A 57,671-nucleotide genomic window follows, 5' to 3' on the forward strand; every position below is an offset into this window, starting at 1 on the left:
AATCTATTGAAGAAGTCTTTGAGTAACATTGGCTTGGTTTTTTCCATAAAAGTAGCTGTATTTTAGAAGATTACAAAAGAGCAACTAATTATTTAACGAATATTAGTACGGACATCACCACACAGAACAAAAAACTCATATGCCATTAACTTGGTGGATCACTCTATGTTTTACAATGAAACCTTATTACACGAGTGTCTTCATACCTGTTTTACAAGAAAATTCAAAACAAATAGTTTTGAAGACAATTTCTTTAAAGAGTCTACAATTGAATATATAGCATCTGTTATATTTGATTGTCGAAAGAGCAATGACAGCATCTTGATAAAGCACGAGGAAAATATAAGGGATAAATATATTTCAGATAAACAATTAAAGCATTTATTAAGGTCTGAGCATGAGATTTCCGTCTCCTGTATAGATTCTTTAAACACATACTGGGTATACTATGACCTCATGCCTTTGAAATTACATAACTATGCAGTAGCAAATGGTGGAGACCGGAGGTTTTGTCAGGCATTGATAGAGTATTTGAATTTACAATTATCATCAAAGTACACTATAGGCTCCTTTAATGCTTTTATGAGAAAGAAAGGTTACAAAAATGTAGATGCTATTTTTAATCTTCATCACAAATTCTAACTTCAGAAGTTTAAACTTATTATATGGCAAACCGATTTCCATTTTACCATCAATTAGACTCCATGGATTGTGGAAGTACCTGCTTAAGGATTATTTCAAAATATTATGGATTATCCCATTCTGCAAACTATTTTAGAGAACTCTGCAAGACTTCTAAGGACGGTGTTTCCCTGTTAGACATCGGCTTCGAAAGGCATCCTGCTTGAAATAAAGGATAGCCGCAAGTCTCACAAAAGAAAAGCCATGAATGACACACCATATTATATATGTGTATCTTTCATGGCTTTTTTGGATTCAATAATAAGGGAATTATCCCTCACTTTTCTGCGCCCGGACTCTGCTGAGCGTCTCAGGGGTCATCTGCAGATAGCTGGCGATATACACCAATGGGGCGCGCAACACCACTTGAGGCTTCAGCTTGCAAAGCTTCTGATAGCGGCTCTGAGCTGATTCAAAGCGCACCAAGTCGGCGTGAACTTGCGAGATGATCAGACTCTCTTCCAATATCTTACGGTAGAGAATCTGAATGTTGACATTGTGAAGGGCCACTTGCTCCAGCCTGCGCTTCGGCAAGCAATAGATGATGCAAGGCTCCAGAGCCTCTACCTGCAGATGTGTGGGCTCCTCACGGAACAGACTCTCAATGCACATGAAGATCTCGCCATCAGAGCCAATGTGCTCCGTCAGCTCTTTATCGTTTTTGAAATAGAACTGACGGACCAGTCCACGATCGATATAGCTGATGTCCTCGCAAGTCTCTCCTTCGCGAAGAATCATCTCTCCTTTAGCGTATTTCTTTGGCACGATGATGCTCTCCAAGATATCGAGCTCATCGTGCGTCATCGTACTGTATTTTCTTGCCAACTCACGGGCTATGTCCCGCGTTGTGTTATGATAGTCTTTCATTTCTATTTCCCCTCAATAAGATTAAATATTGGAGTTACTCCTCTCTTAAACAATAAATATCTATACTTCTCTATCATGTCTAATCAAGTTTCAGTACTGCCAAGAATGCCTTCTGTGGCACTTGAACATTGCCAATCTGCTTCATACGTTTCTTGCCCTTTTTCTGCTTCTCCAAGAGCTTACGCTTACGGCTGACATCACCACCATAGCACTTGGCGAGGACGTCTTTCCTAACTTGCTTCACGGTCTCCCGCGCTACGATCTTGGCACCGATGGCAGCTTGGATTGCAATGTCGAACTGCTGACGCGGAATCAAGTCCTTGAGCTTCTCACACATCCTCCTACCCAAAGTGACAGCATTGTCTTGATGAGTCAATGTGGAGAGTGCGTCAACGGGCTCTCCGTTAAGCAATATGTCGAGCTTGGCCAACTTCGACGGACGATAGGAATCGATATGATAGTCAAACGACGCATACCCTTTGGAGATAGACTTCAACTTGTCGTAGAAGTCGATGACAATCTCACCCAATGGCAACATGAAATGCAGTTCCACGCGATTGCCCGAGACATATTGCTGGTCGAGCAACTCACCACGCTTGTCGAGACAGAGCCGCATGATCGGACCGATATATTCGGCCGACGTGATGATGCTTGCCCGGATATAAGGCTCCTCAATGTGGTCGATGAGCGTAGGATCTGGCAGTCCACTGGGGTTGTGCACCTCCATTGCGTGTCCCTGCTTGTCGTAGACCATATATGAGACGTTGGGCACCGTAGTGATTACCTCCATGTTGAACTCCCGGTCGAGTCGCTCCTGTACGATTTCCATGTGAAGCAATCCGAGGAAGCCACAACGGAAGCCAAAGCCCAAAGCCTGGGAAGACTCCGGCATAAATGTCAGTGCGGCATCGTTGAGCTGCAGTTTCTCAAGTGATGCTCTGAGGTTCTCATATTCATTGGGATCAATCGGATAAACACCGGCAAACACCATCGGTTTCACCTCTTGGAATCCCTCTATAGCCTTGTCGCAGGGCGCGTCGACGTGTGTGATCGTTTCACCGACTTTCACCTCCGTAGCGTTTTTGATGCCCGAGATGACATAGCCGACCTCACCCGTTGAGAGTTGTTTGCGAGGCTCCATATCCATCTTGAGCACACCAACTTCGTCAGCGGTATATTCCATCCCCGTCTGGACGAATTTCAACTTATCTCCGGTGCGAATCACGCCATTCTCTACTTTGCAGAGCACGATGATGCCACGGAAAGAGTTGAAGATCGAGTCGAAGATCAGTGCCTGCAAAGGCTTCGTCTTGTCTCCCTTAGGTGCAGGAATGCGCTCTACCACAGCATCGAGAATGTCGGGGACACCTTCTCCCGTCTTACCACTGGCGCGGATGATCTCGGAGGGATCGCAACCTATCAAGTCCACAATCTCGTCCTCTACCTCGTCGGGCATGGCGTTGGGCATGTCGATCTTGTTGATGACCGGGATAATCTCCAAATCGTGGTCAATGGCCATATAGAGATTGGAAATGGTCTGCGCCTGCACGCCCTGAGTAGCGTCCACAACCAAGAGAGCACCCTCGCAAGCCGCGATGCTACGCGATACCTCATAGCTGAAGTCGACGTGTCCCGGAGTGTCGATGAGATTGAGTATATAGTTTTCACCGTTATGCTTGTACTCCATCTGTATAGCATGGCTCTTGATGGTGATGCCACGCTCTCTTTCCAGATCCATGTCGTCAAGCATCTGGTTTTCGGTAATCTTAATCGTATTGGTGTATTCCAGCATACGATCAGCAAGCGTTGATTTTCCGTGATCAATGTGTGCGATGATGCAGAAATTCCTTATATGTTCCATCTTCTTCTTTATCTTTTACGCAAAGTTACGAAAATCTAAGCAAAATTGGGTAGCTATCTATCATTATTTTTATTAACTTTGCACAAAAAAGGAATTTCACGCAATATGAAGAAGATTGGTTTTAGGTTTTTAGTTCTGCTGCTATTCACTGGCTTGACGTTAACCGCTTGTCATCATCAGACGCTGGAGGACCGTGCTGAAAAAGAATGCAAAGACTACACGGCCCAGTACTGCCCTACCCCGTACCAGGGCAACACACGCACGGACAGTATCGGTTTCAACCGTGCTACACGTACGTTCAACTACTACTATCTGGTCAACGGCAAACTCGATGACGCAAGAATCTTTACGGCACGCCACGACACGCTGCGTACGATTCTGCTCAGCGGACTGAAGGAAGACACCCGTAACAAGGCTTTCAAGGACAAGGGATACTCTTTCCACTATGTTTTCCGCTCGGCCTCTTCAAAGAAAGTGCTCCTCGATGTCGTCTTCCACAAGAAGGACTACGCAATGATCAAGAAGACAAGGAAATAAATATGTCGGAAAATAACTGTCTGCGAAAGTTTATGATTGCGTTTTAGTCTATAATTCGCTATCTTGCTACGTACTAACTCCTAAGGAATTTTCTTTCTTAGGAGTTATCTGTTTTTATGCGTCAAATACCAAGGATGAACCAGGAAATTGTAGATGACAAGCGCAGCGACAATCAGACATAGGGCCACGATCAATGCCTCACGGCTTGCCAAACTCCATCCGAGTGCCATGCCGAGTGCCATCCCTGTCTCCCAAGAAAGGAAGAAAGTGCTTTGGGAAGTACCACGCTCACAATGATGGGCCAGTTTGATAAAGAACAGCAGAAAGCGGGAGCCAAGAATTCCGATGCCATAACCACAAAAAGCGTCTGCGATCACCGTCGCTGCCCGCTCCTGACGGAAGAGCATCAACAACAAGGCCGCGACAAGCACAAAACAACCCACAAAGGTCTCACTCTTCAGATTGGCATTGGCAAAAACATATTTCTCCGAGATAATGGCCAGCAAAAAGCCAGCCAGCATAAATAGGTAGAAATGACAAGACTGTTGGGTGCTGATGATAAGTCCCATTGACAGGGTCGCCAACATGAAGTTGAAAAAGAGCTTTGTGCCTTGCGGAAGGAAAAAACGATCCAAACACATGTGGTGAACATCTTCGCCCGGAGCCTTGAAAGGAAAATGGACGCGGGACAAGAAAAGAAAGGCAAGGGCGGCAAAAGCCAAAGAGACAAACTCTACATAGCCAAAGCCAAACTTATAGTAAGTCCAAAAACCCGCAAAGGGGCCTACCGCCAACGCTAAGCGCCCCAACCAATCGGAGGAGTGGTTGGCCTCGGTGCGCTGAAACGATTCACATGTGTCGATGATCAGCGTGCTGACGATTGTCATCTTGGCCAAACCATAAGCTATTCCCAACAGCAGAGCACCTAAGACCAAAAATATTGGTAAGCGATTGTGAGTCAGAGCAAAAAAGCCGATCACACCGGCAAGAAGCAAGATACCGAACAGACACACATAATTGCGACGGAAGCGCTGAACCAGCCAAGAGATGCTTGGCCCCGGCAGATAGATGCCCAAGCAATAAGCCCAAAAAACATACACCACTGCCATCAATTCGCCATGATGAGCATGGAGGGTAAAAGGCAGTACCGGGAGCAGCGCGTATACTGAGGCCGCCAGAAAGAAATTAGCAATGGCCAGATACCAAAACGAACGATGCCACAGCTTGAAGTGTATGGGAGTATTTTGCGTGTCCATCTTGTGAATCGATCAATCTTTTTACTTTCCTTGTTCTGTGAGCAAGACGTTTAAATCCAAATATGTAAAGTCATCAACAATAAGGTTGCACCATGGTTTCAGCGCTTCCGGACGATTGGTAGTGGCCAATCCCACGACAAACATCTTCGCCGCATCCAAGGCTTTCACCCCATTAATGCTATCCTCAAAGCCAACACACTCATTGGGTTGACAATGAAGGCGTTGCGCAGCCTTGAGATAACCGTCTGGGTCGGGCTTGCTCTTGTCAAAATCTTCACTCGTCAACACAGCATCGAAGTAGTCGCTTAACTCGGGATGGCAACGGAATACGTTGGACATCTTCTGCTGATTGCTGCTCGTCACGATGGCTGTCGCCAAAGATGCATCCTTGACTTTCTTGATAAACTCTTGAAATCCTGAAATATAGTCATAGGTCATCCGTCGCTCAAACTCATTGAGTCTTTTCGTGATGGCTTCCTGTGTCTCGGCTTGACCATTGAAATAGGTCGAAAAGATTTCCACCAGAGTCATTCCTTTAATCCTCTGCTCCAATCCTTTCTCCTGAGGATAGTAGAGATGAAACTGGCTGCCCCAAAACTTTGTGTACTGGCTTTCAGAATCCACCACTACCCCATCTAAATCAAATAATGCTGCTTTAATCATTACATTTTATTAATTTCGTTGCAAAGTTACGAAATAATCTCGTAACTTTGCAATATTATAAGGAAAACCAACAGCTCATGCAAACAATAGTCAAATATTTCCCTCATCTTTCCACTGAGCAGCAATCGCAGTTTGCCGCCTTGGATGAGCTTTACCACGATTGGAACTCCAAGATCAATGTCATCTCGCGCAAGGATATCGACAACCTCTATCTCCATCATGTGCTCCACTCGTTGGCTATTGCCAAGTTGATCCAGTTTAAGCCCGGAACCCACATCCTTGACTTCGGAACCGGAGGCGGATTCCCAGGTATTCCGCTGGCTATCATGTTTCCCGATTGTCAGTTCCGGATGATCGACGGCACGGGAAAAAAAATCAGAGTCGTAAACGAGGTGGCCACAGCTTTGGAACTTCACAATGTGGAGGCTGTTCACCGCAGAGGCGAGGAAGAGAAGGAGCACTTCGACTTTGTTGTCTCACGCGCTGTCATGCCCCTGCCAGACATGGTAAAAATTGTCAAGAAAAATATTGCCAAGACACAGCATAACGCACTCCCTAATGGTGTCATCGCTCTGAAGGGCGGCAATCTCAACGAAGAGTTGAAGCCCTTTGGCAAAAAGGTGATGATCACTCCTATCTCTGACTATTTCACCGAAGAGTGGTTCGCTGACAAGCAAATCATCTACTTGCCATTATAGATTCCGTGAAGACTCGATAATCATCGTTGCTCTATCGGATTTTTGTCTTTAATAGATGAACAAAATAAGAATAAAAATATCATGATGAATATAGAACGTTTTGTCTGCAACGACATCCGGGAAAACTGCTACGTGGTATCCGACAGCAGTAAGGAGTGTGTGATTGTAGACTGCGGCGCTTACTACGAGGCAGAAAAGCAGGCGCTGAAAAAGTATATTGATGACAATACTCTCACGCCCACCCATCTCATCGCTACCCACGGTCATGTGGATCACCATCTCGGTGACCGATTTGTTTACGATACTTGGGGCTTGAAGCCGGAGGTACCCGTATCTGACGAGGCTTTCATGCAGCAGCTCCCCGAGCAGGCTGTCGCCATCATGGGATTGCAGCTGTCTCAAGCCGACTTTGCTCCCGTGGGCCGCTACCTTGCCGCCAATGACACGATCTCGTTCGGAGATCATACTTTTACCATCATCGAGACGCCGGGGCATTCACCGGGCAGTGTCTTCTTCTATTGCGAAGAAGAGAATGTGGCCTTCTCCGGTGACACGCTATTCAAGGGCAGCATCGGACGCACTGACTTTCAGGGCGGTTCTATGTTCATGATCATCCAAAGCCTGCGCCACATCAGCCAACTGCCCGACGCTACACAGATATTGCCGGGGCACGGCGAGATGACAACGATAGGCTACGAAGAGACCACCAATCCATATCTCGACCGTTAACCATCAGCACGAAGAGCAGATGAGCAAAAGAGTGAATACGGACAAGATCATCCTCGGCATCGATCCGGGTACCAACGTGATGGGCTACGGAGTCATCAGGGTCAACGGTAATAAAGCAGGGCTGATCGCTATGGGGGTCATCGACATGCGTAAGATGACGGATCCCTACCTGAAACTGGGACGCATCTTCGACCGCGTGACCGGTGTCATCCAAGAGTATCTCCCCGACGAGATGGCTATCGAAGCACCATTCTTTGGGAAGAATGTGCAGTCAATGCTGAAGTTGGGACGTGCTCAGGGCGTTGCCATTGCCGCTGCCATTCACCATGACATCCCTATCCATGAGTATGCACCACTGAAGATCAAGATGGCGATCACAGGACAGGGAGACGCCTCGAAGGAACAGGTAGCTGGCATGTTGCAGCGTCTGCTAAAGATCGAACAAAGTGATATGCCAAAATTCTTGGATGCCACCGACGCGCTCGGTGCCGCTTATTGCCATTTCCTCCAAAGCTCAACTCCCCAGTCTCTGGACCGTCACTATGGCAGCTGGAAGGACTTTGTCAACAAGAACCGCACGAAAGTCAGTGGATTATAGACGACAACATAAAATAAATCATAATAGTATTGTGATGCAAGAGATTATAAAAATTGAAAATGGCGTAACCCGTATGCCTGCGTGGCGCATGGCAGAACCCGTCAACTACACACTTCGTGATGATGAGCAGCAGGCAATCGTAGGACCTAACGGCGGTGGCAAGTCAATGCTCATTGACATCCTCGTCGGTCGTCATCCGCTGCTGATGCGTGATGTGCAATACGATTTCTCCCCAAGTACCAGTCCGCTGGTCTCTGACAATATTAAGTATATCACTTTCCGCGACGCTTATGGCGGCGACAACGATAAAAGCTATTACCTCCAGCAACGATGGAACCAAATGGAGATCAACGAGGAGACTCCTACTGTCGGCTCTAAACTTGACGAGGCTTTTCTGAGATCGGGCGAAGACTCACCACGCCATCGTGAGTTGCGCGACCGACTCTATAAGATGTTCAACATCGACAAGCTACTCGACAAATATATCATTCTGCTGTCGAGCGGTGAACTCCGCAAACTGAAACTTACCGAGGCCCTTCTTTCTGCTCCAAGAGTACTGATTATGGACAACCCGTTCATCGGACTGGATGCCGAGGCAAGAGACCAGCTCAAGGAGCTCTTAAAGATGCTTGTCGGACAGCAGAATCTTCAGATCATCCTCGTATTGTCAAAAAGCGACGATATCCCCGACTTCATTACCCATGTGGTTGAGGTCAGAAGCATGAAGGTGATGCCCAAGGTCACGCTTGAGGAGTATCAGGCTCATCGTCAGCCCATACCTCCACATGTTCTATCCGAAAGCAAGGCACAGGCTATCCTCGATTTGCCAGAACGGCTGAAAGACTATCACGCCCACGATGTGGTAAAGATGCACAATGTACGCATACAATACGGTAAGCGCGTGATCCTTAAAGATCTCGACTGGACAGTGCACAATGGCGAGCACTGGGCACTGAGCGGACAAAATGGTGCAGGCAAGTCTACACTATTGAGCCTCGTCTGCGCTGACAACCCTCAGAGCTATGCATGTGACATCTGTCTCTTCGATCAGAATCGTGGAAGCGGAGAGAGCATTTGGGACATCAAGAAGCATATTGGCTACGTGTCGCCGGAAATGCACCGCGCTTATCAGCGTGACCTCCCTGCCATCAGAATCGTAGCAAGCGGACTGAAGGACAGCGTGGGACTGTATGTTAAGCCCGACGAAAGCGAGTATGACACATGCCGCTTCTGGATGTCGGTCTTCGGTCTCGAAGGTCTGGAAGAGCGGACTTTCTTAAAGCTCTCCAGCGGACAGCAACGACTCGTACTCCTCGCACGAGCCTTCGTCAAAGATCCTCAACTGCTGATCCTCGACGAACCACTCCATGGACTTGATAATACCAACCGACGTCTGGTGAAGGATGTCATCGAGACTTTCTGCAAACGCCCCAACAAGACGTTGATCATGGTCACACACTACGAGGAGGAACTTCCCGCCTGTATTGACCACCGCATACGGCTCATAAGACATAAATAATATCCTTGGTTTAGAATCCGGCATCCATGACTACTATCTTTTTGGCATTGGGGGAGTTCCTTCGGATATGGAACCGATGACAACATCGAGAAGAGTCTTGTCCTGACGGTTACCCTCGTAAATCATAGTTCTTACAAGCTGTTCCTCTGTATTCACCACTGCGGTGAGAACTACGATCTTGCAGTCGTTGCGCTTTTCATTGCTGCGACCGAACCGCTATAGGTCTGAGATTTTCATTTGCCCCTCAAAATTTGCATTGACAATGTAGAATGAGGAGTTTCTTCTCCTCCAGGTGGAATATATCACACACACGCTTGTGGAGCCTGTCCTCAAGATCCCGGTGAACATCCAGGCGAAGAGCACTCTACAGCGTGTATCCTTCGTGATCTTCCCCTTGTCAAACAGAATAGCTCTGCCAGCGCCGTGCCCTCCTTGAGATACCTTACCGTCTTTAGTTCTGAGTATGGATAAATGGAACGGACTATAAATATGCATCATGGCAAGAGTCACCTGATCGCGGCTCCAACCCTTGGAGTACAGAAACTTGCTTATTTGCAGCATATTCAGCATGGAACGGCACAGCGCCTCCGGTCCTATTGTCCGTGCCCCGAGTTGGGTTAGACTGTCTGTCTATATGGACTGTTATCGATTTTTTCGTTCTCTCTCTCAACGGAGAACCTCCCGGCGCAGTACGGGATTGTTCTCCCGGATATAGTCGTTGTCACAGTACTTGAGCACACAAATATAGTTATTACCCAAAACGTCACCTGTAAGTCGTTATTGAACAAATTAAGAAAACCGGAAAACATACCAGCCTGACGTTTTCTTTTTTGCCAATTTACTTCCAATGACTTTCAATACCTTTTAAAAAAAAGAAGGATCATCGACACCAGACTTTCTACATCTTTGTTCCTCAGTCTTGCATCCATTTTGCTCACCATTAAAATCAATATAAGATTGAACCACCTTTTGTGACCGGAGATTAATTCTATATCTTCCCCATCCTATTCTCTCAAAAGGATCAGTCGGTAATGTACTATGATTCCGCACCAAGTTATAGACATACTCACGAACTTCTTCCTTGGTGACCGAATGAAACAAACTGTTAGATGCATTATACACATGGAGCACTAAAAATCTTAAGCTGATCCCTTTATTACCAGCTTCCAACATAATGCGAATGACAGCCTCTTTCATAGAAAAAAAACAAACCGCACCTTAGTATGTCAGATACTAAGCTGCGGCACAAGTATTCACATATTAAGCGAGAACGACCTTACCTTCTTCTCCCTTGATTTTGCCCTCTTTAAGCAACCAACCAATACCCAGCAGAATCTCTGTCTCTGACTTACCGGTTGCTTTGCAAAGCTCTGAGACAGACTGAGCAGTGCCAGCTGCAGACAATGCCTGATAAACATCACCTGCACGGAATCCTGCATTCTCAGCGTCTACTAAAATCTCAGCCATCTTCTTGGGGGCTGCAGCTTTCTTTACAGTAGCTGTCTTGCTAGCTGTTCTTCTCGTTGTTGCTTTCTTTTCTGCCATAACTTAGTAAAAATAAATTTTATAGTTAATATACAACTAATTTATTACTTTCTTATTGCAAATATAAGATATTTTTTAGTAACACGTCGTCTCATTACTTACCAAAGTGATAATCGTTGCATTATTTATTGACATACATCAAGTAAGTTTTAAACCTACTTGACATATATCAACCAATCATAACGACTATTCCTTATCGATTTTGATTTTCAACTCTTCAAGCTGCTTAGGCTCAAGGGCTGAAGGAGCATCCAGCATCACGTCACGTCCATTGTTGTTCTTCGGGAACGCAATGCAATCACGGATACTGTCTAAGCCTGCAAGAATACTTACAAAACGATCCAAGCCAAAAGCAAGACCTGCGTGAGGTGGTGCTCCGTATTTGAAGGCATTCATCAAGAAGCCAAACTGAGCCTCAGCACGTTCCGGCGTGAAGCCTAACACTTCAAACATCTTCTCCTGAAGCTTCGTATCATGGATACGCAGACTGCCACCACCTACTTCGATGCCATTGCAGACAAAGTCATAAGCCTTAGCGCGCACCTGCTCTGGGTGTGCATCGAGCAATGGGATGTCATCTGGATTAGGCATTGTGAAAGGATGATGTGTTGCCATCAGACGCTGCTCCTCATCGCTCCACTCAAAGAGTGGGAAGTCGATGATCCAAAGACATTTAAACACATTCTTATCGCGAAGCCCAAGACGGTCACCCATCAACAGACGAAGGCTACAAAGCTGAACGCGCGTCTTGTTGGCATTACTACCGGAAAGAATCAGTGCCAAGTCACCGGGCTTTGCATTCATTTTCTTCAAGACGGCCTGAAGCACTTCCTGAGAGTAGAACTTATCGACAGAACTCTTGATGGTTCCATCAGCATTGTATTTGATATACACTAGTCCCTGAGCCCCCACCTGGGGACGCTTTACAAAATCGGTCAACTCATTGAGTTGTTTTCTACTATAGTCGGCGCAACCCGGTGCACAGATACCACCGATATAGTTAGCCTCGTTGAAGACTGAGAATTCGCCCTTGCCTTTGAACTCATCCATCAATTCTACGAACTCCATACCAAAGCGAAGATCCGGCTTATCAGAACCGAAACGGCGCATAGCCTCATGCCATGTCATCTGCTGCAGAGGCTTGGGAAGATCGACACCACGGATTTCCTTGAAGAGCATGCGACACATCTCCTCAAACAAGTTGATGACATCGTCTTGATCCACGAAACTCATCTCGCAGTCAACCTGAGTGAACTCGGGCTGGCGGTCGGCACGAAGATCCTCGTCACGGAAGCATTTGGCTATCTGGAAATATCGATCAAAGCCAGCCACCATGAGCAATTGCTTCAAAGTTTGAGGACTCTGGGGCAATGCGTAGAACTGACCGGGATTCATACGGGAGGGAACAACGAAGTCACGAGCCCCTTCAGGAGTAGAACCGATAAGCACAGGTGTCTCCACCTCAATAAACTTCTGATTGTCGAGGAAATTACGGATAAGGATTGTCATGCGGTGGCGCAACTCCAAATTGCGTCTGACAACGGAGCGGCGAAGATCCAAATAGCGATACTTCATTCTCAACTCATCTCCACCATCCGTATGGTCCTCTATTGTGAATGGCGGAGTAAGAGAAGGACTGAGAATATTGAGCTCATCGACGATAATCTCTATATCACCTGTCTCCATCTTGGCGTTCTTGCTCTGGCGCTCCTGTACCAGACCCTTAGCCTGAATACAATACTCACGCCCAAGCTTATTTGCCTGATCGCACAATTCTTTATCCGTAGCCTCGTTAAACACCAACTGGGTGATACCATAACGGTCACGCAAGTCGACAAAGGTCATACCTCCCATCTTACGAGTGCGTTGCACCCATCCGGCAAGCGTAACCTTCTTGCCGACATCAGAGATGCGCAACTCACCACATGTATTTGTTCTATACATTGCTATTATAGATTGAATATTATATGAATGCAAAGTTAGTAATTTATTCTATAACTACAAAGCCCATCTCTTCTTTTTTCTTGGGACTTTTACTCAAAGCTTTCTAACAGCAACCGGCTTTGATACAGTCAAATCTGCTTATGCCCGATATACAAGAAAAAAGGTAGTCCGTTAAGACTACCTTCATTATAAAGAGTTATGAAACTATTCTATTAACCCAGTACCTGCTTGATCATCTCATCGACATCTACCAAATTCTGTTCACCAGTGACCATGTTCTTCAATGTTACTTTACCTGCTTCTATCTCATTGTCACCAGCCAAAGCCACGAAATCGATATGCTTAGCATTGGCATAGGACATCTGCTTCTTCATCTTGACAGCATCAGGATAGATCTCTGTGCGAATACCTGTTTCTCTTGCCTTTGCGATGATTGGCAAGCAGTACTCGGTCTCTTTCTCACCAAAGTTGATGAAAAGCAACTGTGTTGAGCGAACAGCATCTTTAGGATACAGATCAAGCGCATTCAGGACATCATAGATACGGTCAGCACCAAACGAGATGCCTACGCCGGAGAGACCGGGCATACCAAAGATTCCCGTAAGGTTGTCATAGCGACCGCCACCGGTAATGGAGCCCATAGGCGTGTCCAAAGCTCTCACTTCAAAGATGGCACCGGTATAGTAGTTGAGGCCGCGGGCAAGTGTAAGATCAAGCTGCATTTCATTCTTCAGTCCTACTTTCTTGAGCGCGTTAAGGATGAAGGATGTTTCTTCCACGCCTTTTAATCCCGTCTCAGAGTCCTTCAAGACGTCAGCTATCACTTTTAGCTTTTCCTCGTTGAAACCAGTCAACGCGATAACCGGCTGTAACTTTTGAATAGCCTCTTCCGAGATGCCATTCTCCCGCAACTCTTCGTTGACCTTTTCGAGCCCAATCTTATCCAACTTATCGATGGCGACAGTGATGTCTACAATCTTGTCAGCCTCACCGATCACCTCAGCCAATCCTGAGAGGATTTTGCGATTATTGATTTTGATCTGCACTCTGATGCCAAAGCGCTGAAACACGGTGTCGACAATCTGCATGAGCTCCACCTCGTTGAGCAAAGAGTCGGAACCGACAATATCGGCATCACACTGATAGAACTCGCGGTATCTGCCTTTCTGAGGACGGTCAGCACGCCACACCGGCTGGATTTGATATCGCTTAAACGGCAACTGCAACTCGTTGCGATGCATCACCACATAGCGTGCGAAAGGCACGGTAAGATCATAGCGCAAGCCTTTCTCACACAACTTGGACTGCAAGTGGAGAACATTGCGATCCCTCAACTCCTCATCAGAGATATCCTTGAGATAATCGCCTGAGTTCAAGACTTTGAACAAGAGCTTATCACCTTCGTCACCGTATTTTCCCATCAGCGTATGGAGGGTCTCCATAGCCGGCGTCTCTATCTGTTGGAAGCCATACAATGCGTACACTTCCTTAATGGTATTAAATATATAGTTTCTCTTTGCCATCTCCTCAGGACCAAAGTCTCTGGTACCCTTTGGGATGGATGGTTTCGTATTTGCCATACTATTCTATTATCAATGATATTTATTTTCTAACAATCGTCTGATCACGATCCGGTCCAATAGAGATGATGCCAATACGTGTCTCCAGCTCATTCTCCAGGAACTTGATATAATCAGCGAAGGCCTTCGGGAACTGATCCTCAGAAGTGAACTTTGTCATATCGGTCTTCCAGCCCGGCAACTCTTTATAGACTGGCTCTACGTTGTCAATCTCATAGGGGAAGTCACGTGTCACAGTGCCATCAGGCAACTTATAAGCAACACAAGCCTTGATCGTGTCAAAGCCGTCCAAGACATCACTCTTCATCATGATCAATTCCGTCACACCGTCAACCATGATGCTATAACGGAGCTGTACGAGATCGATCCATCCGCAACGGCGCTCGCGTCCCGTCACAGCGCCATACTCGTGACCAAGGTCTCTGATCTTCTTACCCGTCTCGTCGAAGAGCTCGGTTGGGAAAGGACCAGCCCCCACACGTGTGCAATAGGCTTTCATGATACCATAGACATTGCCAATCTTGTTGGGACCGATGCCCAGTCCTGTACAGGCTCCGGCACAAATGGTGTTGCTGGATGTGACAAAGGGATAGCTGCCAAAGTCCACATCAAGCATTGTACCCTGCGCACCTTCGCAAAGAATGCTCTTGTTGTCTTTCAACAACTTATTCACCTCATGCTCGCTGTCAACGATATGGAACTGGCGAAGATACTCCACACCTTCCATCCATTTCTTCTCAACCTCATCGAACCCTTCGAAGTCTGTCCAGCCCAAAGCCTTCAGCATCTTCATGTGACGCTCTTTGTGAGCAGCATATTTCTGGTCAAAATTCTCAAGGATATCACCCACACGCAGACCATTACGGCTGACCTTGTCGGTATACGTCGGTCCAATACCTTTTCCGGTCGTCCCCACTTTGTTCTTGCCTTTAGCAGCCTCAATAGCGCGGTCCAAAATTCTATGGGTAGGCATAATCAGATGTGCTTTCTTGGAAATGTGGAGTCTGGAAGTCAGCTCATGCCCACTCTTCTCAAGATCTTTAGCCTCGTCCATAAACAGATCAGGAGCCAAAACCACACCGTTGCCAATGATATTGACCTTATCACCTTGGAAGATACCGGACGGAATACTGCGAAGCACATATTTCTGTCCTTCAAACTCCAAGGTATGTCCGGCATTAGGGCCACCTTGGAAACGGGCTACCACATCATACCGCGGCGTAAGAACGTCGACAACCTTTCCTTTACCTTCGTCGCCCCACTGAAGACCCAGCAGAACATCTACTTTACCTGTATTCATATGCCTAGATTTATAGTTTTCTCTTATATATCTGTGTTAATAATGCTTACCGAACGTCGGGAGTATCATCAGTAAACTCTCGGACCAAAGATTGCTGTTCCGACACGTACGAGCGTAGAACGGCATTTAATGGCAATCCTGTAGTCATGGCTCATACCCCACGACCGCTCGCAGAAAGTGTCGTCATCGCTGAAATACTGCTTTTTTACTTCTTCAAAGAAGTCTGCGGCTGTAGTCATCTCACGCGCGATTTGCTCTTGGTCATCAACATTACTGGCCATCATCATCAAACCACTGATATGCACATGGGTCAATGTTCTCCACTCACCATTGCTCAGCAATTCACGGCAGGCATCGAGTGTCAGACCGGTCTTTGCCTCTTCTTCCGCAATATGCAGTTCCAGGAGTACATTGATAACACGATCACTTTTCGCAGCCTGCTTATTGATTTCTTTCATCAGTTTCATCGAATCGACCGACTCGATCATACTGATAAATGGTGCTATGTATTTGACTTTGTTGGTCTGGAGATGACCGATGAAGTGCCATTGAATGTCTTTGGGCAGTTGTGCATACTTCTTGACCAGTTCCTGTTCATGACTTTCTCCAAAGATACGCTGGCCAGCCTGATAAGCTGCTTCTATGTATTCATTGGGATGAAACTTGCTGACAGCTACCAGCCTTGTGCCTTTTGGCAATTCAGCCAGGACTTTTTTCAAATTCGATGCAACATCAATGTCCATTACTCACCCTCCTTCACCTTGTTGTCGTCTGCCGATGTGTTTTCTCTTTCGTATTCTGGTTTATCGTCTTCTTCTTTCTTTTTCTTGTTAGGATCCAAATCATGAACAAAAACATCCATGGTAGGGGTCTCGTTGATAGCGCTGATGACATAGTCAATCATCGTACCACCCATCACCTCTTCTATATACTTGACGGCTGTTGGTAAAGACCCAGCCTGTACAAGATAGTTGACATTAGACCGCTTCTCCTTCTGTGTTTTCTCGTCGATGGTGATGAATTGGAGCTTAGCTTTATACCACTTATCATCAGCATTGAGATCGCTGAAGAATATCTCATGATAAGGAGCCGGCTTGATGCCGGTGATCTTGTAGTCTCCACTGATATAAGTCTGCATTTCCTCAATCAAAGCTTTCTCAGCCTCTGTAAAACTCAGTGCGTCTACGACATACTGTTCTGTGACAGGTTTTTGTCCACCGTCCTCTTGTGTCTTGTCGTAGCGTATTTTTGTCTCAAACCAATCAGAAGTTCTTGATTTCATATAATATTTCGTTTACTTTTTGTTTTCTAACATTTTCTCCGCGTTTCCCTTGAAGAGATTATCCAGTGCTCGATAGGTATAAGCAGCACGGTCATTGATCGTAAGGTTGTTGTTGAGCCTCGACCGCAGATCAACGAGCTTGGAGACAGCATCCTGATAGTTCTCCGGTGTTATCCTGTCACACATTTTGTTGGCCAATGTGTTGTCGAAGCCAAAGTATCTCACGAGCATATTGGCGAACTGCTTCTTCTGCATGTCGGTGACATCTTTGAGTTGCTGATTCAACCGATTCTTCGGTCTGTAAATTTTAAAGACCAGTTCATCAGGCTCTCCGCCACGCTGTCCATGGTTGTAACGTTTACTATAATCGAAGTAGCAATCACAGAAGCCATTTTCTGCCAAGGATTCCAGTTCTGCCTTAGCAGGTTCAAGAACACGCCGGGTAAAATCACTGAATTTCTTGTAGTTGCTTTCCAAACGAAGCATCTTTCGAAAGTCTATGGTCTTGATGATGGTGCCGCCTTTGTCGAGCCAACTCTCAATAAACATGTAAATGCGCTGGGTATACCGGTTTTTGCAGGCAAACACAATCTGCTTGCCCAAACGATGATACCCCAAGTCAAGAGATACCAGTCGCTTGGCAACGGTACGGTCAATCTTCAACACAGCATATTTCTCATAGATACCCTCATCCTCCGGAATATATACATCGCAGAGGTTGGTAACCTTTTGATAATGTCGGCCGTCGGCTGTTTTATAAGGAATCTCCACAGGAATTGCTGCCAGCATCTTCAAGCTCTGGCGCAATTGAGGATAGTGATTGGGATCCACGCCAAGTGTCTTGAAGAGTGTCTTGATCTCCAAGCGTCCATCATTGTCAAGTTCTGCGTCAGAGAAGATTTCCGGTTGCAGACGCTCCTTGTTGAGCATCTTATGCAACTTCGACTGCATATACTCAACGATAGTGACGAGGATACGTATCTGAATGAGAGAATAATCGTGACGCATCATCGTCACGGCGATAGGCTGGAGAAGCCAGGTCTCTTCCTCTATGGGTATGAGATCAGTGGGTATGTTGCGTTTGATATCACGCTTCTTACCCTTTCCGAAATCACGGTTACGCGTCGTCTTACGCCGTGTTTCCACGCTATCTGTCTGTACACTGGTCATTTCTGGTGCCATATCACTGCTGGTTTCGGAGACTTAATCCAAAACATTTGGCTACAAAGATATAACTAATTTTTGACTTCACCAAACGTGTGGATATAAATCTTTTGAAGTAGAGACCGTTCTATTCAAAATTCAGATGCTCCAACCTCTGTCTGAGCAACTCAGCTTCAGACTTTCTGATGCCCAAGACGATGGTGCAGTCAATGTTGAAATCCTGCGCGACGATGTCTGCTTTCATATCCTTCACCACCTTCATCACACCATTCATCATGGGATACGTGAAATGGAACTCCACCTTCTCCTTCACCAGACGTGTGACGACGGAGCAATGCGCAATGGCATCGGCAGCTGCTGTGCGGTAAGCCACGATCAATCCTCCTGTTCCCAAATTCACTCCTCCATAATATCTGACAACACAGATAAGAATATCCGTAAGCTCATTTGAGACAATTTGTCCCATGATTGGCTTGCCGGCTGTCGACGAAGGCTCACCATCATCGTTGGCCCGCACCTGCACCTGATCGCCCACTCCTATCTGATAAGCATAGCAGCAATGGCGAGCATCATAATATTTCTTGCGATAACTGTCGATGATCTGCTTGGCCTCATCGACAGATTCTACATGATGTGCAAAGGCGAGGAACTTACTACGCTTCTCGGTATAGTAGCCCTCGCCCGTGTTTTCTATCGTTTTATATTCGTCGTTCATTCAAATGAATTATTGAAACCGTATTAGTCCAAACGGTGGATTACCAGTCCGGAGCGCAGTTTGGGCTCAAACCATGTTGCCTTTGGAGGCATGATGTTTCCCGTATCTGCAATGTTCATGATTTGCTTCATGGAAACCGGATAAAGAGCTAAGGCCCAACGCATCTCACCGCTGTCCACACGCCGCTTCAGCTCTTCCAATCCTCTCAGTCCACCTACGAAATCAATACGCTTGTCGCTCCGCAGATCTTTGATGCCCATGAGCTTGTCGAGAATCAGGCGGCTTGAAATATCGACATCCAGCGACTTGATAGGATCGTTGTCGTCATAGGTTTGTGGATGGGCAACAAGACTATACCAATGCTTATCGAGGTAGAGAGAGAACTCATGGATATGCTGCGGTTTATAGACAGCCTCTCCCTTGTCCTCAACATCAAAGTCTTCACGCAGTTTATTGAGAAATTCCTCAGAAGTCAAACCGTTGAGATCCTTGACCACACGGTTATAGTCAAGTATTGTCAGCTGACTTGCAGGGAAGCAGACTGCCATGAAATAGTTGTATTCCTCTTTTCCCGTATGGTGAGGATTCTGCTTTGCCTTCTCGGCACCCACCAATGCGGCAGCCGCTGAGCGGTGATGTCCGTCAGCAATATACAAATGTGGCATCTTTGCGAACTCAGCCGTTATCGTGTTGATGTCTTGTTGGTCGTTGATGATCCAGAATTGATGACGGAAGCCATCATCAGGTGCTACAAAGTCATAAACGGGTTTCGTTGCCGCATAGCGCTGGAGGAGAGCGGTCAGGACTTCATCGTCGGGATAAGCAAAGAAGACTGGCTCCATATTGGCATTGCATACTCTGACATGCTTCATGCGGTCCTCTTCCTTGTCGCGACGGGTGAGCTCATGTTTCTTGATGACGCCAGTGAGGTAATCATCAACGGAAGCAGCAACAACCAGACCATATTGTGTCTTGCCGTTCATCGTTTGAGCATAGATGTAGTAATGTTCTTTCTCATCCTGAACCAGCCAATGCTTGTCCTGAAATGCTTTGAAATGCTCTGCGGCACTGGTGTAGACACGAGGATCGTATTCCGATGTTCCCGGCTCGAAATTGATCTCCGGTTTGATGATGTGATAGAGTGACATCTCGTTGTCACCGGCCTCTTTTCTTGCTTCCTCCGATGAGAGCACATCATAAGGCCGTGATGCCACTTTCTCTACCAAGTCCTGCGGTGGGCGTATGCCACGAAAAGGTTTGACTAATGCCATAGTAATAGACTTTAAATGTTAGCTATATATATAAGGTGTAAGAAAAGACAACGCTTCCTACCTCGCCGACCACGGCGAAGCAGGAAGCAATGTCCACAAGGTATTACTTATTTACTTGGAATTTTGTGCAACCGTCTTTAAAGAACGCACCGATCTGCTTTGCGGCAGCGATACCGGCGTTGATGTTGGCCTCGGCAGTCTGTGCACCCATCTTCTTAGGTGTAGAGAAATATCTGCCCTCAAACTTCTTGAATGCCTCATCAGCGTCCGGCTTGATATCTGTAATGTACTTCAAGTCCTCACGCTCTGCCATCAACTTCAGAAGTCCTTCCTCGTCAATCACCTCTTTACGGGCTGTGTTCAACAGAATGCCACCTTTCTTCATCAAATTCACAACATCGTAGTTGATACTGCTCTTGGTCTCCGGTGTTGCTGGGATATGCAGGCTGACCACGTCACAAGTCTTGAAGAGATCGTCGCGGCTGTCCACAGCATGCACCCCACTCTGCTCGATGACGTCTTTCGGGCAATATTCGTCATAAGCATAGATGTCCATATCAAAGCCCTTGGCAATACGGGCTACATTGCGACCGACATTTCCGAAGGCCAGAATGCCCAATTTCTTGCCTTTCAGCTCAGAGCCAGACTTGCCATTGAAGAAATTGCGGACGGTGAAGACAAGCAGGCCAAAGACCAGTTCAGCCACAGCGTTGGAGTTCTGCCCCGGAGTATTCTCAACGACAACACCTTTTTCCTTGGCATAAGCAGTGTCTATGGAGTCATAACCTGCACCGGCTCTGACAACAATCTTCAAGTTCTTGGCGGCGTCGAGCACTTCTTTGTCGACTTTATCGGAACGCACGATCATGGCATCAACATCTGCTACTGCATCGAGCAACTGCTGCTTCTCCTGATATTTCTCAAGGAGCACGATCTCATGTCCCTCTTCTTGGGCCACCTTTTTAATGCCCTCCACTGCTGCGGCAGCAAAAGGTTTCTCTGTTGCAACTAATATTTTCATGTCGATAGTATTAAGATTAATGCTGTGCCTCGAAATCCTTCATGCACTGTACAAGGGCGTTAACACCTTCAAGCGTCTGGGCATTGTAGCAGCTTGCACGGAATCCACCCACAGAACGGTGGCCCTTGATGCCTACCATACCCCGCTCCGTAGCGAAATCGAGGAATGGTTTCTCCAGATCCTTGTACTCCTCGTTCATCACGAAGCAAAGATTCATCACCGAACGATCCTCTACGGCTACGGTACCCTTGAAGAGTTTGTTGCGGTCGATCTCGTCATAGACGATGCGGGCACGCTCCTGTGCACGCTTGTCCATCTCCTTGACACCACCATGAGCCTTCACCCAGCGCATAGTCTCAAGCACAGAATAGATAGGCACCACAGGCGGCGTGTTGAACATGGATCCTTTGCTGACATGGGTGTTGTAGTCGATCATCGTCGGCAACTCTCGCGGAGCGCGTCCTAGCTTGTCATTCTTCAGAATGACACAAGTGACACCTGCCATACCCATGTTTTTCTGGCATCCGGCATAGATAGCGTCATATTTCGACACATCGACGGGGCGGCTGAGAATATCAGAACTCATATCAGCGATCAGAGGTACAGGCGAATCGATGTCCTTGCGCAGTTCAGTGCCGAAGATCGTGTTGTTCGTAGTGATGTGAAGATAGTCGAGATCTGCCGGTATAGTGAAATCCTTGGGCAGATGGCAATAGTTATCATCAGCAGAAGAAGCCACCTCAATGGTCTCACCGAAGTGCTTAGCCTCTTTCATAGCCTTTTTAGCCCATGTACCTGTATTGACGTATCCAGCCTTCTTGATAAGGAAATTTGCCGGGATCTGCATAAACTGAAGCGAGGCACCACCACCAAGGAATATCACTGAATAGCCTTCGGGGATATCGAGCAACTCTTTGATCAGAGCTACTGTCTCATCGACCACTGGCTGGAAGTCCTTAGCACGATGGCTGATTTCCATCAAGGAGAGTCCGGAGCCATTGAAGTCCAGAATCTGCTTAGCAGTGTTCTCTATGACCTCACGGGGCAACATCGAGGGACCCGCATTAAAGTTGTACTTCTTCATTTCCACTTGTTTTTAGTTAATACTTAGAGGTTATTGTACTCTTATGCAAACTTACGAATTATTTTTCAAATCAGCAAATTTTTTGGCAACTATTTATCTTTAGTGCGATGTAAACTGTCAATATGACACTTATTTAGTATATAGTAAGTATATTTATGAGGGCTTTCTCTATGGTTAAGACAGCTTCCCTATACCCTAGAATCACACCTTATTATATATAGACTTTTGAAGTCGATAAAAAACAACCGCATGAAAAACTACAGCCTCTCACCAAGGAGCAACAAGCTTCCTGATAAGGGGCTATTAGTATCTCGGTCAGAAACTATCAGTTTCTCAGTGAAAAACTCGTAGTTTCTTAGTTTGAAACTCGCAGTTTCTCGGTAAGAAACTCGTAGTTTCATGCTAAAAGACTATTTTGAAACAGGCGAAGACTACTTTTAGACAAGCTAAGAGACTACATGAAAGCCCTTACCAAGTACATTACTTCTCCCAAGTTCTATGAACTTCGACAATCGTTTTCTGTCCCTTGATTTTCTGTCCTCTCACCTTTTTGAGCATCATGGGAACCAGAAGACGGGCTACAGCCGCATAAGCATAGTTGTCGTAGACATCTATGCGACCTATGTCTTTTGACTTCAATCCACCGCATTTGCAAAGGAAACCGACTATGTCACCCTTGGAGATCTTGTCTTTCTTGCCTTTACCAATATAGATCGTGACCATCGGTGGCAGCGTTGGAGCCTCATCGGTATGGTCAGAAAGGTTGTAGTTCTCGACATCTGCATCAACATACTCCGGCAGTGATTCTTCAGGACCTAAGAGAAAGAAGGTTCTTCCTGTTTTATCCCATCGTGCCGTACGTCCGATTCTGTGGATATAATCTTGTTCGCTCTCAGGCAGATGATAGTGGATAATATTGTTGATATCGGGTATATCAATACCTCTGCTGCCCAAATTGGTACTGACAAGCGTATTGACGGAGTGGTTGGCAAAAAGATAAAGATGTTCCTCGCGCTCTTTTTGCTCCAAGGCACCATGATAGGAGATAGCAGAGAAACCTTGTTCCAAAAGATAGTCAGTCACCCTCTCCACAGCATCGCGGTAGTTCAGGAACACCACACTGCTCTCCTGCCCTATCTGGCCAAGCAACTGAGCTAAAGCAGGCAACTTGTCCTTTTCTTCACTGCGAACCGTCAACACCTTGATGCGTTCAGCTGTAGCATCGTCCTCAAGTCTGAAGTCCAGTGTCGTGATCTTGTGGCCGGAGCGATAGCTGTTCATCGTTGCCTCCATTTTTTCAGGCTGGGTGGCAGACAACAAGATGCGACGGGCTTTCAAGGGTATGCTATGGAGAAGCGTCTCTATCTCCTGCTGAAATCCCATATCCAAACACTTGTCAAACTCATCGATGACCAGGAATGCCAACTGCCGGACATCGATGTTGCCTTTGGCAATATGGTCATTGATACGTCCGGGCGTACCGAAGATGATCTGAGGACACTGTTGGCGCAGCAAACGATGCTCGTCCATGGTGGGGCGTCCCCCGTAGCAGGCCATCGAACGAATACCCGAACCGATGTTTTTCAGTACGGTGTCGGACTGTAAAGCCAGTTCACGCCCCGGCACGACAACAAGCGTTTGAAGGGCAGTGCTTGTAGCATCTGTCTGTGCGGCAACGGGCAGAAGATAGGCCAGCGTCTTACCCGTACCGGTAGGACTCATAACCACCACATCGTCACGATCATTCAATACTGCATCTATTGTGGCCTCTTGCATCTCGTTGGGCGTGATGCCGGCTTTTGTTATTAATTGGGATATATTCATCATCTCAGCAATTTATCGATTTCATCAAATTCTTTACCTCTATTGAGATTGAGATAAATGGTGTAAAGGGGCAGTGCCCATCGGTCTTTACGGTCGGGTTGAAGCTGCCGGTATTTTTCCAAGTAAGGCAGAGCCTGCTTATAGAAGCTGATGACCTGCCCGTGTTTTTTTGCAGAGAGAACGGGATTCTTGTCCAAAGCCACTCCCTGGTTAAACAGAGCCAATCCAGCATTGAGCCAAGCCTCGGCAAGCGAGTCATTCTCGTGGATAAGTGAATCACAGATGGCAAAGCACTCCTGGTATTTGCCCGTATTCAGCAAGATAATGCTCTTCGTAATTCGGAAAAGCTGGTTGTGACTGTCTGTTTCGAGTGCCTGATTGGTCATTGTCAGAGCTTGCTGCCAGTCATTTCTGGCAGAATAGTAGTCGATCAGATGTGAGAAGAAAAAGTCGTCGAGGCGATTGCGTTCAAAGCCTTCCTTCAGCGTGTTGACATATCTGACGGTGTCTCCCTCCCCCAAATAGGTTTGAGCAAGCAGTTGCAGCATCTGATTATAGTGAGTGGTATCCTTCAGTGCCAGATAGGTATGATGAAGGGTTTGCTTGCGGTTCCCCATTTTATACGATGCATAGACAGCCCAGTAAGCGGCAACAGGAAGCTGCTTGTCTTTCTCATCATAATGAAATGCAGAGAAGAGCGGCTGGCTGGCCGTCTCGATATATTGATTGAGCAAAAGATAGGCAGAATCATATTTCTGCTTTCTGATAAAGAACAGACCTCCATTGAGAAGATTGGGTCTGATCATATTCAACAATTGCCCATGAGATTTACGCCACTCTTTGGCATCTGATTCTTGGGGATGAGGCAGATTGAAGAGCGAGTCATAAACTTCCATATCCCGAAACATCCTGCTGGTGATATTAAAGATGGATGCCGTGTCGAATTTCTGTTTAAGATAGAGTTTCTCATTTCCATTTTCGTACTGACGGCGTTGAGCGTCAAAGAGCACATTCCAAATTTTTGTGTTACGACGATTGTCAGAGTCTGCGAGCAAAGTCCTCATCATCTGCTCAGCCTTCTCCAGGTTGGAATTCTTCTTCACATAATCCTTGGCCGTAGCAATCTCTTTCTTTTGTGCAAAGGTTGCCACGGAGAATAAGATAAATATCAATAGAAGTATCTTTGTTTTCATATCAGCGATTATCTTCTTCCTCTTCTACGGGAAGTTTTTTTAGCAGTTGGCTCATTCGCGCTTTCTTTCATCCTCTGTATGGCGGCATCGACATGTTCAGCCGCTTCTTTCCATTTCACTTGGGTCTGCATGGGATCTAACCGCGCGACACGGTGGAAAGCATTGCTTGCATTCACAAGGCAGATGTAGATATCACTGTCCTTCATCGCCTTTTCTCCGGTAACAGTGTTGCTGTCTGTCCTGCTTTGCAAATCCTTCCCCCGTAGTGCCAGCGCCTTCTCTCCCCAGCAGATACCAATATTGTAGATGACCTGCACCTGCGTACTGTCAATTGTATCGGCTTTTTCCAAAGCCACGATGGTTTCGTCCCAATTGTGTTTTCGCATATTTATTTCACCCCATAATGACCAGATATTGGCATTAAGAGAGTCTTTTGCCAGTTCGTCTTTCGCGAAATTCTCCAGTTCGCCTTCATGGCCTGGCCTAGAAAGAAAATCGGTCAAGAGATGGAAATAAGCCGCATTGCCCGGTGCGTTATCATGCAAGGCCAATAGAGCCAACTCATAACGCGAAGAATCGAGCGGTGTGCGCATGAGCTCACGCATGCAGTTGATCTTTATCTCTGCTGCATCCTCAGCCATATTGGAGTCATTCAAAGCAATATCGGCATAGCGGTCGGCCTCGCGGAAATGTTTCTCGCCATAAGCCAACAACGAAGCATAATAGGAAACCACACCGAGATAAGCATCTTGCTGTTTATCGGAAATACGGAACAGAGGCGACGAATGGGTTTGCAGATAGAGATGGAAAAACTTGAGCGCCATAGGATTGTCATGACGCGCATAATACATCATACCACCGTCAATGAGGTGCTGTCTCTGTGTTCGTAACAACTTGAACAATTGCTTGCGGTATCGTGGCTGGGATTTCCCTTTTTTATTGGGCAACGCGTCGATGGAGTCACAGACCAATGCCAACGAAAAGGACTTGTAGAGCAACTGATAGTAAGTGACAGAATCGCGTGTCTGCTCCATTTGTGGAACCAGACGGGTAACTTGTGTATATAACTGATCAGCCGAAACTTTCTTGTCCTGAGATGTGGCGCAATAAGCTACGGCTATGCTTGCCAGTTGTAGAAATAAAAATGCAATGAGTCTCATTTTGCCTGATCTTTTTACATCTTCTATTTTGCGAAGATAATATAAAAAAATGAGAATCAGAAGGAAAGGGATAAAGATTTATAAGTTGTTAAGGTATTCTCTTCTTGGGAGATTATGACAATTGATTGAGCAATAAGTACAACTTATAAAAGCGCAGAGCCACCAAAGAAGGACGTGAAGACAGAAGATTCGCTCTGAAACGGTTACGCAACAAAGAAAGTATAGGAAAAGCAAAACGCGACAAGACGCCACCAACAGCACTGTCGGTCAAAGACAACAGCGAAGAATAGCCTTTGAGTTCTTCACGGAAAGAGACTAAGACCTTGACAGAATCCTCTATCTTTCTGATATAGGACGCATTGCTTTCGAATCGGTCAAAGAGCACCGGATTATCTATATGCTCTACCAGCATTTCTTCTTTCTCGAGATGCATACCAAATATCACGTCCTCATAGCCATAGTACCGGATGCGCTCATCAAGCGGGTGACGCAACAAGAGGTCACGGGCAACCAAGGTATTGGACAACTTGAAGTTGCGATAAGGAGCCTTTTGCCTAACCTTAGCAGACTGATACGGCTCAGACTGCTTCTCATAAAGGTAACGCAAATTAGATGCCACACCATGCCCCACTCTATATCCGCCACAGCAGGCGCAAGAGTGAGGATGCTCTGATATGAAAGCAACATATTGACGGATATAATCTTTCTTCACTATTTTTAAGTCAGCATCGATCATCAGCAACCATTGTCCAAGGGCTTCCCTCACCAATGCGTTGCGGATGGCTGCCCGCCCATGATTGCCCCCAGTAAGCCAATAGCGGCAATGAGGCCATGTGTTGATCTGGCGATTGGCATCTATCGTCTGCAGATTTGTGGATCCGTCGTCTCCTACTATCAGCTCCCACTCCAAACCATGTATATCACGACACTGCGCTGCCACAGCATAAGCTAAGGCCACACAGTCGTCGTTGAAAGTAGGAATAAGAATAGAAATCATGTCAAACACAACTTGGGGTTTAAGACAGTTTTTCCTTGAGATACTGCCCTGTCACACTCTGCTTGCAGGCCACGACCGTCTCCGGTGTACCTTCACAGATGAGTCTTCCGCCTTGGTTGCCACCATCAGGACCCATGTCGATCACCCAGTCTGCACATTTGATGATGTCCATGTTGTGCTCAATGATCAAGACAGAATGACCACGTTCTATCAAGGCGTTGAAGGATGCTAGAAGTTTACTGATATCGTGGAAATGGAGTCCCGTGGTAGGTTCATCAAAGATAAACAAGGTAGGATCCTGCTTCTCCTGACCAATGAAATAAGCCAACTTTACTCGCTGGTTCTCACCACCGGAAAGCGTCGAAGAACTCTGTCCCAACTGGATATATCCCAAACCGACATCAGACAAAGGCTGAAGCCGCTTGACAATAGTTTTCTGACCATTTGTTCCAAAGAAGTCGATAGCCTCATCTACGGTCATATTGAGCACGTCAGTGATGTTCTTGCCCTTAAAACGGACTTCCAGTACATCTTTCTTAAATCGCTGACCATGACAAGCTTCGCACTCCAAGGTAAGATCTGCCATGAACTGCATCTCCACCGTGATATAACCGGCACCCTTACATTCCTCGCATCGTCCTCCCTCGGTATTGAAAGAAAAATATTGTGCGGTGAATCCTTGCTGCTTTGCCAAAGGCTGTTCGGCAAAGAGCTGACGGATAGCGTCATAGATTTTGAGATATGTGGCAGGGTTGGATCGTGTGCTCTTGCCGATAGGGTTCTGGTCGACAAACTCCACGTGGCGTATATCCTGCCAGTCGCCTTCCATCGTCTGGAACTCGCCTGGCGCATCCGTCACTTCACCCAATTTGCGCTTCAAAGCCGGATAGAGGGTATCACGCACCAGAGACGACTTGCCGGAACCGGAGACACCGGTTACCACCGTCATCACATTAAGCGGGAAGCGGACATTGACACCACAGAGATTGTTGGCCCGACAGCCTTTCAGTTCGATCGACTTGGTCCAGGAACGGCGAGAGGATGGCACTTCGATTGTCTCTGTCCCTAAGAGATACTGCAGCGTATGGCTACGAGGATATTTCTCCAACAAGGCTTTTGCCGTGGCAGCATCTACATCACGTGGCACTTTGCCTTCATACACTATCTCGCCGCCATGTTGCCCAGCGTCAGGACCTACATCGATCAGCCAGTCGGCTCCGCGGATGATATCCTCGTCGTGCTCCACGACAATAACTGTATTGCCCAACTTCTGCAACTCTCGCAACACCTTGACAAGTCGGGCCGTATCGCGACTATGCAGTCCGATGCTCGGTTCATCAAGGATATAAAGGCTTCCGACCAAGGAGGATCCTAAAGAGGTAGAGAGATTGATACGCTGACTCTCACCGCCTGAGAGCGTATTGCTCTGTCGGTTGAGCGTAAGATAGCCAAGACCCACATCGCACAAGAAGTTTAGGCGCGACTGGATTTCAGTGAGCAGACGTTTGCTGACCTGACGCTCATGGTCGGTGAGTTCAAGATGCTCGAACCAGTCTTTGAGGTTCTTCACAGGCATCTCCACCAAGTCCACAATGCTGCACCCGCCTATCTTTACCCAAGTGGCTTCCTTACGCAGACGGGTACCATGGCACATGGGACAGACGGTCTTGCCACGATAACGACTCATCATCACACGATACTGGATCTTATACTGATTTTCCTTCACCATGTCGAAGAAACCGTCGATGCAGACAGCGTCAGACCTGCGCTCACCGTTTTTCTTTCTGTCGCAGGGCAATCCGTGCCACAGCATATCCTTTTCACGCTGTGACAATTCAAAATAAGGCTTGAAGATGGGAAAATCATATTGAGCCGCCCGGCGGCAGAACTCTTCCTGCCACCACTTCATTTTATCACCATGCCAACACTGCACACAGCCTTCATAGACCGACAACGAAGAGTTGGGAATGACAAGACCTTCGCTGATGCCGATGACAGAGCCGAAGCCCTCGCATGTGGGACAGGCTCCAAGCGGTGAGTTGAAGGAGAACATATTATCGTCGGGCTCTTCAAAGGTCATACCGTCTGCCTCGAAACGCGAAGAGAAATCGTAACTCAGTCCAGATGGAAGAAACACTACCCGACAGGCACCGTTGCCCTCATACATGGCAGTCTCTGTGGAGTCGACCAAACGGGCTATCATGTCTTTCTCATGTGACACGCTTGTGCGGTCGATCACCAAGAACATTTCTTTCAGCGCAGTGGCCAGTGCCCCATCTTGCTCTTGAAGCAGATCCTCAATGCGCAAGATATCTGTACCTTTCATCAGTCGGGTAAAGCCTTCTTTTAAGTACATCTCCAACTGCTCGCGACCCGTACGACCCTGAGGAATCACCAGCGGCGAGAGGATCATCAACTTCGTGCCGTCGGCAAACTCCCACGTCTTTTGCACCACATCTTCTGTGGTATGCTTCTTGACCTCCTGCCCTGAAATGGGGGAAAAGGTTTTGCCAATACGGGCGTAAAGCAGACGTAAATACTCATAAATCTCAGTAGAAGTGCCCACTGTGGAGCGAGGATTCCGGGCCGTCACCTTTTGCTCTATAGCAATTGCCGGGGGCAAGCCTTTGATGAAATCACACTCGGGTTTACTCATACGCCCCAAAAACTGCCTGGCATAGCTCGACAAGCTCTCTACATAGCGACGCTGACCCTCGGCATAGAGCGTGTCAAAAGCCAAACTCGATTTTCCAGAGCCAGACACACCAGCCATCACAATAAAAGCGTTACGAGGTATACGCAAATTGATGTTCTTCAGATTATTGACCCGAGCTCCTTTGACTTCTATATACTGATCTTCCATACTTATCTAATACAAAACGATGCTTGAACAAGATTATATTCTATCTCTACAAAAGTACGCATAATATTCTAAATGCACAAATTTATAATCGTGTAAAAATACTATGTCCACATTTATTGGCTCTTTAAAGAACATTTCACATCGATTCGAGCAATGTCTCAAAGAATTTGTGTAAGTTTGCAATAAAATTATGATTCAACAATGAAAATACAACGATTCTCAAGCTATCAACACCATCACCGGCTGATAGGAATGGTATTCTTTTTATTACTTTGCTTACAAATGAACACGACCTCTTTTGCCCAAAAGCGAACTGTCACTTTGAAGATAGTGGAAACCAGCGATGTGCATGGTTGCTTCTTTCCACATGACTTTATCAACAACAGCGATATGGCAGGTTCACTCGCACGTGTGAGCACTTTCTACAAACAGTTGAAAGGTCAGTATCCGAAAAGCACACTGCTGCTTGACAACGGTGACATTCTGCAAGGGCAGCCGATCAACTACTTTTCAAATTTCGTCGATACCCTACAGCACAACATTGCGGCTGATGTCGTCAACTATCTTGGGTATGACGCAGAGACGGTTGGCAATCATGATATAGAGACAGCACATTCCTGTTTTGACAAATGGGCCGGCGAACTGCACTGTCCTCTGCTCGGTGCCAATGTGATCAACACGGAAACGGGCAAACCATATTTCAAGCCCTACACCATCATCACGCGCCAAGGCATACGCATCGCCATCTTGGGACTTCTCACACCAGCCATCCCCAACTGGGTGGAACAAACGTCATGGACGGGTATGCGGTTTGACGAGATGGTAAGCACCGCAAAATATTGGATGAACATCATCCGCCAGCAGGAGCACCCGGACGTGGTCATCGGACTCTTCCATTCTGGTGCTGAGGGCGGTATCACCACTCCTAACTATGCGGAAAACGCTTCTTTGGCTGTCGCAAAAGAAGTCCCTGGCTTCGATCTGATTCTCTTTGGACATGATCATACCCGACACCAACTAATAATTAAAAACAATTTGGGAAAGGATGTGCTGTGCCTGGATCCGGCAAACAATGCGCAGACGGTAGCTGTCGCAACACTCAACTTGCAAAAAGAAAAAGGGAAATGGACAGTGAAGGAAAAGCAGGGGGAATTGGTGGATATCAGAAATTACGACATCGACCAGGACTATGTGAAGCATTTCGAGCCTTACCTTCATGAAGTGAGCAACTTTGCCAATAAGCAGATTGGCAACTTTGCCCATACAATCTATACCCGGGATAGCTTCTTCGGCAATAGTGCCTTCAACGATTTCATATTGAATCTTCAAATCAAATTAACCGGTGCTGATATTTCTTTCAACGCGCCGCTGACATTGAATGACAGTATCAAGCAAGGTCCGATCTCTGTTCGGGACATGTTTAAACTCTATAAATATGAGAATCATCTCTATGTAATGAGACTCACCGGCAAGGAGATCAAAGACTATCTGGAGATGAGCTATGATCAGTGGGTTAATACAATGGCGGCTCCAAGCGACCATCTCTTCCTTCTGGAATCCTTTAACACAGGATCGAACGAGCGTGGCCGTTTCAAGAATTTCATCTTCAACTTTGACGCTGCAGCCGGCATTGATTACAATGTAGACGTCAGAAAACCCAATGGCCAAAAAGTCAACATTCTGAGAATGAGTAATGGAAAGCCTTTTGAAGAAGACAAATGGTACAACGTGGCTATCAACAGCTACCGTGGCAATGGCGGCGGACAGCTGCTGACACTGGGTGCCGGCATTCCACATGACAGCTTGAAATCAAGAATCGTTTGGCGCTCACAACGTGATCAACGGTATTATTTCATGAAAGCTATTGAGGAGATGGGGACAGTAGATCCACAACCCAATCATAACTGGAAATTCATACCGGAAGCATGGGTTAAAGAGGCAGGAGAAAGAGACGCCAAACTCATCTTCAAATAAATCCCCTAACAACGTATCGTCAATATGTTTAGGGATAAAAAAAATCTGTCCTTCGGCCGGTCATTCATCGTAATCATGCTGATGATCACGACGATGTTACCTGCCGAAGGACAGAATGCTGTTCAAAAGAAAACAGACAGCCAACAGTTGGGCTTTGCCATTTCCTACTTCCAAGGTGGCAAGTATCATGAGGCAAAACTCATCTTGCAAAGATTGGACAAGAGCTATCAGCTCAATCCGAGATTCAGAGCTTATTTGGGCGTATGCTATTATTATGATCAGGAATACGAGCAAGCCACGAAATGCTTGGATTCTGTCATTCCTCAGTTACAAGCCTTTGATCCACAAGAACTGTCGTTTTACTACTATGCCGACGGGGAGAGCTATTTCACATTAGGCAAATACTCTCAAGCCGCCCCACTCTACGCCCAAGCACAAGCACGCTGTCATGAAGACGAAAAAGCTAAGATTTATTATCGTTTAGGACTTTGCTACTCCTTTATCAAACAATGGTACAAGGCATTAGACACCCTTCAGAGTGCGCTTGTTTACTATCAACAATACCAACCACAGGAAAAAGCAAAGATTGCGGAAATCCGCAATCTGATATTTGCCTGCTGTTATGAGATCAACCAGCCTACTTCATAGCACTGTAATCATCACTGGCCAAAAGCTCCTGGTATGTCACAGAAGGATGCTTGTGCATATAGCGGTCAACAATGGACACATACGTAGAACGGAAAAAAGGCTTCCCCAATGCTTTGTTGGCAACCCACATGACTTTGCCCATATGCAAATCCTTTTCCAACTGAGTACGCTGGTCATAGTTTGCCATCGGATACAGACTCAAGAGATAAAAACTCAAACAGTCCGGTACAATATTACTACGCCCCATGGCTGAAAGTTGCTCCTTAGAAAAACCGAACTCCTTGTAAACGGGGTATTTCGCTCCCATGTACTTATCAAGAGAGATGCCGATCAACTTGTCTCCTACCACAATGCTCTGATCCAAAGCACCTATCTGTGCATAAACACGTGGCACCGGCATGTCAGGCAGCCAGTCTTTCAATTGCTGAAATGATTGTGACAACTCTTTGTTCAAGTCATCCATATTGGCATACTCCGACTCCGCATCGGTGATAATGGTCTGCAACGTGGAATCCTGATAAAAACGCAGAAAACGCTCATTGATATCATGATCACTCACCTCTCCAATCTGGAGCATCTTCTCTACAAGTGTACGTGTCTCAATAGGAAACTCTGTGTTCATCTGCTGGAGAGCAGAAAAATCTCCTGTAATCAGATAACGGCTTTCCAACCGGTCATAGCGCTCTATATGCACATGACTGGCATCATTATCATCATCGTTGGGCTTGAGCTTAAACTCACAACCCACACATAGCAGCATTGCCACGAACAATGCAAAATATATCTTCCGTATCAAAGAATGTAGTCTTTTGTTGTTAACGATCTCTTCTTTTCAAGTAGAGGGATATGCCCCTCTCTTACATTTGCAAAAGTACTAAAAAATATTTTTTTATCCAAATATAAAGCTAAAAAAAACAAATAAAACTTTCTTTTGGGAAAACACAAGACTGATTTTGATATATTACTTACCTAAAATCTAAAAAAGAATAGGTAAGAACATAATCCGGAGTGAGTTCATAATGAACGGTCACTACTTCTTTCGTTTTAAGGACATCCACCCTGACAGCACCCCGTACCGCATCCGATGTATGGCGTTTTTGTTCAAAAACAGTATCTATATCTGACTGAAGGGTATGCAGACGCATGTCGAAATAATCAAGTTTCTGCTCAGAACACAATTTATAGACGGTTTCCTTTGCACTCCAGTTGATCAATTGCTGTGCCAGGGTGGCGCGCTGCTCGTCTTCTCGTATAAATCGCTCCACAACCTTGCTCACTCTGTCTGATGAGTATTCTATATCTATACCCACTTGATAATCATCCGAAAGGATGACTGCTACCCATCCGCGTGTATGACTGATGCTGATAGACCAACCCTCGAGCAGAGGCTTGCCAGAGGACTCGTGGCCTATCACCAACTGGTCATTCCCCGTCATGGCACTGAGAAGCGCATAGACGCAAAGCTCTTCTTTCAATCTCTTCTCTGAACGAAAAGCCAAGTCTAAACCCTTTGGCTTTGGCAACTGAGCAATACTCTCTGTCATTTGCCATAGACCAACACAGATACCCCGGTGCGGTTCAAAGATCTTTTTTAGTGGCATCGTGCTTCTTATCGTGAACCGTTACTTTCACCCGACTGATGCGACGACGTTCGACACCCATCACCTCGAAAGTGAAATTGGCATAATCTATCTTTTCATGCAAACTCAGAAAATCACCTTTCAACTCCAAGAGAAGACCGGCCAATGTATCGGCATCACCGGCAACATCATCGAACACATCATCGTCGATCTTAAGAATTTTGCAGAAATCACTCAACAATGTCTTGCCCTCAAACAAATAGGTATTGAAGCTCAGCTTTGAGTAGGTCTTCTCTTCCTCATCATACTCGTCGTTGATCTCACCTACAATCTCTTCGAGAATGTCTTCAAGCGTCACCAAACCACTCGTTCCTCCAAACTCATCGACAACAATGGCAATGTGAACCTTGTTGGCTTGAAACTCTCTCAGCAGATCATCGATTTTCTTGGTTTCTGGAACAAAATAAGGAGGACGGATCAGACTCTGCCAACGGAATGAGGCCGGCTTGGAAAGATGGGGAAGCAAATCCTTAATATACAAGACACCACGAATATTGTCATCATTGCCTTGAAAAACAGGTATACGACTATAGTTGTTGTCGACAATGCACTTAAGAACATCATCAAAAGAACTGCGAATGTCAATGTCGACAATATCCTGGCGGCTTGTCATGATCTCTTTAGCCGTCTCATCCCCAAAGCGGATGATACTTTGCAGCATGCTTTGCTCGTCCTTGATCTCATTCTTATCGGTCAACTCCAAGGCTTGCTCCAAATCGTCTTTGCTCAATTGACGCTGCTCCTTGGGTACAGCTTTCTCTGCAAGACCACCACTCTTGATAAGCAAGGTTTCCAAAGGCCAAAACAACTTTCTTAGAAAGAAAATGCCTCCAACGACACGACGGCAAAAAGCCAAAGGATTTTGACGACTGTAGACCTTTGGCATGATCTCTCCAAAAAGCAGCAAAAGGAACGTCAACAATACTGTAATGCAAAGAAACTGCAGCCATTGAGCACGGAATTCGATCAGTGACCCAAAGATGTAGTTACAAAGCATGATAATCGTCACGTTGACGAAATTGTTGGTAATGAGTATCGTGGCCAACGTACGTTCAGAATCCTCGCGCAGCAACTCTATATTGGCATCTTTAACACTTTTCTCGGGATTCAACTCTTCCACGTCTTGTGGCGAGAGACTAAAGAAAGCTATTTCGGAGCCACTGGCAAAAGCCGACAACACCAAGAGAATAGCAGCCAAGACAGCTGCTATGCATACGCTTATCGTAATCGGATGGAATGCGATAAGACTATCAATGTTTTGTAATTCAGACAAATCCAACTATCTATCAATTATTAGAAAGGAAGTTCTTCGTCAATTCCTTGCTTAGGACTTGCCGGTTTTGTTGCTTTGGACTCTTCTGCCGCTGGTTTGGGTTTGGGCGTAAGGAGCTCCAAATTTTCCACCTGAATCTCCGTGACATAATGACGGCGCCCCTGCTGGTCATCGTAAGTGTTATACCGCAGACGCCCCTCAACATAGAGTTTGTCACCCTTATGAACATATTGCTCCACGATCTTGGCCAGCTGCCGGTAGAAAACCAAACTATGCCAGTCGGTACGGTCTGGAACCTTTGTTCCGTTTTTTAGTACATAGCCACGCTCCGTCGTTGCCAAAGTCACCTTAGCAACACATTGGTCAGCATCGTAATACCTCACGTCGGGCTCTTTACCAACGTTACCAATCAACATCACCTTGTTCATAATATGGCAAAATAGTACTTACATACAAACCAAAAACACATCGCCGAAAGATGTATGTCACTTCCAGCGACCTAAATACTTAAAATTGAAGTTCTTGCCCTTGGCAGAAGGAAACTGGCTGCGATGATCCACACGGTCACGAAGATGCTCGACAATGCGATTATAGCAATCCTGACCTGACACTGCCTTACAACGCGCCACAAAACGTGTATCGCGATACTCATGCTTGCCTGTTGAAGGAATCATCACGACACGCTTGAAGTTCAACTCTCCCTCATACCAGCCTTCGCGCTGATAAACAAGCTTGTTGATCGCATTCTCTGCCATTTCACGGCGCTCGGATACCTGGCCATTGGCAGGGCGTACAGCCTTCTTTTGCTTGAAATCAAGCATTGTGGCGGCAGTGGTCTTGATAATGATGAAATAAACATGGGCGCGAATCTTATAACGCTTAGGGAAAAACACGTCACTAGCCGCATATTCGCGAATGTCTGCCTCCATTTCAGGGGTAACATCAATATCGTCTATACTACGCAAAAAAGAGATAGCATCATCGACATTGGTTACCAATGTTTCACTATTAAAATATCTAAGATATAAATTCATTGAATGGATGTTGTTTTTCAAAACAAAAAAAGAGCGGCAAACGGGACTCGGACCCGCGACCTCGACCTTGGCAAGGTCGCGCTCTACCAACTGAGCTATTGCCGCAACACAAAAAAAATACAAGTGAAGAGGAGGAGACTCGAACTCCCACGACATAATTGTCACTACCCCCTCAAAGTAGCGCGTCTACCAATTCCGCCACCCCTCCAACATGTAATCATATTCTGAATAGATTAGTGCCCAGAACAGGACTCGAACCTGCACGTCGTTAAACACACGCACCTGAAACGTGCGCGTCTACCAATTCCGCCACCTGGGCATAAGTAGATCCTATTCAAAATATTTGAGCGGCAAACGGGACTCGGACCCGCGACCTCGACCTTGGCAAGGTCGCGCTCTACCAACTGAGCTATTGCCGCATTTTCTTACTCTTTGTTAGTTGTAAGAAGCATTCCCCTGAATGCGAGTGCAAAGGTACTGCTTTTTTCCGAACCTGCAAACTTTTCCTATCTTTTTTTTCAAAAAATCACTATAAAAAATAGTTTTTCTCTTCAACTGTCTTTGTACACCTTATTATATAATATAGGCTTTCTCCTCTGAGAATCTCTTCTTACTCCTGCTTGTCCTCATTATACTAATAAGCCTTATGTCCAACATAAATATCAAACAAACCAGCAATAACACCCAAAGCAAAGTTCGCGAAACCTTTTTTATATATTTTTATAACGAAACAACCAGCCATAATTGTCCTTGTATTCGCTCCACTTGCTTTTTTCTATAGTATTCTCTTTTTCAGACAAGATACAAATAATAGAGCGCAATACTCTTTTCCTACGAACTGGAATTGAAGTTGTTTCATGGTACTAAGTCGCCCCCCTTAGGGAAAAGCAACATGTTTGTGATGTTCCAACCATAAAATTCTGCTGGGATTTCTCAGGCTAACAAAAAATCTTTCGCTACGTAGATTTCAATCATTCCCTGCTTAACGAAAGACCTTTTGCTATAGCATTACAACATTGTGAACATAGCTTCGACACCACAAGAACATAGCTTCGACACCACGAGAACATAGCTTCGACACCACAAGAACACTGTTTCCGCCCCATGAAAGCAGAAGCTCTCATAGACTGCATGCTTCAAGGGATGGGGAACATTACATCGAACACTCTTGTCTCGTTATCTGTTTCCACTACTGAGACCTGTTGGGGACTTACGCCCATTAGCAGATATACATGGCAGTCAAACAAAAAGGCTGGATCAGCCACTTGTACTGATCCAGCCTCCGTTAATAGCTATAATTCAATTAAATTAGTCCAGCCACTTCACATAACAGAAGTCCTGACGATGAGGCAAATTGGCGTTGCTCGGGAACATGCGTACGCAGCAACGGAATGAGCCTGCCATCTCCGGCTCGATCGAGAGTTCAAACGTATAGTTATTACCCTCATGCTTCACCATCTTGAACGGATGTACACTGAGCACCTTGCGATCGGAAGGATCGGTCTCTGGCTTCAAGGTAACGAGCTCCAGTCCTACTGCATTGTCCAAGCCCTGCTCGTCAATGACATAACGGATCTTGTAGCTGACACCGGTTTCACCGCCATTGTCCAACACGCCGTCTTCCCTGCTGACCACATGGATGGAATCCCAACGCTCTGCTACGGTCTCTTTCCACAATGCAATCTCCTTGGCCAGACGGTTGTCGTTGGCAGAAAGCTTCTTGAAGCGGGCGGCCTCCTTGTTGTAGAACTTGCTATAGTAGTCGTCGAGCTGGCGCTTCATCGTGTAGTGAGGTGCGATAGTGGCGATAGAGTTCTTGATGACCTTGATCCAGTCAGCACTGAAGCCTTCCTTATTCTTATTGTAATACATCGGGATGATCTCGTTCTCAAGCAGAGAATAGATCGTGGCTGCATCGAGCTGATCCTGATAAGACTGGTTCTGATAGGTACGCTCCTGAGGCAATGCCCAGCCTGCTCCCTTGCGGTATCCTTCTACCCACCATCCGTCAAGAACGGAGAGGTTGACAACACCATTCATCTCAGCCTTCTCACCAGACGTACCGGATGCCTCCAAAGGACGGGTAGGAGTATTCATCCAGATATCCACGCCGGAAACCAAACGGCGTGCAAGACGCATGTCGTAGTCCTCAAGGAAGATGATCTTACCCAAGAACTCCGGACGCTGACTGATCTCATAGATCTTCTTAATCAAGCCCTGACCAGCACCATCAGCAGGATGTGCCTTACCCGAGAAGAAGAAGAGCACAGGACGGTCTGGATTGTTGACAATCTTGTTGAGACGGTCAAGATCGGTAAAGAGCAGGTGAGCACGCTTGTATGTAGCAAAACGACGGCAGAAGCCAATCATTAAAGCGTTAGGATTGATGCGCTCAAGAAGTGATACCACACGGGCGGGATCGCCCTGGTTGCGCAACCATGTCTGAGTAAACTTCTCACGGATATAGTTGACAAGCTTGTTCTTCAAAGCCAGGCGGGTGTTCCAGATCTCTTCATCGGGCACATTGTAGATAGCATGCCAAATCTGCTCATTGCTCTGATCGCTCATGAAGGTCGGATCGAAGTATTTGTCATAGAGCTCACGCCACTCTGTTGCTGTCCAAGTGGGGAAATGCACACCATTGGTGACATAGCCGACATGGTTCTCCTCAGGATAGTAACCGGCCCAGATAGGCGCAAACATCTTTTGGCTGACCCAACCGTGGAGCTTGCTCACACCATTTACTTCCTGACAGGTGTTGCAAGCAAAGATACTCATACAGAAGCGCTCGTTGTGGTCCTCAGGATTCTGACGGCCCATACCGATGAACTCATCCCAAGAGATGCCCAGACGTGCAGGATAGTCACCCATATACTTGCCGAAGAGTGCCTCATCGAAATAGTCATGACCAGCCGGAACCGGTGTGTGGACAGTGTACAGCGAAGAAGCACGTACAAGTTCCATTGCCTGGTTGAAGGTCAAGCCTCCATCAACATAGTCGACCAAACGCTGGAGATTGCAGAGAGCAGCATGACCCTCATTGCAATGATAGATCTGCTTCTTGATACCGAGTTTCTTCAGCGTCAGAATACCACCAATACCCAGGAGAATCTCCTGTTTCAGACGGTTCTCCCAGTCACCGCCATAGAGTGAGTGGGTGATCGGCTTGTCAAACTCAGAGTTCATGTCGTTGTCTGTGTCGAGCAGATAAAGCTTGATACGACCCACGTTGACACGCCAAACCAGTGCGTGTACCTGATAGTTGCGATAGGGCACATCAACTACAACCTGGTTGCCATTCTCATCCAACTCACGCTCGATAGGCAGTGAGTTGAAATTCTGCGCATCGTATTTGGCTATTTGCTGACCATCCATAGACAAGGACTGTGTGAAATAGCCATAACGATAAAGGAAGCCAACAGCACACATGTCGACATTGGAGTCGGAAGCTTCCTTAAGATAGTCACCGGCCAGCATTCCCAAACCACCAGAGTAGATCTTCAGCACCTGATTCAAACCATACTCCATAGAGAAGTAGGCCACAGAGGGACGCTTCTTGTCTGGTTTGACATCGATGTACTCGCGGAATTTCTTGTATACCTCCTTGACATTGTCCATCAGAGCACGGTCCTTGACAATGGCCATCTTCCGGTCATAGCTCAAACGCTCCAAGAGCAATACAGGATTGTGGTTTACTTCCTCGAAAAGGTCACGGTCAAGCCGCTTAAAAAGGCGACGAGCCTCATAGTTCCATGCCCACCACATATTGTGGGCCAACTCATCCAAGCATTTCAACTGCTCAGGCAAGCGTGACTTAATGTTGAGCTCCTTCCATTGAGGAGCATTAGCATAGTCTGCTTTGATCTTCATAACACTACAATTTTTGTCTAATTCTTAATAATTATCCTAATCCTTGAGCCTCAGCGATAAATGGCTTTTGGCTTTTGTACCTAATCTTTTGTGACTTTACCCTTCTACGGATGACTCTATATTTGCGCAGTTCTACAAAGCGAACTCACTATTTGGCCTTGCGATGCTCTGCCTTTTCCAACGCTATATCGTAGGCTTCCTCGTAATACTTAATGAAATGGCTCCAAAGTGCTTTCCTTGAAAGGCGCTCTGCATTCTCTCTGCTCTTTTTCACCGCTTCCCGACTAAAAGAGGAGTATGCGGCCACGGTATCTTTTATATTGTCGGCCACCTCGGAATAATTATAGTCTGTACGATGAATGACCTTCACTCCATCCTCGATCTCTCCGGCATGCCCGAGCTCTTTGTTTACCCACAAGCCAAAGCCGGAAAGATCTGTGGTGATACAAGGCACATGGAAAGCGATAGCCTCCAATGGCGTATATCCCCAAGGTTCATAATAGGATGGGTAGATACAAAGATCATTACCCAAGACCACATCATAATAGCTCAGGTTTACGATACCATCATCGCCTGTAAGATAGCACGGAAGGAAAATGAGTTTCACACGATCTTCTTTCCGGTTCTGCATGTTTAGGTATTTGAGCATACCTAAGACTTGGTCGTGGCTCATGTTATGTAGCCAATGCGTGATCTGAGGCACTTCCAATGGCGTGTCGAAATGTTTGCCACTGGCCAAACGCTCCTGAAGATCCTTGCGCGGCTCGCCTACCCAGCCCGGAACTTCTATAAAGGCAAGCACGGGGCGCTGTAACCGGTCATCCCGCAGCAATCGGTTCATTGCCTCTATGTAGACATCTACACCTTTGTTGCGGAACTCATAACGACCGCTGGTGGAAACTATCAACGTATTATCATCGAAATCCTGCCCAAGTAATGCATTGGCAATGGCAAATGCTCGCTTGCGTGCTATCTTTCGCTTGCGTGTAAACTCCTCTCCTCTAGGTACGAAATCGTTCTCAAAGCCATTGGGCAAGACTACGTCTACAGGCTTATCCAACAATTCCTTGCACTCCTTCGCCGTGATATCACTCACCGTGGTGAAGCAATCTACATAATGAGCAGTCTGCTTCTCTATAGAGTGCTTGCTTTGCATGTTCAACTCTCCGGCCATCTGATCGCCGTTATAGGCAAAGAGATAGTCGTAAAGAGGCTTGTTGTTACCAGCAATGCTACGACCAATACTTGTAGCATGCGTAGTGAACAAGGTTGCTACTTCGGGAAGATACTTGTGAATATAAAGCAACCCCAGTCCTGTCATCCACTCGTTACCATGATAGACGACTTTGTATTTGCTTCCCAGATAAAAGTGATAAAAACTCTCAACCACTTTTGCAGCACCATATGAGAACATGGATGCTTCGTCATAATCGCCATAAGCATGAAGGCTGTCAACCTGGAAGTCTTCCCACAACTGGGTATACAATTCATTCTTCTGGGAATAGTATTGAGAGAAATCTACAAGAATAGCTATTGGATTGCCGGGGACAGACCATCTGCCAATCTTCAAAACCATCCCTTCTTTTTTAGCCTGTACCTTCCAGTCGGTAAACAAAGAGGCATCCTCCTGAAAATAAGGACTTCTCTGCTTACCCCAACAATCTGGACCAATGAAAATGATATGGTCGCGCATCTTTGTCTGCAGCGTCTTGGCCCTTGTGGATAACACTGTGTATATGCCACCGACCTTATTACATACTTCCCAACTAGACTCAAAAATATAGTCCGGGAACAACTTGCCCTCTGTCATATTGCTATAATGTGCTTCTATAGTTGCAAAGGTAATATAAAAAATAGCAATAAGCAAATATAAATAACTACTATTTTATAAAATATTTGGTGCAATCGAAATAATAACCTATCTTTGCCACTACAAATTAGCATATATTATGAGAAAATTGCTCTTCTTATTTTTCACAATTTGCTGCTTGCCCATGATGGCGCAAGCACAAAAGAATGATGCTGACTCGACATCATTCAAGGGGTATCTATATAATAAGGAGTATAACGTCTATCTCCAAATCGATTTCTACCATCAAAACGTTATTGTTCCAAGACAGGAAGTGTATGGTGAAATGGCAGGCTACTTCGGCGATTGCCAGGATGGAAGAAAGTGGCTTTTCACTTCCGCTACCATCAAAAACGACCATATAGCAGAGATAGAAATCATCAACGACTATGGCAGCGAGGACTTAAAAGCGACACTGACAAAAGTCAACGACTCGACCTTTGTCCTGCATCAAGGTGAAGGAAGTACTATCAAGATTGCAAGAAACCGAAAGTGGGTAAAAATGCCAAAAGACCTCACATTCTCTAAGCGTTAAGATTCACCCTGAAAATTTAAGAAATAAGGCCTGTGCACCTTTGTCCGGTACACAGGCCTTACTATAAATGGGATTTCAGCGTATCTCTATTAGTTGTTCACGCTACCTCCAACAATATCAAGCATCTCACTTGTAATAGCAGCTTGACGACTCTTGTTGTATTGGAGTTTAAGCTCTTTCAAGATCTCATCAGCATTGTCTGTCGCCGTCTGCATGGCAACCATGCGTGCGGCATGCTCAGAGGCATTACTGTCGAGAAGAGCCGTATATACCATCAAGTTCAGTTGTTTGGGTATCAACACAGAAAGTACTGACTCCAAGTCCGGCTCCACAATAAAGTCATCATTCAACGGCTTTACCTCTTGATCCTGCCGATCTTCAGACTGTCCATGCTCCCGTAGATAAGCCTGGGCTTTAGCTGTCACTTGATTGGAGGACAAATCGCGGTCGTTGTTTGAGCCTATCTTTTCCGTTGACAGGTCAATCGGTAAGAAAGTACTCCGCGTGAGTATCTGTGTGCCAGCACTCTTGAAGTGGTGATAGATCATCTCCACCTTGTCCAGTTCATGTTTGGCAAACTTCGAAGCCAACTCTTCCGCAATCTTTGCACAAGGAGCAGCCGAAGGTTTATCCGCCAATTCCACGAAGTCTCCAGCCACATGATAACCTAACTTCTTGGCTTTCTCCATCACCTTGCGTCCGATAGGATACACGAGGATATCTTCCACACCTTTCTTCGTATATTCGTCCACCGCATTCTGCATCATCCTGATGACATTCGCATTGTAACCTCCACACAGCGAACTATTGGAAGAAAACACGATGAGAGCCACATGCTTGATTTCCTGTCGCTCCTCATCATAAGGTGTCTGAGCATCGTGCATGGAAACTAAGAAAGACTTCAAGATATGCTCCAGCATATTTTCATATGGGAGCATATTCTGGATAGCCGTTTGAGCGTGATGCAACTTTGAAGAGGCCACCATTTTCATAGCACTCGTAATCTTACGGGTGCTTTGCACTGAAGCGATACGTGTCTTTATCTCTTTTAACGATGGCATAGGCTACCTCCCCTAATTCTTAAATTGTCCGACGACATTAGCCATCACAGACTCGATAGCATTAGTGCACTCCTCTGTAAGCTTGCCGGAAGCCAATGTGTCAAGTATGTCACTGTGCTGAGTACGCATCTGCTCCAAGAACTGATCTTGGCAAGCACGAACCTGGCTGACGGGAACATCATGCATCAGACCATGAACACCACAATAGATGATAGCTACCTGCTCACCTACCGGCATAGGACTATACTGTGGCTGGATAAGCAACTGGTTGTTCTTTCTACCACGGTCAATGGTCATGGCTGTTACCGGATCCATATCGCTGGAGAACTTAGAGAATGCCTCCAACTCACGATACTGTGCCATATCGATCTTCAGCGTACCGGCAACTTTCTTCATACTCTTGATCTGTGCACTACCACCGACACGGCTCACAGAGATACCAACGTTGATGGCAGGACGGAAGCCCTGGTTAAAGAGGTCGGTCTCCAAATAGATCTGACCATCAGTAATGGAAATGACATTGGTAGGAATGTAAGCACTCACATCGCCTGCTTGCGTCTCAATGATTGGCAGAGCGGTCAGTGATCCACCACCTTTGACATGTCCCTTCATGCACTCCGGCAGATCGTTCATTTGCTCTGCCACTTCCTGCTGGTCATTGATACGCGCGGCACGCTCAAGAAGACGGGAGTGGAGATAGAACACATCACCAGGATAAGCCTCACGACCGGATGGGCGTCGCAAAATCAAAGAGACTTCACGATAGGCTACAGCCTGCTTAGACAAGTCATCATAGACGACAAGGGCATCCATGCCTCTGTCACGGAAATATTCACCAATGGCAGCACCAGCAAACGGAGCGTAATACTGCATGGCAGCAGGGTCGGCTGCTGTAGCACTTACCACGATGGTGTAAGGAAGTGCGCCGTGCTCACGCAATGTTTGAACAAGAGCGGCAACGGTACTGGCCTTCTGACCGATAGCTACATAAATGCAATATACAGGCTTACCTGCCTCATAATTGGTTTTCTGATTGATAATGGTGTCTACGGCAATTGCTGTCTTTCCCGTCTGACGGTCACCGATAATCAACTCACGCTGTCCACGACCGATAGGGATCATCGAGTCCACGGCCTTCAATCCTGTCTGTAAAGGCTCTTTCACAGGCTGACGATAGATTACGCCCGGTGCCTTGCGATCCAAAGGCATCTCGAAAGATCCCGTCAAGTCGATGTCACCTTTTCCGTCAATAGGCCTGCCCAATGGATCTACGACACGACCTAAGAAATTGTCATTGACACGGATAGAAGCAATATGATGCGTGCGCTTTACTTTCTCACCCTCCTTAATACCTGCGGTAGGACCGAGAAGCACACATCCCACATTGTCTTCCTCCAAGTTCATGACAATGGCCATCGTACCATTCTCAAATTCGAGCAGCTCGGATGCCTCGACGTTGCGCAAACCGTAGACACGCGCCACACCATCGGCCACGGTGAGCACTGTGCCCACCTCGTCGAACTGGTTTTCAGCGTTGATGCCCTGAAGTTCCTTTTCGAGGACTTCCGACACTTCACTTGGTTTTATTTTGTCTGACATTCTTTCAATTCTTTATTTTCTCAAGGTTGCCAGCACTTGGTGAAGTTTTGTCTTCACGCTGGCGTCCATTCTATAAGTATCATATTCAAGGATAAACCCACCTATAATATTTGGATCCACCTCGGTATTGAACTCCACACTGCCATGCGTTTTGCTCTCAACCATACGTTTCATCTTTTGTTCTGTTTCAGGAGAGACAGCTACGGCAGTGATCAATTTTCCCTGGGTGACATGCTTCATCCGTCGGTAAAGGGAGATATAGGAATTGGCCATGAACTGCAAAACACTTTCCCGATCTTCCCGAAGAACGATTTGGAAAAAGCGCTTTGTCAACTCTGTAACCTTTCCACCGCAGGCCGTAATGATCAGCTGCAGCTTCTTATCCTTTGCAAGCATAGGATTATCGATGGTGAATCGAAAATCAGGGACATCCAGAAAACTCTTGCAAAGTATCTGCATCTCCTGATAAACATCTTCATCCAGTTTCATTGCCACCGCACTGTCGAGCAGAGCACGGGCATATCTTACTGAGATTACTCCTATATCCATACGCTTACAATCAATTAATGAATATCACTCTTTACTTCGTCTTTCGACACCTCATCCAGCAGTTTATCAATCAAATCCATCTGCTTGTCGTCGGCAGAAAGCTTTTCCCGCAAGATCTTCTCTGCGATTTTTACAGACAACTCCGCTACTTGTGAGCGAATCTCACCGATGGCCTGGCGCTTCTCATTCTCAATTTCTGCCTTCGCGTCGCTGAGAAGTCGTGCCCCTTCATCTTTTGCCTGTGTCTGAGCCTTTGCCACTATAGCCTCGCGAGTAGCAGTGGCCTCCTTCAATATGGAGGCCTGCTTCTCCCGTGCTTCCTGCAGAATGGATTCTCCTTCTTGTTGGATGTGAGCGAGCTTCTCATTGGCCTCATGCGCCTTTCTCAGGCTGTCGTCGATGTAGTCCTTTCGCTCCTTGACCATCTTGGTGATGGCTGGGAAGCCCCATTTCCACAATACGGCCAGCACGACTAAGAAGACAATGGTCATCCAAAAAAGAAGACCCGTGCTTGGCATTAACAAATCCATACGCAGTAATGATTATCTTGATTGATTAGATGCAAAGGAATGCTACCACCACAGCGAACAGAGCAACACCCTCGATAAGGGCGGCAGCTACAATCATATTGGTGAAAATCTTATTCATCACCTCAGGCTGGCGAGCCATCGCATCCATAGCCTGGCCACCAATGCGACCAATACCGATACCTGCACCAATAGCTGCGAGACCTGCGCCGACACCGGCACCTAACTTTGCAACGCCATCTGCGGCGGCTGCCAATAACAATGTTGAAATCATAGCTTTAAAGTTTAATGTGTTTATTTTTTATTTATATTATTCTATATTATTCTTCTGACATTTAGCTATCTCAATTCGGGTTAATCTTCCGACTTCACACGCGCCAAACCAATGAAGATGGAACTCAGCATGGTAAAGACCATTGCCTGAATGAAGCAAACCAACAACTCCAAGCACATCATGAAGATGCTCATCAAGACGCTCAATGCTGTCATTCCGTAGAAGGTCGCGCCACCAATGGCTGCGACAACGAAGATGATGCAAGTAAGCGACAACGCTATAGCATGTCCTGCCATCATGTTGGCGAAGAGTCGGATCATCAATGCGAAAGGCTTCGTAAAGATACCGACAAATTCTATCAACGGAATCAGAGGGAATACTTTCAGAGCCTTTGGCACGTCTGGCCAAAAGATGTCTTTCCAGTAATGCTTCGTGCCACTGAACTGGGTAATGACAAACGTACACAGAGCCAGGAAGAAGGTAACGGCGATGTTACCTGTCACATTACCACCGCCTGGAGGGAAAGGCACAACACCCATCAGATTACAAGTCAGTATAAAGAAGAAACAAGTCATCAGATAGGGAGAATATTTCTCGTAACCCTCGCCTACTCCAGGCTTTACGATGTTTTCTTCAACATAACTTACAAGCATCTCGACGAATCCGGTAAAGCCTCCTGGTGCAGGATCGCTTGCTTTGTGGTGACGATACCATCTTGCGGGTATCAAAATACAAAGGAGCAGGATAATCGCATCGATGAAAAGCACTGCCACTGTCTTGGTGATACTGATATCAAAGGGCACGACCTCCTTGCCACCCTGCAGCTCAATGATCTTACCTGTATGGTCGCCCATAGTGGCAATAGCCAAGTTATAGGGACCATGTCGATATCCTTTTGCATCTGCTTCCTCTGAAAAGAGTGAAGAACTGAATACATGCCAACCCGTAGAGCTCTTGACAATGACTGGCAGATTGATGATGACATGATGCTTGCCAATATCGGTGACATGCCATTCATAGGAATCTTTGATATGCCCTACCACAATCTGAGAAGTATTCAACTTGCCACTGTCAGAGGCAAAAACCGAAACAGGCAATGCCATCAACAGCAACAAGACGATGCAAGTAATATATTTAATCTTATTCATTGTCCAAACATTTTAATGTCTGATCATCAGCGTGGTCGCCATCATCGCTGCATACATGATGAGAATCATGACCACAAACGACTTCGACTCTCCTGCGCTTTGCGAAATCAGCATCACGTAACATGCGGTCCATGTAGCAATGAGTAGCACCCGGATCAATGCCAATAGGAAATAAAACCTTGGCAAAGCTTTTGGTGCATGCTTCATCACAAAGTCATAACCTTTCACCCATGCTATGCCCAGCATCACAAAGAGCAAAACACTGACGAATATCACACTTCCACGCAAAGGCACACTTCGTTTTTCTTCACCTCAACAAAGCCCCCACGTACATCTATGCTTCGGGATCCTTGCGATGCCGTAAACTCCACTTTGCCATCTCCAAGTGAAGAGATAATGGGAGCGTGATTGTTGAGAATCTCAAAGGCACCCTGTGTACCGGGAACCTTCACGCTCTCTACCTCCCCGTCATAGATGACTTTCTCGGGTGATACTATCTTTAATCTCAACATAGGAATAGTTTTAATATTCTAAATATGAGAACATCGTATCATTAAGCCTTCTTGGCGGCATCGAGTAGCTTCTTACCCTTGGCAATTGCGTCGTCGATCGTACCAACGTTCATGAAGGCCTGCTCCGGCAGGTCATCGACCTCTCCGTCGAGGATAGCGTTAAAGCCTTTGATCGTGTCTTCGATATTCACCATCACACCCGGCACATTGGTAAACTGCTCAGCAACAGCAAACGGCTGTGACAAGAAGCGCTGTACACGACGAGCGCGGTTCACAACCAAGCGGTCCTCGTCAGAGAGCTCATCCATACCTAAGATGGCTATGATATCCTGCAACTCATTATAGTGCTGAAGGGTTTCCTTCACACGCTGCGCGCATTCATAGTGTTCTTTACCGACAATCAACGGATCAAGAATACGTGATGTACTGGCCAAAGGATCCACAGCAGGATAAATACCCAATGCCGTAATCTTACGATCGAGCACCGTCGTAGCATCCAAGTGAGAGAATGTCGTTGCAGGAGCAGGGTCGGTAAGGTCATCGGCAGGTACATACACGGCCTGCACAGAAGTGATGGAACCGTTCTTTGTGGAGGTAATACGCTCCTGCATGGCTCCCATCTCCGACGCCAATGTCGGCTGATAACCCACGGCTGAAGGCATACGTCCCAAAAGTGCAGAAACCTCAGAACCGGCCTGCGTGAAACGGAAGATATTATCGATGAAGAACATAATGTCGGCTGGTGCTCCATTCTTGCCACCATGGTCGCGGAACTCCTCGGCAACGGTCAAACCGGAAAGAGCAACAGAGGCACGTGCCCCAGGAGGTTCATTCATCTGACCATAGACAAGGGTGGCCTGACTCTTGCTCAACTCCTCTGGGTCTACAAGGCTCAGATCCCATTTGCCTTCATCCATGGCTTTCTTAAACTTCTCGCCATAGCGGATAACGCCTGCGTCAAGCATATCACGGATCAAGTCATTACCCTCACGCGTACGCTCACCGACACCGGCAAAAACAGAATATCCGTCATGTCCTTTGGCGATGTTATTGATGAGTTCCATGATCAGCACGGTCTTACCCACACCGGCACCACCGAACAAACCAATTTTACCACCTTTCATATAAGGCTCAAGCAGGTCGATGACCTTAATACCAGTAGGAAGCATCTCCTTATGAGTGGAGAGATCCTCAAACTTTGGAGCTTCTCGATGGATAGGATAACTGCCCTCCATATTGAGCGGCTTCATACCGTCAATGGGTTGACCAATGACATTCATCATTCGACCCTTGATCTGTTCACCAGCCGGCATTGTGATAGGACTGCCCGTCGATATAACCTCCAGACCGCGTTGCAATCCATCGGTATTGTCCATAGCCACACAACGCACCGTGTCCTCACCAATATGCTGCTGCACTTCCATGATCAGATCACGGCCATCGGGTCGCTTTACTTTCAATGCCTCGTAAATCTTAGGCAATACCTTTTCTGGATCTTGACCCTGCGTGTCGAAATACACGTCAATAACCGGCCCAATGATCTGCGAGATACGCCCGTTTATCTGTGACATACGCTTTATGATTTAATGTTAACTTTTTCTTTCTCTATATAAGACACATCTAATGATGTTTCTCTATTCTTTTACAAAAATACGGAAAATGTCTTTACCACCAAACTCCTTTAACATACTTTAGAGCGGTTATTCATATTAAAGACAGGAAAAAGGAGTATTCGTGAACATTTGCCGCCTAATTGTGAGAGATTTTAAATACTTAGTTCATCAAGCACGGTGATGAGTCCCCTATCAAAAGGCTTATCCGAGCGGATTGCTTCAGACAAAGGCACATACACAATTTCGTTGTTACGAATACCGACCATGATATTACGCTGTCCCTGCATAATGGCCTGCACAGCACCCACTCCGGTACGACTGGCCAGGATACGGTCATGAGCCGACGGACGGCCGCCGCGCTGTAGATGTCCAAGAATAGATACGCGCACGTCATAGCCGGGGAACTCCTTGCGCACACGGTCTGCATAGTAGAGCGCGCCACACTTCGGACTCTCTGACACGATCACGATACAACTGCGCTTTGACTTTCTGATACCACGCTCCATGAACTGTGCCAACTGGTCGACATCGGTAGAGTCCTCAGGAATGATTGCGGCCTCTGCTCCGCTGGCAATGGCCGAGTTCTGAGCAAGGAAACCCGCATCACGCCCCATCACTTCTACGAAGAAGATGCGCTCATGACTCTGGGCTGTGTCGCGAATACGGTCCACACACTCTACAATCGTATTTAAAGTGGTATCATATCCTATTGTAGAATCTGTGCCATAAAGGTCGTTATCAATAGTTCCAGGAAGGCCAATACAGCAAAGATCGTATTCGCGGGCAAAGTCACGAGCACCCGTCAAGGAGCCGTTACCACCGATCACGACCAAAGCATCGATCTCTTCCTTCTTTATCGTCTGAAACGCTTTCTCACGTCCTTCTGGAGTCATAAACTCTTTGGAACGTGCCGTACGCAAAATCGTACCACCATCACGAATGATACCGGACACATTTTCTGTTGTAAAAGGCTGAACTTCATCATTGATCAGACCGTCATAGCCACGGAAGATACCTTTTACTTTAAAACCATTGCAGATACCGGCACGTGTGACGGCACGGATAGCGGCATTCATTCCTGGAGCGTCACCTCCGGAAGTCAATATACCAATTGTCTGAATCTTTGCCATATCGTCTTTATTTTAGAATTTGCTAATATTATGATGCTATGTGTTTCTATATGTTTTCGTCACGCAAAGATAACAATTTATCAGAAACAACTCAAACGAAAAACCCAATTTTATAATGCTTTAACGGACAATTCGTGCAATATGAGTTAGAAATTCCTTTTTTGTAACCTATATGTAACTTTCTACCGCACTTTATCCTATATCTACTTCATGGATGCGATGCGTCTGTGAGTAAAGAAATAAAACCAATATGTTTTCCCATACGTATCTTTCAACTCTGAAAATCGCTCCTTAGGATTAGCGTATTTCTTACTCATATCCTGATAATCCTCATAGTCTGCATCCATCACCGCGTCGTGATAAACGAGATAAGGATGCTCGCGTAGATGGGTATACAGTATCAGTGCCTCACGATAATGTTTAGGCAGATGACTGTCCAACCGATAATACTTTGTAATATTATGAGCAAAGGCATCAACGTCGCAGTCAAGCAGATAAGCACACAACAACCAATCATTGGATGCTTTCGTTGCCCACCACTTCTGATGCAATTTCTCAAAATAGACCCGTGGACGCATCTTTTGTTTGAAATAGACACCCAGCATTATATATACAGGTTCGGTCGATGCCATCATCACCTTCACGGAAGATCCATTTGGCAACATCGCATCAGAACCACCAACCAAGGGATATTCAAAAAGTTTGTCTCCGAGCTGATGTGTAGCTGACAATGCCCATATTCTCAGAAAGGTCAGACTACTGTCAGTTTTCTCTTCATTGCTACCCACTGTCAGAGCTTCCTGATACCGTTGGCTGCTCAAATCATTTTCCATTCTCATCCGATAATGAAACACTTCATCCGAACAGCCGATAGCACATGTCATCAGCATCATCGCGCCCATGATAGAAAGATTCTGCCACAACACCCGACTACTACTTTCCGTAACAAAGGGCGAACTGTCCAAGCTTTCCATCTGACGGCAAAACCATATGACGACTGCATAAAAGACCATCAGCAATGGGAAGAGCCAGGCCCAGCAGTCTATGTAGGATTCTGTATCGACATTCCGCGTCACATCCGTCAAGATTGCCAGCAATAGCAAAGAAGGAAAATAGCTCAAGGCATGCCCTACCCTCTCCAAGCGTATGAAACTGTAAAGCGTCAACTGCAACAGCCATAGCACTAAGGTAATCAGCACAGCGCCTATCAGCCTGTTATAATGAGTAGCACCCTGAGACAGCACATGCTGGATGACTGACATGATGTCAGTCTGATAATCATAGAGATATAAGAACGTAAAAAATACGAAGAAAATGGCACACGTCACTCTCATGATGACGATGCCATTTTTGCGATTATTTATCATTGAATCTATCTACAACAATGAGATTATTCACATTTTCTAAGCACTACTGCAGAGCGGGCAGGTATATAGAGTTTCAACCATCCCTTATGATCCTTTGCATACAATGGATCGGGGTTAGTGAAATGTTCAACGCTGTCATCTGCAAAGCCATAACCACCGAAGCACTTCGCATCGGTATTCAGTACCACGCGATAACTTCCCTCTTTTACCAAGAATCCATAGTCGGTATAGGACCGGGTTGGAGAGAAATTAAAGACGAAGACCAGATTACCTCTTTCGAAAGCCAAGATCTGATCACCATCATTGTGCCAAATCTCCTGTACGGGTGTCAAGTTGAATTTTGGCTCACTCTTGATCACACGCAACATCTCACGGTCGAAATCCCCCAAGAAATGATAGTCCAAGTCCGGGTTATCCACAAGATTCCATTGACGGCGGGCATATTTATAGCTCCATCCATTGCCTTCCCTCGGGAAGTCGATCCATTCGGGATGGCCGAATTCATTGCCCATGAAGTTAAGATAGCCACCATTGATGGCACCCAAAGTCACCAAGCGGATCATCTTATGCAATGCAATACCACGACGCACCCTCTCGTTTTCATCTCCTCGTTTGAAATGCCAATACATATCAGCATCTATCAGACGGAAAATGATCGTCTTATCGCCTACCAAAGCTTGATCATGGCTTTCGCAATACGAGATAGTTTCTTCGTCAGCACGCCGGTTCTTAACCTCCCAGAAAATGCTGCTCGGCTTCCAGTCTTCATCGCGCTTTTCCTTGATCGTCTTGATCCAGTAATCGGGGATATTCATCGCCAGACGATAATCAAAGCCATAGCCTCCATCCTCATACCTGGCAGCCAATCCCGGCATACCGCTCACCTCTTCAGCTATTGTCACAGCAGAAGGGTTCACCTCATGGATGAGTTTGTTGGCCATCGTCAGATAGCAGATAGCATTGTCGTCCTCATGCCCATTGAAGTAATCTCCATAGTTGGTAAAGGCTTCTCCCAGTCCATGACTATAGTACAGCATGGAAGTGACGCCATCAAAGCGGAAACCGTCAAAATGAAATTCATTCAACCAGTACTTGCAATTGCTCAGCAAGAAATGAATGACATCGTCCTTACCATAATCAAAGCACAAGCTATCCCATGCCGGATGCTCATGGCGGTCACCCGGATAGAAATATTGGTTAGGATCACCGGCAAGATTACCCAAACCCTCGACCTCATTCTTCACAGCATGAGAGTGGACGATATCCATGATGACGGCAATGCCCTGCTCATGCGCAGCATCGATGAGTGCCTTCAGCTCCTCAGGAGTACCGAATCTGCTTGACGGAGCAAAAAACGAACTCACATGATAGCCAAAACTACCATAATAAGGATGCTCCTGGATAGCCATGACCTGCATACAGTTGTAGCCATCTTTCACAATTCTCGGCAGCACTTTATCTTTAAACTCCGTATAGGTGCCTACCTTCTCGGCATCCTGAGCCATACCTATATGACACTCATAAATCAACAGCGGATCTTTAGAGGGACAGAAAGAATTCACCTTCCACTGATAAGCCTTTTTGGGAGCCCACACCTGTGCAGAGAAGATCTTCGTCTTCTCATCCTGCACTACACGTGTAGCCCAAGCCGGAATACGTTCTCCCTGACCGCCGTTCCATTTCACATGCATCTTAAAGAGATCACCATGCTTCATGGCACGCACCGGAAGCCGCAGCTCCCAGTTACCTGTGTTGGGTATGCGTTTGCAGCGATATTGCTCAGACTCCGTCCAATTATTGAAGTCACCGACAAGATAGATATCTGTGGCATTGGGAGCCCACTCACGGAAGACCCACCCGCGGGGGATTCTGTGAAGACCATAGTATTGATAACCATTGGCAAAATCCGATAACGTCTCCTTGCCATGATTCGTCAATTGTGATATTTTCCAAGCCACATGATCGTGTCGTCCACGAATGGCGTCCTCAAAGGGCTCAAGATAAGGATCGTGAGCCACAATGCCAATATGCTGGGGATGCTCAGTAGGAGCAGCACTCAGTACTTTGCTATCACCTGTAGATTTGGATTTCTTCACCATAATATAAAGTTTATGTATTTAGGTTTCAATCATATTAATCGTTAAACCGCCGGCCATTTTCATAATAGCCATGTGCCGTGATCTGTCCGTTGCGGTCCTTCTCCACAAACTTACCGTCCCGCACATCGTTGACATAAGAGCCTTCAAAGCGTTTTCCGTCCTTGTTTTCCTCGATAGCCTTACCGTTTCGCATGCCATTGTGATAGTAACCTTTAAAGCGAGTTCCGTCGGCATAATGAATGATCACTTCGCCCTCAATCTTGCCGTTGACGAACTCACCCTCAAAGATGTCACCGTTTTTTTTCGTCAACTTGCCATGTCCATTCTGCAAGTCTTTCTTCCAAGTTCCCTCATACTTGTCACCATTGGCCCAAACAAACGTACCTTCGCCATCTCGGTCACCCTCTACAAAATGTCCTGTATAGCGGTCACCATTGGCATATTTGAAGATGCCTTCACCCGTACGCTCTCCCTGGTCATAGTCACCCTCATATTGGTCACCGTTCTGAAACTGATAAATGCCTCGACCTTGCTGAATATCATCTTTCCACTGTCCACGGTATACATCTCCGTCACCATACTTGTTGACTCCATATCCACAGCGCTGGTTATCAGTCCACTCTCCATCATAAGTGGTACCGTCGCCCCAGTCAAAGAAGCCTTTCCCTTCCTTCTTGTCGGCTTTCCACTGACCTTGGTAATAAGCTCCGTTGGCATAAGTATAGCGTCCTTTTCCCTGACGCATATCATGATACCAGTTACCATCGTACTTATCACCATTAAAGTAATACATCACTCCGTGCCCTTCCTGATAATCACGAAACCACAAGCCTACATACTTATTGTTGTTACTGAAATAATAAGTGCCTTGACCATGCTGCTGATTGAGCAGCCATTGACCTTCATATTTTTCACCATCAGCAAAAGTATAAACACCATAGCCATTGCGTTTGCCTTTCACAAACTCTCCTTCATAGGTATTCCCGTTTTCATAGAGAACACTTCCCTTTCCTTGTGGCTTTCCAGAAGCCATTTCACCTTTATAGGTTCCTTTGACTCCTTGCTCGACAATCGTACAAGAACCCAAGGAAATTTTTTGTGCATAGCTCGTAATAGAAGCTAAGGAAAGTATTATTGCAATGATTCGATTTCTCACTTCTTAACAAATAAATAAATTCTAAGTTCAAAGATAATAAGAAAAATCGAATTCAAAAACATGCAAACAAAAAAATAAATGATAAACACTACTATTTAACAAAAATAAATAAGCAGAATCAAAGGAAGATTTAGTAACTTTGCAAGAAAAGGAACAATTATTATCAATCAACATGAAATTTACAGCAATTATTCCAGCACGTTATGCCTCTACACGCTTTCCGGGAAAGCCACTGGCTCTTCTCAGTGGCAAGCCTATCATTCAGCATGTCTATGAGCAGGTAAAACAAGTGATAAAAGATGTGTGGGTAGCTACAGATGATCAGCGCATTTTCGAAACCGTCAACACTTTCGGTGGAAAAGCTGTCATGACAAGAAAAGATCATAAGAGCGGTACTGACAGAATCGAGGAAGCAGCAGAGAAGATACAGACCCAAGCTGATATTATCATCAATGTACAGGGCGACGAACCATTCATACAGCCCTCACAAATTGAGACGCTATGTGAACTCTTCAAGCATCCTCAAACACAGATTGCTACACTTGGAAAACCATTTGAAGGCATTGAAGCGGTTAAAAACACAAACTCACCGAAGATTGTGACCAACTATCAGGGATTTGCCCTTTACTTCTCACGATCAGTCATTCCCTTCGTACGTGGTATCGAAGAGAATGAATGGCTCGAACACTTCCCCTATCTCAAACACTTAGGGATCTATGCTTATCGCCGTGAAATACTTAAAGAAATCACCAAACTCCCAATGTCATCACTGGAAAAAGCAGAAAGCCTTGAGCAACTGCGTTGGCTTCAGAATGGATACCGCATCAGAGTTGGCATCACAAATGTAGAGACAATCGGCATCGACACACCCAAAGACTTAGAAAGAGCAGAAGCTTTTATAGCTAAAAAGGAAGTATAAAAGCTTCGTAAAACATCCCCAAAAGCCACTCTATCCCTTCCTAAAGAAAGGGATAGAGCTATAACAAAAAAAGAGCCCTTGAAAATATTTCTGTCTTCAAGGGCTCTTGTTGAAAGAGGGCGGCCTCCTACTCTCCCGCATTGCATTGCAGTACCATCGGCGCAAGTGGGCTTAACTTCTCTGTTCGGAATGGGAAGAGGTGGGACCCCACCGCAATAGCCACCCAAAATGGGGTTGACTTATCGCCACAAGCTATACGCTATAAAGAAGCGTCTTGACTCATTATTATATTATACAGAACCCTTACGTTTCCGAAAGAATGCTGCCAATACATCTGAAAGCATTGCCTCGAAAGAAGCTCTCGGGCAATTAGTAGTGCTCGGCTTTGACGTCACCGTCTTTACACCTGCACCCTATCAACGTCGTCGTCTGCAACGACCCTCAATGGAGTTCTCATCTCGCGGCGGGCTTCGCACTTAGATGCTTTCAGCGCTTATCCCATCCAGACTCAGATACCCGGCGGTGCACCTGGCGGCACAACC

Annotated in this window: 50 protein-coding genes, 4 tRNA genes, 2 rRNA genes and 1 pseudogene (1 of these 57 running past the window's edge); 10 read left to right on the forward strand and 47 right to left on the reverse strand. The window is 46.2% G+C overall.

Annotated elements, in window-relative coordinates:
* Positions 1–665 precede the first annotated feature (665 nt).
* Positions 666–848, forward strand: coding sequence for a cysteine peptidase family C39 domain-containing protein (locus FYJ73_RS16330; RefSeq protein WP_154534540.1), 183 nt, complete (start codon positions 666–668; stop codon positions 846–848).
* A 103-nt stretch (positions 849–951) separates the two neighbouring features.
* Here the strand turns inward: FYJ73_RS16330 and FYJ73_RS09780 are convergent, their stop codons facing one another.
* Positions 952–1,548 (reverse strand): Crp/Fnr family transcriptional regulator, encoded by a 597-nt coding sequence (locus FYJ73_RS09780; protein ID WP_154534541.1) that lies wholly within the window; start codon positions 1,546–1,548, stop codon positions 952–954.
* A gap of 79 nt (positions 1,549–1,627) precedes the next feature.
* The gene (lepA, locus tag FYJ73_RS09785; RefSeq protein ID WP_154534542.1) at positions 1,628–3,409 is read right to left on the reverse strand and encodes a translation elongation factor 4; all 1,782 of its coding nucleotides are present in this window, start codon (positions 3,407–3,409) and stop codon (positions 1,628–1,630) included.
* A 105-nt stretch (positions 3,410–3,514) separates the two neighbouring features.
* Here lepA and FYJ73_RS09790 point away from each other — a divergent pair, with 105 nt between their 5' ends.
* A complete protein-coding gene (locus FYJ73_RS09790; RefSeq protein ID WP_154534543.1) occupies positions 3,515–3,946 on the forward strand; it encodes a hypothetical protein in 432 nt (143 codons plus the stop codon).
* A gap of 104 nt (positions 3,947–4,050) precedes the next feature.
* Here FYJ73_RS09790 and FYJ73_RS09795 read toward each other — a convergent pair whose 3' ends face one another.
* Positions 4,051–5,202, reverse strand: a complete 1,152-nt coding sequence (locus FYJ73_RS09795; RefSeq protein WP_154534544.1) for an MFS transporter — start codon at positions 5,200–5,202, stop codon at positions 4,051–4,053.
* Positions 5,203–5,223: 21 nt separating this feature from the next.
* Positions 5,224–5,865: an HAD family hydrolase gene (locus FYJ73_RS09800; protein WP_154534545.1), complete on the reverse strand. Its 642-nt coding sequence runs from the start codon at positions 5,863–5,865 to the stop codon at positions 5,224–5,226.
* A 77-nt stretch (positions 5,866–5,942) separates the two neighbouring features.
* On the opposite strand from FYJ73_RS09800, the gene rsmG reads away from it, so the two are divergent.
* From rsmG to FYJ73_RS09820, 4 genes are all read left to right on the forward strand, one after another.
* Positions 5,943–6,563, forward strand: a complete 621-nt coding sequence (gene rsmG, locus FYJ73_RS09805) for a 16S rRNA (guanine(527)-N(7))-methyltransferase RsmG (protein WP_154534546.1) — start codon at positions 5,943–5,945, stop codon at positions 6,561–6,563.
* 81 nt (positions 6,564–6,644) lie between these two features.
* Positions 6,645–7,292, forward strand: a complete 648-nt coding sequence (locus tag FYJ73_RS09810; RefSeq protein WP_154534547.1) for an MBL fold metallo-hydrolase — start codon at positions 6,645–6,647, stop codon at positions 7,290–7,292.
* A gap of 19 nt (positions 7,293–7,311) precedes the next feature.
* On the forward strand, positions 7,312–7,890 hold the full coding sequence (gene ruvC / locus FYJ73_RS09815; RefSeq protein ID WP_154534548.1) for a crossover junction endodeoxyribonuclease RuvC: 579 nt from the start codon (positions 7,312–7,314) through the stop codon (positions 7,888–7,890).
* Between the two features lie 34 nt (positions 7,891–7,924).
* On the forward strand, positions 7,925–9,409 hold the full coding sequence (locus tag FYJ73_RS09820) for an ATP-binding cassette domain-containing protein (protein WP_154534549.1): 1,485 nt from the start codon (positions 7,925–7,927) through the stop codon (positions 9,407–9,409).
* Between the two features lie 13 nt (positions 9,410–9,422).
* Here the strand turns inward: FYJ73_RS09820 and FYJ73_RS16355 are convergent.
* The 18 genes and pseudogenes from FYJ73_RS16355 to uvrA all read right to left on the reverse strand — a co-directional run.
* A pseudogene (locus FYJ73_RS16355) lies at positions 9,423–10,144 on the reverse strand (transposase); the annotation flags it as partial.
* Between the two features lie 129 nt (positions 10,145–10,273).
* Entirely contained in the window at positions 10,274–10,606 is a 333-nt protein-coding gene (locus FYJ73_RS15720) for a hypothetical protein (RefSeq protein ID WP_206081759.1), read from the reverse strand.
* Positions 10,607–10,669: 63 nt separating this feature from the next.
* Complete coding sequence (locus tag FYJ73_RS09825; RefSeq protein ID WP_154534550.1) at positions 10,670–10,954, reverse strand: winged helix-turn-helix domain-containing protein; 285 nt, start codon at positions 10,952–10,954, stop codon at positions 10,670–10,672.
* A 186-nt stretch (positions 10,955–11,140) separates the two neighbouring features.
* Positions 11,141–12,898, reverse strand: a complete 1,758-nt coding sequence (aspS, locus tag FYJ73_RS09830) for an aspartate--tRNA ligase (RefSeq protein WP_154534551.1) — start codon at positions 12,896–12,898, stop codon at positions 11,141–11,143.
* A gap of 212 nt (positions 12,899–13,110) precedes the next feature.
* Positions 13,111–14,478 carry a histidine--tRNA ligase gene (hisS, locus tag FYJ73_RS09835; RefSeq protein ID WP_154534552.1) on the reverse strand — a complete coding sequence of 456 codons (1,368 nt, stop codon included), beginning with the start codon at positions 14,476–14,478 and terminating at the stop codon, positions 13,111–13,113.
* Positions 14,479–14,500: 22 nt separating this feature from the next.
* Positions 14,501–15,778: an adenylosuccinate synthase gene (locus FYJ73_RS09840; RefSeq protein WP_154534553.1), complete on the reverse strand. Its 1,278-nt coding sequence runs from the start codon at positions 15,776–15,778 to the stop codon at positions 14,501–14,503.
* 68 nt (positions 15,779–15,846) lie between these two features.
* The gene (locus tag FYJ73_RS09845; RefSeq protein ID WP_154534554.1) at positions 15,847–16,521 is read right to left on the reverse strand and encodes a YggS family pyridoxal phosphate-dependent enzyme; all 675 of its coding nucleotides are present in this window, start codon (positions 16,519–16,521) and stop codon (positions 15,847–15,849) included.
* The gene (locus FYJ73_RS09850; RefSeq protein ID WP_154534555.1) at positions 16,521–17,060 is read right to left on the reverse strand and encodes a DUF4494 domain-containing protein; all 540 of its coding nucleotides are present in this window, start codon (positions 17,058–17,060) and stop codon (positions 16,521–16,523) included. The genes FYJ73_RS09845 and FYJ73_RS09850 overlap by 1 nt, the downstream gene beginning before the upstream one ends.
* Positions 17,061–17,072: 12 nt before the next feature.
* Positions 17,073–18,242, reverse strand: coding sequence for a replication initiation protein (locus FYJ73_RS09855; RefSeq protein ID WP_154534556.1), 1,170 nt, complete (start codon positions 18,240–18,242; stop codon positions 17,073–17,075).
* 109 nt (positions 18,243–18,351) lie between these two features.
* On the reverse strand, positions 18,352–18,939 hold the full coding sequence (locus tag FYJ73_RS09860) for an IMPACT family protein (RefSeq protein ID WP_154534557.1): 588 nt from the start codon (positions 18,937–18,939) through the stop codon (positions 18,352–18,354).
* 23 nt (positions 18,940–18,962) lie between these two features.
* Positions 18,963–20,210, reverse strand: a complete 1,248-nt coding sequence (locus tag FYJ73_RS09865) for a DUF1015 domain-containing protein (protein WP_154534558.1) — start codon at positions 20,208–20,210, stop codon at positions 18,963–18,965.
* 103 nt (positions 20,211–20,313) lie between these two features.
* Entirely contained in the window at positions 20,314–21,231 is a 918-nt protein-coding gene (locus FYJ73_RS09870; protein ID WP_154534559.1) for an NAD(P)-dependent oxidoreductase, read from the reverse strand.
* 16 nt (positions 21,232–21,247) lie between these two features.
* A complete protein-coding gene (gene serC / locus FYJ73_RS09875; protein WP_154534560.1) occupies positions 21,248–22,315 on the reverse strand; it encodes a 3-phosphoserine/phosphohydroxythreonine transaminase in 1,068 nt (355 codons plus the stop codon).
* A gap of 480 nt (positions 22,316–22,795) precedes the next feature.
* A complete protein-coding gene (locus tag FYJ73_RS09880; protein ID WP_154534585.1) occupies positions 22,796–24,139 on the reverse strand; it encodes a DEAD/DEAH box helicase in 1,344 nt (447 codons plus the stop codon).
* Positions 24,139–25,332 (reverse strand): tetratricopeptide repeat protein, encoded by a 1,194-nt coding sequence (locus FYJ73_RS09885; protein ID WP_154534561.1) that lies wholly within the window; start codon positions 25,330–25,332, stop codon positions 24,139–24,141. The genes FYJ73_RS09880 and FYJ73_RS09885 overlap by 1 nt, the downstream gene beginning before the upstream one ends.
* An 8-nt stretch (positions 25,333–25,340) precedes the next feature.
* Entirely contained in the window at positions 25,341–26,492 is a 1,152-nt protein-coding gene (locus FYJ73_RS09890; protein WP_154534562.1) for a hypothetical protein, read from the reverse strand.
* Positions 26,493–26,604: 112 nt separating this feature from the next.
* Positions 26,605–27,489 (reverse strand): glycosyltransferase family 2 protein, encoded by an 885-nt coding sequence (locus FYJ73_RS09895; protein ID WP_154534563.1) that lies wholly within the window; start codon positions 27,487–27,489, stop codon positions 26,605–26,607.
* 19 nt (positions 27,490–27,508) lie between these two features.
* Complete coding sequence (gene uvrA / locus FYJ73_RS09900) at positions 27,509–30,352, reverse strand: excinuclease ABC subunit UvrA (RefSeq protein WP_154534564.1); 2,844 nt, start codon at positions 30,350–30,352, stop codon at positions 27,509–27,511.
* Between the two features lie 252 nt (positions 30,353–30,604).
* On the opposite strand from uvrA, the gene FYJ73_RS09905 reads away from it, so the two are divergent.
* Positions 30,605–32,326, forward strand: coding sequence for a bifunctional metallophosphatase/5'-nucleotidase (locus tag FYJ73_RS09905; RefSeq protein ID WP_154534586.1), 1,722 nt, complete (start codon positions 30,605–30,607; stop codon positions 32,324–32,326).
* Positions 32,327–32,350: 24 nt separating this feature from the next.
* Positions 32,351–32,974, forward strand: a complete 624-nt coding sequence (locus FYJ73_RS09910; protein ID WP_235899313.1) for a tetratricopeptide repeat protein — start codon at positions 32,351–32,353, stop codon at positions 32,972–32,974.
* Here the strand turns inward: FYJ73_RS09910 and FYJ73_RS09915 are convergent.
* From FYJ73_RS09915 to FYJ73_RS09965, 11 genes are all read right to left on the reverse strand, one after another.
* On the reverse strand, positions 32,964–33,767 hold the full coding sequence (locus FYJ73_RS09915; protein WP_419471147.1) for a gliding motility protein GldB-related protein: 804 nt from the start codon (positions 33,765–33,767) through the stop codon (positions 32,964–32,966). The genes FYJ73_RS09910 and FYJ73_RS09915 overlap by 11 nt on opposite strands.
* 172 nt (positions 33,768–33,939) lie before the next feature.
* Entirely contained in the window at positions 33,940–34,518 is a 579-nt protein-coding gene (locus FYJ73_RS09920) for a 4'-phosphopantetheinyl transferase superfamily protein (RefSeq protein ID WP_235899316.1), read from the reverse strand.
* 34 nt (positions 34,519–34,552) lie between these two features.
* Positions 34,553–35,893: a gliding motility-associated protein GldE gene (gldE, locus tag FYJ73_RS09925; protein ID WP_154534566.1), complete on the reverse strand. Its 1,341-nt coding sequence runs from the start codon at positions 35,891–35,893 to the stop codon at positions 34,553–34,555.
* A 14-nt stretch (positions 35,894–35,907) separates the two neighbouring features.
* Positions 35,908–36,315: a single-stranded DNA-binding protein gene (locus FYJ73_RS09930; RefSeq protein ID WP_154534567.1), complete on the reverse strand. Its 408-nt coding sequence runs from the start codon at positions 36,313–36,315 to the stop codon at positions 35,908–35,910.
* 57 nt (positions 36,316–36,372) lie between these two features.
* Positions 36,373–36,921, reverse strand: a complete 549-nt coding sequence (locus tag FYJ73_RS09935; RefSeq protein WP_154534568.1) for a hypothetical protein — start codon at positions 36,919–36,921, stop codon at positions 36,373–36,375.
* Positions 36,922–36,953: 32 nt separating this feature from the next.
* Positions 36,954–37,026 (reverse strand) — tRNA-Gly (locus tag FYJ73_RS09940).
* Between the two features lie 19 nt (positions 37,027–37,045).
* Positions 37,046–37,129 (reverse strand) — tRNA-Leu (locus FYJ73_RS09945).
* 29 nt (positions 37,130–37,158) lie between these two features.
* Positions 37,159–37,240, reverse strand: a tRNA-Leu gene (locus tag FYJ73_RS09950).
* A gap of 27 nt (positions 37,241–37,267) precedes the next feature.
* A tRNA-Gly gene (locus FYJ73_RS09955) sits at positions 37,268–37,340 on the reverse strand.
* A gap of 889 nt (positions 37,341–38,229) precedes the next feature.
* Positions 38,230–40,791 (reverse strand): alpha-glucan family phosphorylase, encoded by a 2,562-nt coding sequence (glgP, locus tag FYJ73_RS09960; protein WP_154534569.1) that lies wholly within the window; start codon positions 40,789–40,791, stop codon positions 38,230–38,232.
* Between the two features lie 148 nt (positions 40,792–40,939).
* Positions 40,940–42,601 (reverse strand): glycogen/starch synthase, encoded by a 1,662-nt coding sequence (locus FYJ73_RS09965; RefSeq protein WP_154534570.1) that lies wholly within the window; start codon positions 42,599–42,601, stop codon positions 40,940–40,942.
* 139 nt (positions 42,602–42,740) lie between these two features.
* Between FYJ73_RS09965 and FYJ73_RS09970 the strand changes: the two genes are divergently transcribed.
* The gene (locus tag FYJ73_RS09970; protein ID WP_154534571.1) at positions 42,741–43,175 is read left to right on the forward strand and encodes a hypothetical protein; all 435 of its coding nucleotides are present in this window, start codon (positions 42,741–42,743) and stop codon (positions 43,173–43,175) included.
* A gap of 89 nt (positions 43,176–43,264) precedes the next feature.
* On the opposite strand, the gene FYJ73_RS09975 is transcribed toward FYJ73_RS09970, so the two are convergent.
* The 12 genes from FYJ73_RS09975 to FYJ73_RS10035 form a co-directional block, all read right to left on the reverse strand.
* Positions 43,265–44,236, reverse strand: a complete 972-nt coding sequence (locus FYJ73_RS09975) for a F0F1 ATP synthase subunit gamma (RefSeq protein ID WP_154534572.1) — start codon at positions 44,234–44,236, stop codon at positions 43,265–43,267.
* Positions 44,237–44,248: 12 nt separating this feature from the next.
* Entirely contained in the window at positions 44,249–45,835 is a 1,587-nt protein-coding gene (atpA, locus tag FYJ73_RS09980) for a F0F1 ATP synthase subunit alpha (protein WP_154534573.1), read from the reverse strand.
* 12 nt (positions 45,836–45,847) lie between these two features.
* The gene (locus tag FYJ73_RS09985) at positions 45,848–46,384 is read right to left on the reverse strand and encodes a F0F1 ATP synthase subunit delta (protein WP_154534574.1); all 537 of its coding nucleotides are present in this window, start codon (positions 46,382–46,384) and stop codon (positions 45,848–45,850) included.
* A gap of 14 nt (positions 46,385–46,398) precedes the next feature.
* A complete protein-coding gene (gene atpF, locus FYJ73_RS09990) occupies positions 46,399–46,914 on the reverse strand; it encodes a F0F1 ATP synthase subunit B (protein ID WP_154534575.1) in 516 nt (171 codons plus the stop codon).
* A 25-nt stretch (positions 46,915–46,939) separates the two neighbouring features.
* Positions 46,940–47,185 carry an ATP synthase F0 subunit C gene (gene atpE, locus FYJ73_RS09995; RefSeq protein ID WP_154534576.1) on the reverse strand — a complete coding sequence of 82 codons (246 nt, stop codon included), beginning with the start codon at positions 47,183–47,185 and terminating at the stop codon, positions 46,940–46,942.
* Positions 47,186–47,265: 80 nt separating this feature from the next.
* Positions 47,266–48,333: a F0F1 ATP synthase subunit A gene (gene atpB, locus FYJ73_RS10000; RefSeq protein WP_154534577.1), complete on the reverse strand. Its 1,068-nt coding sequence runs from the start codon at positions 48,331–48,333 to the stop codon at positions 47,266–47,268.
* Between the two features lie 272 nt (positions 48,334–48,605).
* Positions 48,606–48,845, reverse strand: a complete 240-nt coding sequence (gene atpC, locus FYJ73_RS10010) for an ATP synthase F1 subunit epsilon (protein WP_154534578.1) — start codon at positions 48,843–48,845, stop codon at positions 48,606–48,608.
* 41 nt (positions 48,846–48,886) lie between these two features.
* Positions 48,887–50,416, reverse strand: coding sequence for a F0F1 ATP synthase subunit beta (atpD, locus tag FYJ73_RS10015; protein WP_154534579.1), 1,530 nt, complete (start codon positions 50,414–50,416; stop codon positions 48,887–48,889).
* A gap of 194 nt (positions 50,417–50,610) precedes the next feature.
* Positions 50,611–51,588 (reverse strand): 6-phosphofructokinase, encoded by a 978-nt coding sequence (pfkA, locus tag FYJ73_RS10020; RefSeq protein ID WP_154534580.1) that lies wholly within the window; start codon positions 51,586–51,588, stop codon positions 50,611–50,613.
* A gap of 203 nt (positions 51,589–51,791) precedes the next feature.
* Positions 51,792–52,955 carry a DUF6057 family protein gene (locus tag FYJ73_RS10025; RefSeq protein ID WP_154534581.1) on the reverse strand — a complete coding sequence of 388 codons (1,164 nt, stop codon included), beginning with the start codon at positions 52,953–52,955 and terminating at the stop codon, positions 51,792–51,794.
* A gap of 23 nt (positions 52,956–52,978) precedes the next feature.
* Positions 52,979–55,054, reverse strand: coding sequence for an alpha amylase C-terminal domain-containing protein (locus tag FYJ73_RS10030; protein ID WP_154534582.1), 2,076 nt, complete (start codon positions 55,052–55,054; stop codon positions 52,979–52,981).
* Positions 55,055–55,088: 34 nt separating this feature from the next.
* Positions 55,089–56,210, reverse strand: a complete 1,122-nt coding sequence (locus FYJ73_RS10035) for an MORN repeat-containing protein (RefSeq protein ID WP_336509597.1) — start codon at positions 56,208–56,210, stop codon at positions 55,089–55,091.
* 172 nt (positions 56,211–56,382) lie between these two features.
* On the opposite strand from FYJ73_RS10035, the gene kdsB reads away from it, so the two are divergent.
* A complete protein-coding gene (gene kdsB, locus FYJ73_RS10040) occupies positions 56,383–57,129 on the forward strand; it encodes a 3-deoxy-manno-octulosonate cytidylyltransferase (protein ID WP_154534584.1) in 747 nt (248 codons plus the stop codon).
* Positions 57,130–57,243: 114 nt separating this feature from the next.
* On the opposite strand, the gene rrf is transcribed toward kdsB, so the two are convergent.
* Positions 57,244–57,356: ribosomal RNA gene (rrf, locus tag FYJ73_RS10045) — 5S ribosomal RNA — on the reverse strand.
* A gap of 121 nt (positions 57,357–57,477) precedes the next feature.
* Positions 57,478–57,671, reverse strand: a 23S ribosomal RNA gene (locus tag FYJ73_RS10050); its annotated part runs 29 nt beyond the window's last position; the annotation flags it as partial.

Origin of the sequence: Hallella mizrahii, assembly GCF_009695775.1 — a bacterium.
In the GTDB taxonomy this organism is placed as follows: domain Bacteria; phylum Bacteroidota; class Bacteroidia; order Bacteroidales; family Bacteroidaceae; genus Prevotella; species Prevotella mizrahii.

What these genes read in the sequence shown, in the direction of transcription:
- uvrA (WP_154534564.1), bottom strand. Translation starts at nt 30,352, where the DNA reads ATGGAAGATCAGTATATAGAAGTCAAAGGAGCTCGGGTCAATAATCTG.
- atpF (WP_154534575.1), bottom strand. Translation starts at nt 46,914, where the DNA reads ATGGATTTGTTAATGCCAAGCACGGGTCTTCTTTTTTGGATGACCATT.
- serC (WP_154534560.1), bottom strand. Translation starts at nt 22,315, where the DNA reads ATGAAGAAGTACAACTTTAATGCGGGTCCCTCGATGTTGCCCCGTGAG.
- FYJ73_RS09855 (WP_154534556.1), bottom strand. Translation starts at nt 18,242, where the DNA reads ATGGCACCAGAAATGACCAGTGTACAGACAGATAGCGTGGAAACACGG.
- FYJ73_RS16330 (WP_154534540.1), top strand. Translation starts at nt 666, where the DNA reads ATGGCAAACCGATTTCCATTTTACCATCAATTAGACTCCATGGATTGT.
- FYJ73_RS09895 (WP_154534563.1), bottom strand. Translation starts at nt 27,489, where the DNA reads ATGATTTCTATTCTTATTCCTACTTTCAACGACGACTGTGTGGCCTTA.
- FYJ73_RS09820 (WP_154534549.1), top strand. Translation starts at nt 7,925, where the DNA reads ATGCAAGAGATTATAAAAATTGAAAATGGCGTAACCCGTATGCCTGCG.
- FYJ73_RS09905 (WP_154534586.1), top strand. Translation starts at nt 30,605, where the DNA reads ATGGTATTCTTTTTATTACTTTGCTTACAAATGAACACGACCTCTTTT.
- atpD (WP_154534579.1), bottom strand. Translation starts at nt 50,416, where the DNA reads ATGTCACAGATAAACGGGCGTATCTCGCAGATCATTGGGCCGGTTATT.
- FYJ73_RS09890 (WP_154534562.1), bottom strand. Translation starts at nt 26,492, where the DNA reads ATGAGACTCATTGCATTTTTATTTCTACAACTGGCAAGCATAGCCGTA.
- hisS (WP_154534552.1), bottom strand. Translation starts at nt 14,478, where the DNA reads ATGGCAAATACGAAACCATCCATCCCAAAGGGTACCAGAGACTTTGGT.
- FYJ73_RS15720 (WP_206081759.1), bottom strand. Translation starts at nt 10,606, where the DNA reads ATGAAAGAGGCTGTCATTCGCATTATGTTGGAAGCTGGTAATAAAGGG.
- kdsB (WP_154534584.1), top strand. Translation starts at nt 56,383, where the DNA reads ATGAAATTTACAGCAATTATTCCAGCACGTTATGCCTCTACACGCTTT.
- glgP (WP_154534569.1), bottom strand. Translation starts at nt 40,791, where the DNA reads ATGAAGATCAAAGCAGACTATGCTAATGCTCCTCAATGGAAGGAGCTC.
- FYJ73_RS09795 (WP_154534544.1), bottom strand. Translation starts at nt 5,202, where the DNA reads ATGGACACGCAAAATACTCCCATACACTTCAAGCTGTGGCATCGTTCG.
- FYJ73_RS09800 (WP_154534545.1), bottom strand. Translation starts at nt 5,865, where the DNA reads ATGATTAAAGCAGCATTATTTGATTTAGATGGGGTAGTGGTGGATTCT.
- FYJ73_RS09965 (WP_154534570.1), bottom strand. Translation starts at nt 42,601, where the DNA reads ATGACAGAGGGCAAGTTGTTCCCGGACTATATTTTTGAGTCTAGTTGG.
- FYJ73_RS09935 (WP_154534568.1), bottom strand. Translation starts at nt 36,921, where the DNA reads ATGAATTTATATCTTAGATATTTTAATAGTGAAACATTGGTAACCAAT.
- FYJ73_RS09985 (WP_154534574.1), bottom strand. Translation starts at nt 46,384, where the DNA reads ATGGATATAGGAGTAATCTCAGTAAGATATGCCCGTGCTCTGCTCGAC.
- FYJ73_RS09850 (WP_154534555.1), bottom strand. Translation starts at nt 17,060, where the DNA reads ATGAAATCAAGAACTTCTGATTGGTTTGAGACAAAAATACGCTACGAC.
- rsmG (WP_154534546.1), top strand. Translation starts at nt 5,943, where the DNA reads ATGCAAACAATAGTCAAATATTTCCCTCATCTTTCCACTGAGCAGCAA.
- FYJ73_RS09930 (WP_154534567.1), bottom strand. Translation starts at nt 36,315, where the DNA reads ATGAACAAGGTGATGTTGATTGGTAACGTTGGTAAAGAGCCCGACGTG.
- FYJ73_RS09910 (WP_235899313.1), top strand. Translation starts at nt 32,351, where the DNA reads ATGTTTAGGGATAAAAAAAATCTGTCCTTCGGCCGGTCATTCATCGTA.
- FYJ73_RS09880 (WP_154534585.1), bottom strand. Translation starts at nt 24,139, where the DNA reads ATGAATATATCCCAATTAATAACAAAAGCCGGCATCACGCCCAACGAG.
- lepA (WP_154534542.1), bottom strand. Translation starts at nt 3,409, where the DNA reads ATGGAACATATAAGGAATTTCTGCATCATCGCACACATTGATCACGGA.
- aspS (WP_154534551.1), bottom strand. Translation starts at nt 12,898, where the DNA reads ATGTATAGAACAAATACATGTGGTGAGTTGCGCATCTCTGATGTCGGC.
- FYJ73_RS10025 (WP_154534581.1), bottom strand. Translation starts at nt 52,955, where the DNA reads ATGATAAATAATCGCAAAAATGGCATCGTCATCATGAGAGTGACGTGT.
- atpE (WP_154534576.1), bottom strand. Translation starts at nt 47,185, where the DNA reads ATGATTTCAACATTGTTATTGGCAGCCGCCGCAGATGGCGTTGCAAAG.
- FYJ73_RS10030 (WP_154534582.1), bottom strand. Translation starts at nt 55,054, where the DNA reads ATGGTGAAGAAATCCAAATCTACAGGTGATAGCAAAGTACTGAGTGCT.
- pfkA (WP_154534580.1), bottom strand. Translation starts at nt 51,588, where the DNA reads ATGGCAAAGATTCAGACAATTGGTATATTGACTTCCGGAGGTGACGCT.
- FYJ73_RS09845 (WP_154534554.1), bottom strand. Translation starts at nt 16,521, where the DNA reads ATGGACATTGATGTTGCATCGAATTTGAAAAAAGTCCTGGCTGAATTG.
- atpB (WP_154534577.1), bottom strand. Translation starts at nt 48,333, where the DNA reads ATGAATAAGATTAAATATATTACTTGCATCGTCTTGTTGCTGTTGATG.
- FYJ73_RS09885 (WP_154534561.1), bottom strand. Translation starts at nt 25,332, where the DNA reads ATGAAAACAAAGATACTTCTATTGATATTTATCTTATTCTCCGTGGCA.
- FYJ73_RS09790 (WP_154534543.1), top strand. Translation starts at nt 3,515, where the DNA reads ATGAAGAAGATTGGTTTTAGGTTTTTAGTTCTGCTGCTATTCACTGGC.
- FYJ73_RS09970 (WP_154534571.1), top strand. Translation starts at nt 42,741, where the DNA reads ATGAGAAAATTGCTCTTCTTATTTTTCACAATTTGCTGCTTGCCCATG.
- ruvC (WP_154534548.1), top strand. Translation starts at nt 7,312, where the DNA reads ATGAGCAAAAGAGTGAATACGGACAAGATCATCCTCGGCATCGATCCG.
- FYJ73_RS09825 (WP_154534550.1), bottom strand. Translation starts at nt 10,954, where the DNA reads ATGGCAGAAAAGAAAGCAACAACGAGAAGAACAGCTAGCAAGACAGCT.
- FYJ73_RS09975 (WP_154534572.1), bottom strand. Translation starts at nt 44,236, where the DNA reads ATGCCATCGTTAAAAGAGATAAAGACACGTATCGCTTCAGTGCAAAGC.
- atpC (WP_154534578.1), bottom strand. Translation starts at nt 48,845, where the DNA reads ATGTTGAGATTAAAGATAGTATCACCCGAGAAAGTCATCTATGACGGG.
- FYJ73_RS09865 (WP_154534558.1), bottom strand. Translation starts at nt 20,210, where the DNA reads ATGGCATTAGTCAAACCTTTTCGTGGCATACGCCCACCGCAGGACTTG.
- FYJ73_RS09920 (WP_235899316.1), bottom strand. Translation starts at nt 34,518, where the DNA reads ATGACAGAGAGTATTGCTCAGTTGCCAAAGCCAAAGGGTTTAGACTTG.
- FYJ73_RS09860 (WP_154534557.1), bottom strand. Translation starts at nt 18,939, where the DNA reads ATGAACGACGAATATAAAACGATAGAAAACACGGGCGAGGGCTACTAT.
- atpA (WP_154534573.1), bottom strand. Translation starts at nt 45,835, where the DNA reads ATGTCAGACAAAATAAAACCAAGTGAAGTGTCGGAAGTCCTCGAAAAG.
- FYJ73_RS09810 (WP_154534547.1), top strand. Translation starts at nt 6,645, where the DNA reads ATGATGAATATAGAACGTTTTGTCTGCAACGACATCCGGGAAAACTGC.
- FYJ73_RS09780 (WP_154534541.1), bottom strand. Translation starts at nt 1,548, where the DNA reads ATGAAAGACTATCATAACACAACGCGGGACATAGCCCGTGAGTTGGCA.
- FYJ73_RS09870 (WP_154534559.1), bottom strand. Translation starts at nt 21,231, where the DNA reads ATGAAAATATTAGTTGCAACAGAGAAACCTTTTGCTGCCGCAGCAGTG.
- FYJ73_RS09840 (WP_154534553.1), bottom strand. Translation starts at nt 15,778, where the DNA reads ATGAATACAGGTAAAGTAGATGTTCTGCTGGGTCTTCAGTGGGGCGAC.